The organism is Pseudomonas sp. R2-7-07 (genome assembly GCF_003852355.1).
Classification (GTDB): Bacteria; Pseudomonadota; Gammaproteobacteria; order Pseudomonadales; family Pseudomonadaceae; genus Aquipseudomonas.
In genome coordinates this window covers 4,635,915-4,693,585 of the sequence record NZ_CP027759.1, presented here as the reverse complement: position 1 = coordinate 4,693,585, position 57,671 = coordinate 4,635,915, and the positions used below count along the sequence as shown (strand labels likewise).

Below are 57,671 nucleotides of genomic sequence, written 5' to 3'. Positions count from 1 at the left end.
ATGGTGACCCGCGCAATGGTCAACCTGATCTTTGGCGGACGTGACTTCAAGAAGTTGTGGATTTAAGGGGCTGCCATGTTACGTACAATCAACTTCATGGGCGTTCGCAACATTGCGTTCGGCGCCACCGTGCTCCTTACCGTTCTGGCCTTGTTCAGCTGGTTCCATAAGGGCCTGAACTACGGCCTGGACTTCACCGGCGGTACGCTCATCGAGCTGACCTACGAGAAGCCGGCCGACGTCACCCTGGTGCGCAACGAGCTGGTCAAGGCCGGCTATCACGAGGCGGTGGTGCAGAGCTTCGGCGCCACTACCGACCTGCTGGTGCGCATGCCTGGCGAAGACCCGCAACTGGGTCACCAGGTAGCCGAGGCCTTGCAGAAGGTCGGTGGCGACAACCCGGCATCGGTCAAGCGCGTCGAGTTCGTCGGCCCGCAAGTGGGCGAAGAGCTGCGCGACCAGGGCGGCCTCGGCATGCTGATGGCGCTGGTCGGCATCATGATCTACCTGGCGTTCCGCTTTCAGTGGAAGTTCGGTGTCGGCGCCATTGTGTCGCTGATCCACGACGTGATCGTGACCGTGGGCATCCTGGCCTACTTCCAGATCACGTTCGACCTGACGGTGTTGGCGGCGGTGCTGGCGATCATTGGTTACTCGCTCAACGACACCATCGTGGTATTCGACCGGGTTCGCGAGAACTTTCGCGTACTGCGCAAGGCAACGTTGATCGAGAACATCAACATCTCCACCACCCAGACGCTGCTGCGGACCATGGCCACGTCGATCTCCACCTTGCTGGCGATCGCGGCACTGATGATCTTCGGTGGCGACAACCTGTGGGGCTTCTCCCTGGCACTGTTCATCGGCGTGCTGGCGGGTACCTACTCGTCGATCTACATCGCCAACGTGGTGCTGATCTGGCTGAACCTGAACAGCGAAGACCTGATCCCTCCGGCCAGCACTGGCAAGGAGGTCGACGACCGTCCTTGATGGGCGTTTGTTGATCAGCGGTTACAAGAAAGGCGCGAGATTGAACTCGCGCCTTTTTTTTGGCTCCAAGGCTGGGTATAGCGCGGATCTTTCGATCCGTTTGTGATGGTCAGGAGGTTCAACGTGAACAAGTCGTTGCTGGTTGGTGCGGTATTGGGTGCTGTCGGTGTGACTGCCGGGGGTGCTGTTGCCACCTACAGCCTGGTAAAAAGCGGCCCTGAGTATGCGCAAGTGCTGGCGGTGCAGCCGGTAAAAACCCAGATTAAAACCCCGCGTGAGGTCTGCAAGGACGTCACAGTGACCCGGCAGCGTCCGGTGCAGGATCAGCATCAAATCGCTGGTACCGTCGTAGGCGCGTTGGCAGGCGGTCTGCTGGGTAACCAGATCGGTGGCGGTAACGGCAAGAAACTCGCCACCGTAGCGGGTGCGGTCGGTGGTGGTTATGCCGGTAACAAGGTTCAGGAAGGTATGCAGAACCGCGATACCTATACGACTACCCAGACGCGTTGCAACACCGTGAACGACATCAGTGACAAGGTGGTTGGCTACGACGTGCGTTACAACCTGGACGGCAAGGAAGGCACGGTGCGTATGGAGCGTGATCCAGGTGGTCAGATTCCAGTGGACAAAGAAGGTCGCCTGATCCTCGGTCAGAATCAGCAGTAATCTGAGTCTGGCGCAGGCCTCAAAGCTTGTGAGCTTCATAATGTGGGAGGGGGCTTGCCCCCGATAGCGGTGGATCAGTACCAGATATTCTGACTGACATACTGCAATCGGGGGCAACCCCCCCTCCCACACTTGTTAAGTGTTGCTGCTGATGCATGGACCTGGCTCAAATCCCAAGCATAAAAAAGCACCCCGAGGGGTGCTTTTTTATGCTCGCTCGCTTAGCGCTTCAGCGAAGCCGGCAGGTGCGGCTGGATCGCCGTCAGCACTGCTTTGAAGCATTTGGTGTTGCCGGCAACCACATGGCCTTTCTCAAGGAAGTCATGACCACCGGTGAAGTCGCTCACCAAGCCGCCCGCTTCCTGGATCAACAGGGCGCCTGCAGCCATGTCCCACTCCGACAGGCCCGACTCCCAGAACGCATCAAAACGACCAGCGGCAACGTAAGCCAGGTCCAGGCTCGCTGCGCCAGCGCGACGGATACCCGCGGTCTGGCCAACCAGGGCGCGGAACATGCCCAGGTAGTTTTCCAGGTTGTCCATTTGATCGTCACGGAACGGGAAGCCAGTGCCCAGCAGGGCGCCATCCAGGCTGGTGCGCCCGCTCACGCGCAGGCGACGGCCATTGAGCTGGGCGCCACGGCCACGGCTGGCGGTGAATTCTTCCTGGCGAACCGGGTCGAGAACGACGGCGTGTTCCAGGCGGCCACGGTATTTGCAGGCAATGCTCACAGCAAAGTGCGGGATGCCGCGCAGGAAGTTGGTGGTGCCATCCAGTGGGTCGATGATCCACAGGTAGTCTTCGCCTTCACCGCTGCCTTTGTGCAGGCCGGTCTCTTCACCGAGGATGCCGTGGGTAGGGTAGGCCTTGCGCAGGGCGTCGATGATTTTCTGTTCGGCGGCGCGGTCCACCTCGGATACATAATCCTTGGCGTCTTTTTCGTCGACCTTGATGGTATCCAGGCGCTCGATAGAGCGGAAGATCAATTCACTGGCGCTGCGGGCGGCGCGCAGCGCGATATTCAGCATGGGCTGCATGGATGTGTCACCTAAGGTTGTTAAAGAAAGCCGGGCATTCTAGCAGAAACTTTCTGCAGGTGAAGGACGACGTTAGCTTTCATGGCATAACCTTGGGCGGTTCTGTAAGATTTGCTCCCCTTTCCCGTGTCCGAGAGCGCCTCCCTTGCTGCAAAACATTCGTGTCGTCCTGGTCAATACCAGTCATCCCGGCAACATCGGCGGGGTGGCGCGAGCCATGAAAAACATGGGGCTGACGCGCCTGGTGCTGGTCGAGCCACGTGTGTTTCCGCACCACGAGGCCGATGCCCGCGCATCCGGTGCCAATGACATCCTGGAAAACGCCCAGGTTGTCGCCACCCTGGAAGATGCCCTGGTCGGCTGCAACCTGGTGCTCGGCACCAGCGCTCGTGATCGTCGCATTCCCTGGCCGCTGCTGGACCCGCGTGAGTGCGGTACCAAAGTGGTAGAAGAGGCGGCGGGCGGTGCAGAAATCGCGTTGGTATTTGGCCGTGAAGACTCCGGCCTGACCAATGAAGAGCTGCAGCGATGTCATTACCACGTGCACATTCCATCAGACCCTGAGTTCAGTTCGCTGAACCTCGGCGCGGCGGTGCAGGTGCTGACTTATGAAGTGCGCATGGCCTGGCTGGCGGCTGCCGGTCAGCCAAGCAAGATGGAGAAGGATGAGGTTGCATCGACCAAAAGTGGCGAGCTCGCCACCATGGACGAGCTGGAACGCTTCTATGAGCACCTGGAGCAAACCCTGGTGGCCATCGAGTTCCTCGATCCTGAAAAACCACGGCACTTGATGGCGCGCCTGCGTCGCCTTTACGGGCGCAGCTCGGTCAGCCGGGCGGAAATGAATATATTGCGTGGCATCCTCACGGAGACCCAGAAAGCGGCCCGTGGTGAGCTCCTTAAGCGGAAGGATTAAAAATGTTCGAGCGTTTGCGAGAAGATATCCAGAGTGTTTTCCACCGTGACCCGGCGGCGCGCAACGCCTTTGAAGTGCTGACCTGCTACCCGGGCATGCACGCGATCTGGATTCATCGCCTGTCCGGCGCCTTGTGGGGCATGGGCTGGAAATGGTTGGCGCGGTTGGTGTCGAACTTCGGGCGCTGGTTGACCGGGATCGAGATTCATCCGGGCGCCAAGGTCGGGCGTCGCTTCTTTATCGACCATGGCATGGGCATCGTGATTGGCGAGACGGCTGAGATTGGCGATGACGTGACCCTCTATCAGGGTGTCACCCTGGGCGGTACCACCTGGAATAAAGGCAAGCGCCACCCGACGCTGGGCGACGGCGTGGTGGTAGGTGCGGGCGCCAAGGTACTCGGCCCGTTCACCGTAGGCGCCGGTGCCAAGGTGGGCTCCAATGCGGTGGTGACCAAGGCAGTGCCGCCCGGTGCCACGGTTGTGGGCATTCCTGGACGGATCATCGTCAAGCCGGAAGTGGGCGACGAGCAGGAGGCCAAGCGTAAGGCCATGGCCGAAAAAATCGGCTTCGATGCCTACGGCGTCAGTGAAGACATGCCCGACCCGGTGGCGCGCGCCATCGGCCAGTTGCTTGACCACCTGCAAGCGGTGGACGGCAAGCTGGACGGGATGTGCGGCGCGCTGAAGGAATTGGGCAGCAGCTACTGCGCAAAAGACCTGCCTGAGCTGCGCGAAGAAGACTTCGCCGAGATCAAGAGCGAAGCGGCCACCAAGGCCAGCTGAGGTCTAAGACCCGCCGCAATAACCCTGTGGGAGGGGGCTTGCTCCCGATAGCAGAGTGTCAGCCACCAGAGTTTTGGCTGATCCACTGCTATCGGGAGCAAGCCCCCTCCCACATTTTGATCTGCATTGGTCTGGGAATTTCTGCCAAACCCTGTTCCTGCTGTTCGCTTCCACCCCATCCTGCTATGATTCGCGCGCCCTTTTTACGGGTAATCCTGACTAAAGTACTAGGTCTTATAGTTGACTTAAATACTCGGGAATCGCATACTTGCTCCCATTCTGAAACACCTTGGTACTTGTCCATGAGACTGACTACAAAAGGCCGATACGCGGTGACTGCCATGCTTGACTTGGCTTTGCACGCGCAAACTGGGCCGGTGTCCCTGGCCGATATCTCCGAGCGCCAAGGCATTTCCCTGTCTTACCTCGAGCAGCTGTTCGCCAAATTGCGTCGTAGCAACCTGGTTTCCAGCGTGCGGGGGCCAGGTGGTGGCTATCAGTTGTCCCGCGACATGCAGGGCATTCAGGTGGCCCAGGTGATCGATGCGGTCAACGAATCCGTCGACGCCACCAAATGCCAGGGCTTGGGTGACTGCCACGCCGGCGACACCTGCCTCACACACCACTTGTGGTGTGACTTGAGCCTGCAGATCCATGAGTTTTTGAGTGGTATCAGCTTGGCTGATCTTGTGACTCGCCGTGAGGTGCAAGAAGTAGCCCAGCGTCAGGACCAGCGCCGTTGCAACACCAAGGCGCCGCGTCTGGACAAGATCGAAGCGTCCGCCGTCGAGTGACAGCCGCAGAGCTAACGGCACGCCAGCCAGCCTGATTTAGGAGAAAGTCCATGAAATTGCCGATTTACCTTGATTACTCAGCGACCACCCCGGTTGATCCGCGTGTCGCGCAAAAAATGAGCGAATGCCTGCTGGTTGACGGAAACTTCGGCAACCCGGCCTCCCGTTCCCACGTGTTCGGCTGGAAAGCCGAGGAAGCGGTCGAGAACGCTCGGCGCCAGGTCGCCGACCTGGTTGGCGCAGACCCGCGCGAAATCGTCTGGACCTCCGGTGCCACCGAGTCCGACAATCTGGCAATCAAGGGCGCGGCGCATTTCTATGCGACCAAGGGCAAGCACCTGATCACCACCAAGATTGAGCACAAGGCTGTCCTCGACACCATGCGCCAACTGGAGCGTGAAGGTTTTGAGGTCACCTACCTCGAGCCGACCACCGACGGTATCGTCACCCCGGCCATGATCGAAGCCGCGTTGCGTGAAGACACCATCCTGGTTTCGGTGATTCACGTGAACAACGAAATCGGCACCATCAACGACATCGAAGCGATTGGCGAACTGACCCGCTCCAAGGGCATTCTGCTGCACGTCGACGCCGCTCAGTCCACCGGCAAGGTCGACATCGACCTGTCCAAGCTGAAAGTCGACCTGATGTCGTTCTCGGCCCACAAGACCTACGGCCCTAAAGGCATCGGCGCGCTGTACGTGAGCCGCAAGCCTCGGGTGCGTATCGAAGCGACCATGCATGGCGGCGGTCACGAGCGCGGCATGCGTTCCGGCACCCTGGCGACCCACCAGATCGTCGGCATGGGCGAAGCCTTCCGCGTCGCCAAGGAAGACATGGCGGCCGAAAACGTGCGCATCAAGGCGCTGAGCGATCGCTTCTACAAGCAGGTCGAGAACCTTGAAGAGCTGTACATCAACGGCAGCATGACCGCCCGCGTACCGCACAACCTGAATTTGAGCTTCAACTACGTCGAAGGCGAGTCGCTGATCATGGCGCTCAAGGACCTGGCGGTATCGTCCGGTTCGGCCTGCACCTCGGCGTCCCTTGAGCCTTCGTATGTATTGCGCGCCCTGGGCCGCAACGACGAACTGGCACACAGCTCGATCCGCTTTACCTTCGGCCGCTTCACCACTGAAGAGCAAGTCGACTACGCCGCGCAGAAAGTCTGCGAAGCCGTCAACAAGCTGCGCGTTCTGTCGCCGCTGTGGGACATGTACAAAGACGGTGTCGACATTTCCAAGATCGAGTGGGCGGCACACTAAATATAGAAGCCGCCACCCAAGCTCTGTAGGAACGTGGCGGAAAACGCAGGCGTTTCTACAGGGTTCCAGAGCGGCCCTGATGAGTGAGGATTCAGTACCATGGCTTACAGCGAAAAGGTCATCGACCACTACGAAAACCCGCGCAACGTCGGCAAGATGAACGCGGAAGATCCTGATGTCGGCACTGGCATGGTTGGCGCTCCGGCGTGCGGCGATGTGATGCGCCTGCAGATCAAGGTCAACGACGCTGGCGTTATCGAAGACGCCAAGTTCAAGACCTACGGCTGCGGTTCGGCCATCGCCTCCAGCTCCCTGGCGACCGAATGGATGAAAGGCAAGACCCTGGATGAGGCTGTCACCATCAGCAACACCCAGCTGGCCGAAGAACTGGCCCTGCCGCCGGTGAAAATTCACTGCTCGGTACTCGCCGAAGACGCCATCAAGGCGGCCGTTCGCGACTACAAGCAGAAGAAAGGCTTGATCTAAGTATTTGGCGACGAGTAAGGAGTCAACGATGGCTATCAGCATGACAGAAGCGGCTGCGCAGCACATTCGCCGCTCCCTGAATGGGCGCGGTAAAGGTGAGGGGATTCGTCTGGGTGTTCGCACCACGGGCTGTTCCGGCCTTGCCTACGTGCTGGAGTTTGTCGACGAGGTGGTTGAAGAGGATCAGGTGTTCGAAAGTCACGGCGAGAAAGTGATCATCGACCCAAAGAGCCTGACCTACCTGGACGGTACCGAGCTCGATTTCGTCAAGGAAGGGTTGAACGAAGGCTTCAAGTTCAACAACCCCAACGTACGCGGTGAATGTGGCTGCGGCGAAAGCTTCAACATCTGAGGCTTCTTGTGGGTACTCCTTGTCATTTCGCTTTATTCGAGTTGCAACCGAGCTTTCGGCTGGACCTCGAGCAGCTTGCCACGCGCTATCGAGAATTGGCGCGTGGCGTGCATCCGGACCGTTTCGCTGACGCTTCCGAGCGTGAGCAGCGCTTGGCGCTGGAGCAATCGGCCAGCCTCAACGAAGCCTATCAGACGCTGAAAAGCCCCCCCAAGCGCGCGCGTTATTTGCTTGCGATGAAGGGCGGTGAGTTGCCGATGGAAGTCACCGTGCATGACCCGGACTTCCTGATGCAGCAGATGCAGTGGCGCGAAGAACTTGAAGAGTTGCAGGACGAAGCCGATGTGGCTGGCGTCGCGGTCTTCAAACGGCGTCTGAAAACCGCCCAGGATGAGCTCAACGAAAGCTTCGCAGCCTGTTGGGATGATGCGGCGCAACGTGAGCAGGCCGAGCGCCTGATGCGGCGCATGCAGTTTCTCGACAAGCTCACCTACGAAGTGCGCCAGCTAGAAGAGCGCCTCGACGATTAACCCAGTGCTGCCCGTGATGCACGCCTGATAGACAGATAAGACCTGATTACCATGGCTCTACTGCAAATCGCCGAACCCGGCCAAAGCCCTCAACCACACCAGCGTCGCCTGGCGGTCGGGATTGACCTGGGCACCACCAATTCCCTGGTCGCCGCCTTGCGCAGCGGCCTGTCCGAGCCACTGCCCGATGCCGATGGCCAGGTGATCCTGCCATCCGCCGTGCGTTATCACGCCGACCGCATCGAAGTGGGCGAGTCGGCCAAGCTGGCAGCGTCTACCGACCCCTTGAACACCGTGTTGTCGGTCAAGCGCTTGATGGGTCGTGGGTTGTCCGACGTCAAGCAATTGGGCGACCAGCTGCCGTACCGCTTTGTCGGCGGCGAATCCCATATGCCGTTCATCGACACCGTCCAAGGCCCGAAAAGCCCGGTGGAAGTGTCAGCCGATATCCTCAAGGTGCTGCGCCAACGTGCGGAAACCACCTTGGGCGGCGAACTGGTTGGTGCGGTGATCACCGTTCCGGCGTATTTCGATGACGCGCAGCGCCAAGCCACCAAGGACGCGGCCAAACTCGCCGGTCTGAACGTGCTGCGCCTGCTCAACGAGCCGACCGCGGCTGCCGTGGCTTACGGCCTGGATCAGCATGCTGAAGGCCTGGTCGCGATTTATGACCTGGGAGGCGGCACCTTTGATATTTCAATCCTGCGCCTGACCGGCGGCGTCTTTGAAGTGCTGGCGACCGGCGGCGACAGCGCCCTCGGCGGTGACGATTTTGATCACGCCATCGCGAGCTGGATCATCAGCAGTGCGGGCTTGTCTGCCGACCTGGACCCGGGTGCACAGCGCAGCCTGCTGCAAACCGCCTGCGCCGCCAAGGAAGCGCTGACGGATGCTGCAACTGTTGAAGTTTCCTACGGCACCTGGTCAGCCCAACTGACGCGCGAAGCCTTCGATGCGTTGATCGAACCCATGGTCGCCCGCAGCCTGAAAGCCTGCCGCCGGGCGGTGCGAGATTCCGGTATCGAACTGGAAGACGTCGGTGCCGTGGTCATGGTGGGCGGTTCCACCCGTGTTCCGCGCGTGCGTGAAGCCGTCGCCCAAGCCTTTGGCCGCCAGCCGCTGACCGAAATCGATCCGGACCAAGTCGTCGCCATTGGCGCCGCGATCCAGGCCGATACCCTGGCCGGCAACAAGCGCGATGGTGGCGAATTGCTGCTGCTTGATGTGATTCCGTTGTCCCTGGGCCTGGAAACCATGGGCGGCCTGATGGAAAAGGTGATTCCACGCAACACCACCATTCCCGTCGCCCGTGCTCAGGACTTCACCACGTACAAAGATGGCCAGGCGGCCATGATGATCCATGTGCTGCAAGGCGAGCGCGAGCTGATCAGCGACTGCCGCTCCCTGGCGCGCTTTGAATTGCGCGGTATCCCGGCCATGGTGGCGGGCGCGGCGAAGATTCGCGTGACCTTCCAGGTGGACGCCGACGGCCTGCTCAGCGTGGCTGCGCGCGAGTTGGCCTCAGGCGTTGAAGCCAGCATTCAGGTCAAGCCGTCCTACGGGCTGACTGACGGCGAAATCGCCAAGATGCTCAAGGACTCGTTCCAATATGCCAGCGACGACAAGGTCGCCCGCGTGTTGCGTGAGCAGCAAGTCGACGCCCAGCGCCTGCTCGAAGCGGTGCAGGGCGCCCTTGAGGCTGACGGCGAGCGCCTGTTGGATGCCGAAGAGCGCATGGTCATTGACCTGCAGATGCAGGAACTGGCCGAACTCATGAAAGGCACCGATGGTTACGCCATCGAGCAGCAGACCAAGCGTCTGTCGCAAGTGACCGATGCCTTTGCCGCCCGTCGTATGGACCAGTCGGTAAAAGCCGCCCTGGCGGGCCGCAACCTGAATGAACTTGAGGATTAACTGATGCCGCAGATCATTTTTCTGCCACACGCCGAGCATTGCCCGGATGGTATGGTCGTGGAGGCTGAGACCGGCAAGTCCATCCTTGAAGTCGCCCACGATAACCACATCGAGATCGAAAGCGCCTGCGGCGGTGTGTGTGCCTGCACCACCTGCCACTGCATCATCCGCGAAGGCTTCAACAGCCTGGAAGAGGCCGATGAGCTGGAAGAGGACTTCCTTGACCGCGCCTGGGGCCTGGAAGCGACTTCTCGTCTGAGCTGTCAGGCCAAGGTCGGCACTGAAGACATCACTGTCGAAATCCCGAAATATTCGCTCAACCATGCGGCCGAAGCGCCGCATTGATTCAAGGAAATGTCATGAGCCTGAAATGGGTTGATGTACAAGAAATCGCTATACAGCTTGCTGAAGCTCATCCCGAGGTCAATCCTCTTACGGTGAACTTCGTCAAGCTGCGCAACCTCGTAATGGAGCTGCCGGACTTCGACGACATCCCCGACCGGGGTGGCGAGAAGGTTCTGGAGGCGATTCAGGGCCTGTGGATCGAAGAAGCAGACTGAGCCGCCTTTACGCAGTTAGGCAATACCCAATAACCCGCGTATAATTCGCGGGTTTAATTTTTCGTAAATTACCGTTTCTGGAGTTACACCATGGCTGTTCAACGTACTTTCTCCATCATCAAGCCTGACGCTGTTGCAAAAAACGTCATCGGCGAGATCACCACTCGTTTCGAAAAAGCCGGCCTGAAGGTTGTAGCTTCGAAACTCAAGCAACTGTCCAAGGCTGAAGCAGAAGGCTTCTACGCTGAGCACAGCGCTCGTGGCTTCTTCGGCGACCTGGTTGCCTTCATGATCTCCGGTCCTGTTGTTGTTCAGGTTCTGGAAGGCGAAAACGCTATCGCTCTGAACCGTGAGCTGATGGGCGCTACCAACCCTAAAGAAGCTGCTGCCGGCACCATCCGTGCTGACTTCGCTGAATCCATCGACGCCAACGCTGTACACGGTTCGGACTCCGAAGCCGCTGCTGCTCGCGAAATCTCGTACTTCTTCGCAGCTACCGAAGTAACCGCTCGCTAAGCATCGGCTTAAAGAGTGAGGGTGAATCCATGACAACATCGACTGTTAAAACCAACCTGCTGGGTCTGACTCAGCCGGAAATGGAGAAATTCTTCGACTCAATCGGGGAGAAGCGTTTCCGTGCCGGTCAGGTAATGAAGTGGATTCACCACTTTGGCGTCGACGATTTCGACGCCATGACGAACGTCAGCAAGGCCTTGCGCGACAAGCTCAAGGCCATTGCTGAGGTGCGTGGTCCCGAAGTAGTCAGCGAAGACATCTCCACCGACGGCACCCGTAAGTGGGTGGTGCGCGTGGCGTCCGGCAGCTGCGTCGAGACCGTATACATTCCCCAGGGCAAGCGCGGCACCTTATGCGTTTCGTCCCAGGCAGGCTGTGCCCTGGACTGCAGTTTCTGCTCCACCGGCAAGCAAGGCTTCAATAGCAACCTCACCGCCGCCGAAGTCATCGGCCAGGTGTGGATTGCCAACAAATCCTTTGGCAGCGTCCCGGCGACCGTCGACCGTGCCATCACCAACGTGGTGATGATGGGCATGGGTGAGCCGCTGCTGAACTTCGACAACGTGATTGCGGCCATGCACCTGATGATGGACGACCTGGGCTACGGCATTTCCAAGCGCCGTGTGACCCTGTCGACCTCCGGCGTGGTACCGATGATCGATGAGCTGGCGAAGCACATCGACGTTTCCCTGGCGTTGTCGCTGCACGCACCGAATGACGCATTGCGTAACCAATTGGTGCCGATCAACAAGAAGTATCCGCTTAAGATGCTGCTCGAATCTTGCCAGCGCTACATGGCGACTTTGGGCGAGAAGCGTGTGCTGACCATTGAGTACACCATGCTCAAGGACATCAACGACAAGGTCGAGCACGCGGTCGAGATGATCGAGCTGCTCAAGAACACCCCGTGCAAGATCAACCTGATTCCGTTCAACCCGTTTCCCCATTCTGGCTACGAGCGGCCGAGTAACAACGCCATCCGCCGTTTCCAGGATCAACTGCACCAGGCCGGCTACAACGTCACCGTCCGCACGACCCGCGGTGAAGACATCGACGCCGCCTGTGGCCAATTGGTAGGGCAGGTGCTGGATCGCACCCGTCGCAGTGAGCGTTACATCGCCGTGCGTGAGTTGAGCGCCGCCGACGATGCACCGCAAAGCGCTGCAAATCGAAACTGAGAGAGGACCTCTATGCCCTTGCGCCTTGCGCTGCTGTTGCTTGTTACCGGTCTCGCGACCGGTTGTGTTTCATCGGGCCATGACAGCCCTTTGCAAACCGGCAAGGGCCGTGACGCGGCGCGAGCGGCCTATGTGCAACTGGGCTTGGGCTATCTGCAACAAGGCATGAACGAGCAGGCCAAGGTGCCCTTGAAAAAGGCCCTCGAGCTGGATGCCGACGATGCTGATGCCAATGCCGCGCTGGCGCTAGTGTTCAAGGCGCAGGCCGAGCCCGAGTTGGCCGATCAGTATTTCACCAAGGCGCTGGCTTCCCGTCCTGGCGACGCCCGGTTGCTGAACAACTACGGCAGCTTCCTGTTCGAGCAGAAGCGTTATGAGCAGGCTGCCGTTTATTTCCGGCAGGCCAGTAGCGATACCCTTTATCCTGAGCGTTCGCGTGTGTTCGAGAACCTTGGGGTGACGTCGGTACACCTCGGCCAGCGCGAGCTGGCGCGTCAGCAACTGGAAAAAGCCCTGCTCCTGAACGCTCGCCAACCACGCGCTTTGCTTGAAATGGCTGAGTTGTCTTACGAAGACAGGCATTATGTGCCGGCACGCGACTATTACGAGCGTTTCAGCCGGCTCAGCGGGCACAATGCACGTAGTCTGTTGCTCGGTGTGCGCCTGGCGACGGTTCATGAAGAACGCGACACGGCCGCACGTTTTGGCCAGCAACTCGAACGACTCTATCCCGGTACGCCGGAATATCAGCAATACCTGTCGGAGCAATGATGAAAGCCGCGCACCCGGAAGTTGTAGCAGCTAATCGCGTCAACCCAGGCGAGACCTTGCGTCAGGCCCGCGAAAGCAATGGTTGGTCGCTGGCGGAAGTGGCCCTCAAGCTCAATTTGACCAGCACCTCCCTGGCCAACCTGGAGGCTGGCGCGTTCGACAAACTGCCTGGGCACACGTTTGCCCGCGGCTATATCCGTGCCTATGCCAAATTGCTGGGCATCGACCAGACCGCGTTGGTCCAGGCGTTCGACCAGTACACCGGCACCGACTCCCAGGGCAGTAACGTCCATGGCCTTGGGCGTATCGAAGAGCCCACTCGGGTTTCCCACACGATTTTGCGCATTGTCAGCCTGTTGCTATTGATTGCGGTGATCGGCGGTGGCTTCGTCTGGTGGCAAGACCAGGCCTCCCAGCGCAATAAAGACCTGACCAGCAACGCGCTGGAACACGTCGAAGTCGAAAGCGCCGATGGCACCACCCAGATTCATCCGCTGGATGAGCCGGAAGACCAGGCGGTTGCCGAATCACAAGCCGCGCCAGAAGCGCCTGCCCCCGTCGAACAGCCGGCTCCAGACGCCGCCAGCGCACCTGCTGCGACTGCGACCGTACCCGCTCCGGCTCCAGCAGCGCCTGTCGCCCAAGCCCCTGCACCAGCCGCTCCGGCACAGGCGCCTGCACCGGCTGCGCCCGCCATTTCGCCGCCCACCACGCCTGCGTTGATCGCCGGTGACGGGCGCGTACAGATCACCTTCGTTGCCGACTGCTGGACGCAAGTCACCGATGGCAACGGCAAAGTGCTGTTCAGCGGCCTCAAGCGTAAGGGAGATACGCTTGACCAGGGCGGCAAGCCTCCTTTGACGCTGCGTCTGGGCTTCGCCCGTGGCGCGCAAGTGGCCTACAACGGCCAGCCTGTGGACGTGGCGCCGTTCACCAGTGGCGAGACAGCTCGCCTCAAGTTGGGACAATAGTCATGCACGGCGAATCTCCAATCAAACGTCGCGTATCGCGCAAGATCTGGGTCGGCTCGGTGCCGGTGGGCGGCGATGCCCCCATCGCGGTGCAGAGCATGACCAACAGCGACACCAATGACGTGGCCGCCACCGTCGCCCAGATCAATCGTCTGGAAGCGGCCGGCGTGGACATCGTGCGGGTTTCCGTACCGGACATGGACGCTGCTGAAGCGTTCGGCCGTATCAAGCAATTGGTCAAGGTGCCACTGGTTGCCGACATTCACTTCGATTACAGGATCGCATTGCGCGTAGCCGAATTGGGTGTGGACTGCCTGCGCATCAACCCGGGCAACATCGGTCGTGAAGACCGTGTGCGCGCTGTGGTCGATGCGGCCCGTGATCGCGGCATCCCCATCCGCATCGGCGTTAACGCCGGGTCGCTGGAAAAAGACCTGCAAAAGAAATACGGCGAGCCGACCCCGGCGGCGCTGGTCGAGTCGGCCCTGCGCCATGTTGAACACCTCGAACGCCTGAATTTCCAGGACTTCAAGGTCAGCGTAAAGGCTTCCGACGTGTTCATGGCCGTAGAAGCCTACCGCCTGCTGGCCAAGGAAATCGTGCAGCCATTGCACCTGGGCATCACTGAAGCGGGCGGTTTACGTTCAGGCACAGTGAAATCTGCGGTGGGTCTCGGTATGCTGCTTGCCGAAGGGATTGGCGATACTATCCGCATCTCCCTGGCGGCAGACCCCGTAGAGGAAGTGAAGGTCGGTTACGACATTCTCAAATCCCTGCGTTTGCGTTCCCGTGGCATCAACTTCATTGCCTGTCCGAGCTGCTCGCGACAGAACTTCGACGTGGTGAAAACCATGAACGACCTGGAGTTGCGTCTCGAAGACCTGCTGGTGCCGCTGGATGTGGCGGTGATCGGTTGCGTGGTCAACGGACCGGGCGAGGCCAAAGAGGCGCATGTGGGCTTGACCGGCGGTACGCCGAACCTGATTTATATCGACGGCAAGCCGTCGCAGAAATTGACGAATGACAATCTGGTGGATGAGCTGGAAAAGCTGATCCGCCAGAAAGCGGCCGAAAAGGTCGCCGCTGATGCAGCGCTGATCGCTCGCGGCTGATTGAACGAATTTAAGGATTTGATGTGAGCAAGTCTCTGCAAGCCATTCGTGGCATGAACGACATCCTGCCGGAGCAGACGCCACTGTGGCGCTATTTCGAGAGCACGGTCGCGCGCCTGCTGGATAACTACGGTTACAAGCAGATTCGTATGCCGATCGTTGAATTCACCGAGCTGTTCAAGCGCTCCATCGGTGAAGTGACCGACATCGTCGAAAAAGAGATGTACACCTTTGAAGACCGTAACGGCGACTCCCTGACCCTGCGTCCGGAAGGCACCGCCGCGTGCGTTCGCGCTGTGCTGGAGCATGGCATCACCGGTGGCGGCCAGACCCAGAAACTGTGGTACATCGGCCCGATGTTCCGCCACGAACGTCCGCAGAAAGGCCGTTATCGCCAGTTCCACCAGATCGGTTGCGAAGTCTTCAACCTGGACGGCCCGGACATTGACGCCGAACTGATCGTTCTGACCTGGCGCCTGTGGGGCCAGTTGGGCATCCGCGACGCGGTCAAGCTCGAGCTCAACAGCCTGGGCACCAGTGAATCCCGGGGCCGCTACCGGGTCGCCCTGGTGGAGTACCTGTCTGCCCACCTGGATAAATTGGACGAAGACAGCCAGCGCCGCCTGAAGACCAACCCGTTGCGCGTGCTTGATACCAAGAACGCCGACACCCAGGCCGTGCTGCTCGATGCGCCGAAAATGGCCGATTACCTGGACGAAGAATCCCGCACGCACTTCGAGGGCCTCAAGGCTCGCCTGGATGCGGCGGGTATCCCGTATGTGATCAACCCGAAGCTGGTGCGCGGCCTCGATTACTACAGCAAGACCGTGTTCGAATGGGTCACCGACAAACTCGGCGCCCAAGGCACCGTGTGTGCCGGTGGTCGTTACGACGGCCTGGTCGAGCAGATGGGCGGCAAGCCCACCGCAGGCGTGGGTTTCGCCATGGGCATCGAGCGGCTGATCCTGCTGCTGGAGACCCTGGAGCAAGTGCCCGAAGAGATTTCCCGTCAGGTGGACGTGTATCTTTGTGCTTTTGGCGAGGCCGCCGAACTGGCTGCGTTGGCCCTGAGCGAAAAAGTGCGTGACCAGCTGCCGAACCTGCGTCTGCAGATCAATGCCGGTGCGGGCAGCTTCAAGAGCCAGTTCAAGAAGGCCGACAAGAGCGGCGCGTTGTATGCGCTGATCCTCGGCGATGACGAATTGGCCCAGCAAGTGATAGGTTTCAAACCCCTGCGTGGTCAGGGCGAACAACAGAACATTGCCTTTGATGCGCTCGCTGCGCACCTGGCCACCTGCGTCGTGCAGGGTTGAAGCTGTCGAACAGCCGAATTTAGCGATTAAGGAGTATTGGGGTGTCGAGTACTGATGATGAGCAACTGGCCGAGTTCAAGGACTGGTGGCAGCGTAACGGCAAGCCCCTGGTTACTGGCGGTCTGCTGGCTTTAGTGGTGGTGTTCGGCTGGCAGGCCTGGACCAAGTATCAGGCCAACCAGTCCCAGGGCGCCTCGATCGTTTATCAGCAGTTGCTGGAAACTACCCTGACGCCGGACGGCAAGCCCGACCCTGCCCAAGTGGCAGACCTGGCCGGCAAGCTGAAGAACGAATTTGGCGGTACTGCCTACGCGCAGTACGGCAGCCTGTTCGTCGCGAAAGTCGCGGTCGACACCGGCAAGCTCGATGATGCAGCCACTGAACTCAAGGCCATCGCCGACAAACCGACCAACCCGACCCTGGGTGAAATCGCACGTCAGCGCCTGGCACAGGTGTTGGCTGCACAGAACAAGGCTGACGAAGCACTCAAACTGCTCGACGGCGATGCTGACAAGGCATTTGTAGCCACTCGCGAAGAGCTCAAGGGCGACCTGTTGGTCCAATTGGGTCGTACCGACGAAGCCAATGCTGCGTACCAAAAAGCCAAGGCGGCGCTGTCTGATGAAGCGGCGGTCGGTGGCTTACAAATCAAGCTGGACGACTTGGCCAAAGGGGATGCGTGACGTGATCCGTTGGAAACATGCAGCATTGCTGGCTCTGGCCGTTCTGGCCGCGGGTTGCAGCAGCAACAGTAAAAAAGAACTGCCGCCTGCGGAGCTGACCAGCTTCAAGGAAGAAGTGGTCCTGCAAAAGCAGTGGAGCCGCTCTATCGGTGACGGTCAGGGTGAAACCTACAACATGCTGGTACCGGCAATTGACGGTGACAACATTGTGGCCGCTGACGTCACTGGCATCGTGACCTCCATGGACCGCATGACCGGCGACGTGAAGTGGAAGAAAGACCTTGAGTTGCCTGTTTCCGGCGCCGTAGGCGTGGGTTACGGCATGGTCATGCTCGGCACGCTCAAGGGTGAGGTCGTGGCCCTGGATTCCAGCACCGGTGAAGAGAAATGGCGCGCTCGCGTGACCAGTGAAGTCCTCGCACCGCCTGCCACCAACGGCGATGTCGTCGTGGTGCAAACCCAGGATGACCGCGTGATCGGTCTGGACGCGACTACCGGCAACCAGCGCTGGTTGTACGACAGCACCCCGGCGGTGTTGACCTTGCGCGGTACCAGCGGTCCGATTGTGACCAACAATCTGGCCGTTGCGGGCCTGTCGACCGGTAAAGTGGTCGCCCTGAATACCCAGAATGGCGTGCCGGCCTGGGAAACCCGCGTGGCTATCCCGCAAGGTCGTTCCGAGTTGGATCGTGTGGTGGATATCGACGGCGGCCTGTTACTGTCCGGCGAGACCCTCTACGTCGCCACTTATCAGGGCCGTGTCGCGGCACTGGACCTGCAGAGCGGGCGGGTCAACTGGCAGCGTGATGCTTCCAGCTACGCCGGTGTCGCCCAAGGGTTTGGCAGCGTCTATGTGAGCCTGGCGTCCGGCACCGTTGAAAGTGTCGACGAGCGTTCCACCACGGCACTGTGGAGCAACGACTCCCTGGCTCGCCGTCAACTGTCGGCCCCGGAAGTCTTTTCCAGCTACGTGGCGGTCGGTGACTTCGAAGGCTACCTGCACCTGCTGAGCCAGGTGGACGGTCGCTTTGTAGGTCGCGAGCGTATCGACAGCGACGGCTTGCGTGCGCGTCCGCTGGTGGTGGGTAACATGCTTTATGTGTATGGCAACAGCGGCAAGCTGGAAGCCCTGACCATCAAGTAAGAACTATGCTTGGGGCTTAGCCCCTGGCAGCTTCACCTGTAGGAGCGAGCGTCATGTGGCGAGGGAGCTTGCTCCCGCTGGAGTGCGAAGCGCTCCCAAACTGGTCAAACAGGTGCATCTGATGCATCTCGGTCGAATGGTTTTGGGGCTGCTACGCAGCCCAGCGGGAGCAAGCTCCCTCGCCACGACAAGCTCGCTCCTACAGTCGAGCACCAGCCGCTGCCCTGCAGCGGCTTTTGTATTTTCTGAAATAACGAAGTGGAGAGCCGCATGGTTCCCGTAATTGCCCTGGTGGGCCGACCTAACGTCGGCAAGTCCACCTTGTTCAACCGCCTGACCAGGACTCGCGACGCCATCGTCGGCGACTTGTCCGGTCTTACCCGTGATCGCCAATACGGTGAGGCAAAGTGGCAAGGGCGCTCCTACATTATTGTCGACACCGGTGGTATCTCCGGTGACGAACATGGCATGGACGAAAAAATGGCCGAGCAGTCGCTGCTGGCCATTGAAGAAGCCGATGTCGTGTTGTTCCTGGTGGACGCCCGTGCGGGCTACACCGCTGCCGACCAGATGATTGGCGAGCACCTGCGCAAGCGCAACAAGCGTTCCTACCTGGTCGCGAACAAGATCGATAACATCGATCCTGAGGCGGCCCGTGCCGAATTCAGCCCGATGGGCCTGGGCGATGCGATCCCGGTTGCCGGTGCCCACGGTCGCGGCATCACGCAGATGCTGGAAATTGCCCTCAGCACCTTTCCCAAGGATGACGATGAGGAAGAAGAGGGTGAGGAGGAGATCGTCGCCGAAGGCGAGGAAGCCAAGCGCATTCCTGGCCCGAGCGAAAAAGACGGTATCAAGATCGCCATCATCGGCCGCCCTAACGTCGGCAAGTCGACCCTGGTCAACCGTATGCTCGGTGAAGACCGGGTAATCGTCTATGACGAACCCGGCACCACCCGTGACAGCATCTACATCCCGTTCGAGCGTAACGACGAGAAGTACACGCTGATCGACACCGCTGGTGTGCGCAAGCGCGGCAAGATCCACGAGGAAGTTGAAAAATTCTCCGTGGTCAAAACCCTGCAGGCTATCAAAGACGCCAACGTGGTGATCTTCGTGATGGACGCCCGCGAAGGCGTGGTGGACCACGACCTGAACCTGCTGGGCTTCGCCCTGGAAGCCGGTCGTGCGCTGGTGATCGCGATCAACAAGTGGGACGGCATGACGCCGAGCGAGCGCGATTTCGTCAAGATCGAGCTGCAGCGTCGCCTGTTCTTCGTTGAGTTCGCCGATATCCACTTCATCTCGGCACTGCACGGCACTGGCGTGGGCAACCTCTACGCCTCCGTACAGAACTCGTTCAAGTCAGCGGTCACCCGCTGGCCGACCAACCGCCTCACCCAGATCCTGGAAGACGCGGTGGGCGAGCACGCGCCGCCGATGGTCAACAACCGCCGCATCAAACTGCGTTACGCCCACTTGGGTGGTGCCAACCCGCCGATTATCGTGATCCACGGTAACCAGATCGAGAAGGTGCCCAAGTCCTATGTGCGTTACCTGGAAAACACCTACCGCCGTGTCTTGAAACTGGTCGGTACGCCGATCCGTATCGAGTTCAAGGGCGGCGAGAACCCATACGAAGGCAACAAGAACAGCCTTACCGACCGCCAGGTCAACAAGAAGCGTCGGATGATGACGCATCACAAGAAAGCCGATAAAAAGCGCCGCGACAAGCGCTGATATCGACGTGTCAAAAAAGGGCTCATTGCGAGCCCTTTTTTGTGCGTGACGGTTTGTGCCTTGACCCGATGCGGCAGGCAGCTTAAAACTTGGGGCTCACCTGCAGGGGCCTTTCATGATCACCAGCAAGCTGCCGAATGTCGGCACGACCATTTTCACCAGCATGTCGCAGTTGGCGGCCGAAACCGGCGCAATCAACCTGTCCCAGGGTTTTCCCGACTTCAATGGCCCTCAAGACTTGCTCGACGCCGTGGGGCGGCACGTCGCCAACGGGCATAACCAATACGCACCGATGAGCGGCTTGCCCGCGCTGCGCCAACAGGTGGTGGCGAAGATTGCCCGCAGCTACGGTGTCAGCGTCGATGCCGACCGTGAAGTAACCATTACGCCGGGCGCGACTCAGGGCATTTTCTGCGCTATCCAGGCGGTTATTCGCAACGGTGACGAAGTGATCATCTTCGACCCTTGCTACGACAGCTACGCGCCCTCGGTAGAGCTGGCCGGCGGGCGCTGCGTGCATGTGCAACTGGGCCTGCAGGATTTCAGCCTGGACTTCGAGCGCATCAAGGCCGCGCTGTCGCCGCGCACGCGCATGATTGTGCTCAATACCCCGCACAATCCCAGCGGCGCCCTGGTCAGCCGTAAGGAACTGGACCAACTGGCCGAGCTGATTCGCGGCCGCGATATCTATCTGCTCAGCGATGAAGTGTATGAGCACCTGGTGTTCGACGACGTGCCCCACGTCAGCGTGCTCGCCCACGAGGAGCTGTACCCGCGTGCGTTTGTGGTCAGCTCGTTCGGCAAGACCTATCACGTCACGGGCTGGAAAACCGGCTATGTGGTTGCACCGCCGGCCCTGACTGCCGAGCTGCGCAAGGTGCATCAATACGTCAGTTTCTGTGGCGTGACGCCGTTGCAGTACGCGCTGGCCGACTTTATGGCCGAGCACCCGGAGCACGTGGCTGCGCTGCCGGCGTTCTACCAAGCCAAGCGCGACCTGTTCTGCCGGTTGCTGGCGCCGTCGCAGTTCAGCTTCAGCCCATCGGCGGGGACTTACTTTCAACTGGTAGATTATTCCCGGATTCGCCCGGACCTGGATGATGTCGCCATGTCCGAATGGATGACGCGCGAACACGGCGTGGCGTCGATTCCTATCTCTGTGTTCTACCGCAACCCACCCCAAGGCCAGCGCCTGGTGCGCCTGTGCTTTGCCAAACGCGAGGAAACGCTGCAACAGGCGGCGGAAAAACTATGCGTGATTTGAGCGCCTTGCCAGACCTGAACATTGCCCTGATCCAGACCACCCTGGCGTGGCACGACCGCCAGGCCAATCTTGAGCATTTCGAGCTGTTGCTGGAGCAGGCCAGCGGCGTCGACCTGATTGTATTGCCGGAAATGTTCACCACCGGTTTCTCCATGGAGTCGGCTTCCCTGGCCGAACCGGAAAACGGCCCGACGCACCGTTGGCTCCAGGCCCAGGCCGCAAAATACAACGCCGTGATCACGGGCAGTGTGATCATTCAGGCGGCGGATGGCAGCCACCGTAACCGCCTGCTCTGGGCGCGGCCTGACGGTGAGGTGCTGCATTACGACAAGCGCCACCTGTTCCGCATGGCCGGCGAGCACGATCACTACACCCCCGGCGAACGTCAGGTGCAGTTCGAATTGAACGGTTGGCGTATTCGGCCGTTGATTTGCTACGACCTGCGCTTCCCGGTGTGGAGTCGTGATGCCCAGGACACCGACTTGTTGCTTTACACCGCCAATTGGCCGGGGGCGCGGCGTCAGCATTGGAATCGACTGTTGCCGGCGCGGGCCATCGAGAACCTGTGCTACGTCGCCGCTGTGAACCGCGTGGGCACGGATGGGAAGGGCTTTGCCTACACCGGCGATAGCCAGGTGCTGGATTTCCAAGGTGAGACATTGCTGAGCGCGGGGGAAGCAGATGGAGTGTTTCAGGTGAAGCTGGATGCGGCTGAGTTGGCGGCGTATCGCACGCGCTTTCCGGCGAACCTGGATGCCGATAGCTTTCAGTTTGTCTGACGGACCGCCATCGGGGGCAAGCCCCCTCCCACATTTGGAATGCATTCCCCTGTGGGAGGGGGCTTGCTCCCGATGAGGCCAGACCGATCAGCACACCTTTCAAATAAAAAGGCCCCTGGATTCTCACCCAGGGGCCTTTTGCATTGCGCCGATAGCTTACGCCGCTTTCGCTTCCTGCTGGCTCAGCGAGCGGTTCAGCGCACTGAACAGCGCCTTGAAGCTCGCGGTGGTGATGTTTTCATCAATCCCCACGCCATGCACCGGACGCTCGCCATTTACGCGCAGTTCGATGTACGCCGCCGCTTTGGCGTTGGTACCCGCACCAATCGCGTGCTCGTTGTAGTCCATGATCTCCACACCAATCGGCAAGCCCGCCACCAGCGCTTCCAACGCGCCGTTGCCTTTGCCTTTCCAGTGCAGGTTGGTCTCGCCTTGGCCCTTGCCGGAGACTTCCACTTCGACGTAGCTGTTGCCGTTTTCTTCCTGCAGGCGATGGCTGACCAGCGCGTACGGGGTGTTGGCCTGCAAGTATTCGCGTTGCAGCAAGGCGTAGATCTGCGGTGCGGTCATTTCAAGGCCGACGCGGTCGGTTTCAGCCTGTACCACCTGGCTGAATTCAATCTGCATGCGGCGTGGCAGGCTGATGTCGTATTCCTGCTCCAGCAGGTAGGCGATACCGCCCTTGCCCGACTGGCTGTTCACACGGATTACCGCTTCGTAGCTGCGGCCGATGTCTGCCGGGTCGATCGGCAAGTACGGCACCTCCCACAACGCGTCGTCTTTCTGCTGAGCGAAGCCCTTGCGGATTGCATCCTGATGGGAGCCGGAGAACGCGGTGTGCACCAGGTCGCCGACATACGGGTGACGTGGGTGCACCTGGATCTGGTTGCACTCCTCGACGACTTTGCGCACGCCGTCGATATCGGAGAAATCCAGCTGCGGGTCGAGGCCCTGGGTGTACATGTTCAGCGCCACGGTAACCAGGTCGACGTTGCCAGTGCGCTCGCCGTTGCCGAACAGGCAGCCTTCGACACGATCGGCCCCGGCCATCAGGCCCAGCTCGGTGGCGGCGACGCCCGTGCCACGGTCGTTGTGGGTGTGCAGGCTGATGATCACGCTGTCACGGCGGTTGATATGGCGACCGAACCACTCGATCTGGTCGGCATAGATATTCGGCGTGGCGCATTCCACGGTGGCCGGCAGGTTGAGGATCATCTTGTGCTCGGGCGTCGGGTTCCACACCTCGATCACCGCGTCACAGACTTCCTTGGCGAACTCCAGCTCAGTGGCGCTGAAGGTCTCCGGGGAGTATTCGAAGGTCCACTGGGTTTGCGGCTGTTGCGCGGCGTACTTGACGAACAGCTTGGCGGCGTTGACTGCAATGGCCTTGACGCCGTCCTTGTCCTGGTTGAACACGATGCGGCGGAACGACGGCGAAGTGGCGTTGTACAAGTGCACGATGGCTTTCTTGGCCCCGCGCAGGGATTCGAAGGTCCGTGCGATCAAGTCTTCACGGCCCTGGGTCAGCACCTGGATGGTGGTGTCCTCGGGGATGTGGTTGTCTTCGATCAGGGTGCGTACGAAATCGAAATCGGTTTGCGACGCGGCGGGGAAGGACGCTTCGATTTCCTTCACGCCGACGGCCACGAGGGTCTTCCAGAAGCGCAGCTTTTTCGCGGCGTCCATCGGTTCGATCAGCGACTGGTTGCCATCACGCAAGTCCGAGCTGCACCAGATCGGCGCAGTGGTGATGGTTTTGGACGGCCAGGTGCGGTCCGGGATATCGATGATCGGAAACGCACGGTATTTCGAAGACGGGTCTTTGAGCATGCTCATCGGGAAATCCTTTGTTGTAGGGGCCGAGAAAAGGCGGCCTGCCGTAGAACTGTTATTGGGGATAAAGCTTAAAGACGAGGCAGATCGATTCAGCCTGGCAGTCGTGCGCTGACCAGGCACAGGCTGCGGTGCTGACGAAGCTGAATGAGGGTGTGAGAGGTTTTCATAAGCCCAACCCTAACCGGCGGGGTGAAAGATGGCAAGCAGTCGCGAAAAATTGAGATAAGTTCTGCTATTCGCGTGGGAATAGAGATTTTATGGCTGAAAACTCGGCGGTGACTGACTTTAATTGCGCAGCCTTTATTGGCTGCGCAATCGGGCCATTCAGGGCTGGAAAGCGCCGATGAAGATCGCCGGGTCGACTCGTGCGTCGTTAAGGCTGACGTTCCAATGCATATGCGGCCCGGTTGCCCGACCCGTCGAGCCGACCTTGCCCACCACCGCGCCACGCGTCAGTTGATCGCCGACTTTCACATCGATCTTCGACATGTGGCAGAACATGCTGATAAAGCCCTGCCCATGGTCGACGAACACGGTGTTGCCGTTGAAGAAGTAGTTGCCGGTCAGGATCACCTTGCCAGCCGCCGGGGTCTTGATCGGCGTACCTGCGCCAACGGCAAAATCCAGACCCGAATGCGGATTGCGCTCCTCGCCATTAAAGAAACGTCTTACCCCGAACTTGCTCGACAGCGGCCCGTTGACCGGTTTGTCCAGCAGCAGGTTGCTCGGCGTATTCGGGCTGAAACTGCGATAGGCCTTGAGCTGCACGGCCAGTTCGGCCTCGATGCGTTTGAGTTGCGCCGGTTCCGGGTTGACCTGGCTTTTGTTCTTCAAGGTGATGCGCTGCTCGGGGTATTTCTTGAAACCCACCACGAACGGCAGTTGCTGCCCGCCGTGGACGATGCGTTCGGTACCCGGCTTGACCGTCAGTGGGATCCCTACAATCGCCAGCCAGTTGTTTTGCTCCTTTACCACCAGCACCGGTCTGTTCAGGTAGGTGGCCTTGGGCGCCGTTGCCGCAGGCCCCAGGTCCACTACCGCTACGCCACCGGGCACCGGCTTGTTCAGCAGGCGCGTGATGTAGCTGTCGGCGTGGACATTGAAGGTCAGGCAAACGAGCATCAACAAGCTGAGGAAACGTGGCATCGGTCAATCCAGTAACGAAAGGGTGACGGGTGTCAGGTGGTTGTCTTCCACCCGCACTTGCAGTTGGCCCTCACCGAGACGCGCGGTCAGGCGCTGGCCAGTGTGGGTTTGCGCGGCGTTGCGGATCGCCTGGCCGCGCTCGTCGAGCAGGATGCTGTAGCCACGGCCGAGGGTCGCCAGCGGGCTGACCACCTGCAGTGTCTGCACCTGGCTTTGCAGCTGCAGGCGCCGCGCCTTGAGGCCCTCGCGCATGGCCCGGGGCAGGCGTTCGGCGAGGCTGTCCAGACGCTGGCGCAGCAGGGCCAGCTGGCGGCCTGGGTGCTGCCCGGCGAGGCGGGTTTCCAGGCGAATCAAGCGTTCGCGACGGGTATTGAGGCTGCGCTCGAAGGCGCGGCGCAGGCGCATGTCCAAGTCGTCCAGGCGCTGGGCCTGCTGGCGTAGACGTTCGCCCGGGTGACGCAAGCGGCGGGCCATGCCTTCCAGGCGCAGGCGGCTGTGGCTCAGGCGGTTGCGCATCAACATCACCAGGCGGCGATGCAGGTTCTCCACCTGGCGCACCAGGTGGCTGGCGTCCGGTGCCAGCAATTCAGCGGCGGCGGACGGGGTAGGCGCGCGCACGTCTGCCACGAAGTCGCTGATTGACACATCGGTTTCATGCCCGACGGCACTCACGATGGGCGTGACGCAGGCGTCTATCGCACGGGCCACGGCTTCTTCGTTGAAGCACCAGAGGTCTTCCAGCGAGCCGCCGCCACGGGCCAGGATCAGCGCGTCGAAGCCGCGGGCGTCGGCCAGTTTCAACGCGCGCGCAATCTGCGCGATCGCCTCGCGGCCTTGTACGGCGGTCGGAATCAATGTCAGTTCAATGTTCGGCGCGCGCCGGCGGAATACGCTGATGATGTCGCGAATCACCGCGCCGGTCGGCGAACTGATAATGCCGATGCGCCGAGGGTGCGCCGGCAATGGCACCTTGCGCTCGGCACTGAACAGGCCTTCGGCGCTGAGCTTTTCCTTCAGGGCATCGAAGGCCAGGCGCAGCGCGCCGTCGCCCGCCGGCTCCACAGTGTCGAGGATCAACTGGTAGTCGCCGCGCCCCTCGAACAACGAGACCTTGCCGCGCACCTTTACCGCCAGGCCATCCTTCAGCGCCTGGCGCACCCGCGCCGCGTTGTTTCGAAACAGCGCGCAACGTACCTGGGCGCCGCTGTCCTTGAGGGTGAAATACACATGGCCGGACGCCGGGCGGGCGAGGTTGGAGATCTCGCCTTCAACCCAGATATTGGTGAACACGTCTTCCAGCAACACCCGCGCGCGGCCGTTGAGCTGGCTGACAGTCAGGACTTCGCGGTCCAGGCCCAGTCGGGCAAAAGGATCTTTAATCATGGGCCGCAGTTTATAGGCATTCGCGCAAGGTTTGGCAGAATTGCTCCACCAGCGCGCCCCTTCGTACTGGCGCAATGCTCACGGATGACTAAAGTGTCGGCATTCTCTTTCAAGGAATTGCCCATGAATGTGGTTGAGCTGATGAGCCAGTGGTCGTTCGGCGCGGTTGAGTGGCTGGTGATCGGCCTCGGTATCGTCGTGGCCTATATCGTTTTCGGTATCGCCGGATTTGGTACGGCGCTGGTGGCAGGGCCTGTGCTGATTCTGTTCATGCCGTTGTCGAAGATCATCCCACTGTTGGTCTTGTTGGATTTTGTCGCAGCCTTTGGTGGCCTGCTGCAAACACGTCGGGACGTGAGCAAACCGGAATTGCTGCGACTGCTGCCGTGTATGGCGATTGGTTGCACACTGGGTGTGGTGTTTCTGCTCAACCTGCATTCGGACCTGTTGCTGTTGTTGATGGGCCTGTTTATCAGCGCGTACGCGGTCTACAGCCTGGCGGTGAAGGCGCGGCCCACGCAGTTGGCGGCGGGCTGGTCGATTCCCATGGGGACGGTCGGCGGCTTGTTTGGGGCGTTGTTCGGCAGCGGCGGCTTTTTATATGCGATCTACCTGAACAGCCGTTTGCCCAAGGACGCGGCGCGGGCCACGCAAAGCGCGCTGATCAGTTGCAGCACGGTGGTGCGCCTGAGCCTGTTCCTGATCGCCGGCGTGTATGCCGATTTGCCTTTGTTGATGCTGGCGGTGTGCCTGTTGCCGGCGATGGCCCTGGGGCTGTGGTGCGGGCGCCGGTTGACGATGCGCATGTCCCGTGAGGCGTTTGTGCGGTTGGTGACGTGGTTGGTGCTGGCCAGTGGGATTGCCTTGATTGGGCGGTATTTGAGTACTTGACCTGGGTGGAGCAGGGATTAAGCTGCCAGCCTTCAGGGCGCCATTGGGGGCAAGCCCCCTCCCACAGTTCACTGTGTTCACAATTCAGATGTGGGAGGGGGGGCTTGCCCCCGATAGCGTCAGCAGCCACACCGCAGGACTCCCATGAATTCCCAAAGCATCCTTGTCCCGAAAATCTCCACCTTGCCCGTCCACGAGCCCCGCGCGCGGGCAATCGTGCGCTGGCTGGTGCGCAAGAACATCATCAAGGAAGAACTGACCACCTGCGGCCGTACCGGCAATCGCATGGCCTACGCCCTCGCCGATGGCGCCCGCGCGGTGGTGCTGCACCCGCAGGCGCTGCCGTTCAACGAACCGGTCAATGGCCTGGAAATCATCTACAAACGCTGCATCTATACGCCGGCCAAGGGCTTTCTTGAAGAAGCCGGCTGCCCGGAGTGCCGCAAGGAAGTCGGTGAAGCCCTGTTCGACAGCCTGGAAGACTGGATGCCCGGCCACACCGACAACTTCACCTGCCCGCTGTGTGGGCACGAAGACGACATCAACGGCTTCCTGTTCCTGCAGGAATGCGGGTTTTCCAACCTGGGATTCATCTTCAACAATTGGGCAGAGGCGGGGTTCAAGCAAAGCTTTATCGACGAATTTGCCGATTGGCTGGACCAGAAGATCGCTTGGGTCAAGGTCGAGCTGTAGGTGATCGTTCCCACGCTCCGCGTGGAAATGCATCCTGTGACGCTCCGCGTCACCTCAACGGCCGGACGCAGAGCGTCCAAGGCGGCATTCCCACGCAGAGCGCGGGAACGATCAGGCGAAGCCAGATTTCTCCATCTATCACTATTCCCAAATATGTCAGAGTTTTACGTTGAGACCTGAGGGGTGTCTGAGTATAATGGCGCGCTTCCATTTTCCCGCTCGGGAGCCCCCGCGATGCTGCGTATCAGCCAAGAAGCTCTGACATTCGACGACATTCTCCTAGTGCCCGGTTATTCCGAGGTGCTTCCTAACGAAGTCAGTCTCAAGACCCGCCTAACCCGTGGCATCGAGCTGAATATTCCCCTGGTTTCCGCTGCCATGGACACCGTCACCGAAGCCCGTCTGGCCATCGCCATGGCTCAGGAAGGCGGCATCGGCATCATCCACAAGAACATGACCATCGAGCAGCAAGCTGCCGAAGTGCGCAAGGTCAAGCGTTACGAAGCCGGTGTGGTGAAAGACCCCATCACCATCGAAGCCGACGCCACCGTGCGTGATCTGTTCGAACTGACCCGCCTGCACAACATCTCCGGCGTTCCGGTACTGCACGATGGCGACCTGGTCGGCATCGTTACGTCCCGTGACGTGCGTTTCGAGAACCGTCTTGAAGTCACCGTCCGCGAAGTGATGACGCCTAAAGAGCGTCTGGTCACGGTCAAGGAAGGCGCCGACAAGAACGACGTGCGTGAACTGCTGCACAAGCACCGCATCGAGCGCGTGCTGATCGTCGACGACAAATTCGCCCTCAAGGGCATGATGACCGTCAACGATATCGAAAAAGCCAAGGCTTACCCGCTGGCCAGCAAGGATGACCAAGGTCGTCTGCGCGTCGGCGCCGCCGTTGGTACCGGTAAAGACACCGGCGATCGCGTGTCGGCCCTGGTCGCCGCCGGCGTTGACGTGGTGGTGGTCGACACGGCTCACGGTCACTCCAAAGGCGTGATCGACCGCGTGCGCTGGGTCAAGCAGAACTTCCCTGACGTGCAGGTGATCGGCGGCAACATCGCCACCGGCGCTGCCGCCAAGGCGCTGGCCGAAGCGGGTGCTGACGCGGTCAAGGTCGGTATCGGCCCTGGCTCGATCTGCACCACGCGTATCGTCGCTGGTGTCGGCGTGCCGCAAATCAGCGCCATCGCCAACGTCGCCGCGGCCCTTGAAGGCACCGGCGTGCCGTTGATCGCCGACGGCGGCATCCGATTCTCCGGTGACCTGTCCAAGGCCATCGTTGCCGGTGCTTCCTGCGTGATGATGGGCTCGATGTTCGCCGGTACCGAAGAAGCGCCGGGCGAAATCGAACTGTTCCAGGGTCGTTCGTACAAGGCTTACCGTGGCATGGGTTCTCTGGGAGCCATGTCCCAGGCGCAAGGTTCGTCCGACCGCTACTTCCAGGATTCCTCGGCAGGCGCCGAGAAGCTCGTCCCGGAAGGTATCGAAGGCCGTGTGCCGTACAAAGGCACCCTGAGCGCGATCATCCATCAACTGATGGGCGGCCTGCGTTCCTCGATGGGCTACACCGGCAGCGCCGACATCGAAGAAATGCGCACCAAGCCAGAGTTCGTGCGGATCACCGGCGCCGGCATGGCTGAATCCCATGTCCACGACGTGCAGATCACCAAGGAAGCGCCAAACTACCGCGTAGGTTGAGGCTTCCAGCAAAACGTTAAGTAACCGGGGCTGTTCTTTCAGCCCCGAGTTGTTTCTGATTCATTAGACGAGACTGACTTCATGGCCCTCGACATTCACGCCCACCGCATCCTGATCCTCGACTTCGGTTCCCAGTACACCCAACTGATCGCCCGCCGCGTGCGTGAAATCGGCGTGTACTGCGAACTGCACCCGTTCGACATGGATGACGCAGCGATTCGCGAATTCGCACCCAAAGGCGTCATCCTCGCCGGTGGCCCCGAGTCCGTGCACGAAGCCAACAGCCCGCGCTGCCCGCAGGCGGTGTTCGACCTGGGCGTACCGGTCTTCGGCATTTGCTACGGCATGCAGACCATGGCCGAACAACTGGGCGGCAAGGTTGAAGGCTCCGAGCTGCGTGAATTCGGTTATGCGCGGGTTGACGTGGTCGGCAAGAGCCGCCTGTTGGACGGTATCGAAGACCACATCGACGCCGACGGCCTGTTCGGCCTCGACGTGTGGATGAGCCACGGTGACAAGGTCACCAAGATGCCGGAAGACTTCCACATCCTGGCCAGCACCCCGAGCTGCCCGATCGCCGGCATGTTCAGCGATGAGCGTCGCTACTACGGCGTGCAGTTCCACCCTGAAGTGACCCACACCAAGCAAGGCGGGCGCATCCTGTCGCGCTTCATCCTCGACATCTGTGAGTGTGAAGCCCTGTGGACGCCGTCGAAAATCGCTGAAGACGCCATCGCCCAGGTGCGTGCCCAGGTCGGTACCGACAACGTGCTGCTCGGCCTGTCCGGCGGTGTTGACTCCTCCGTGGTTGCTGCGCTGCTGCACAAAGCCATCGGCGACCAACTGACCTGCGTGTTCGTCGACAACGGCCTGTTGCGCTTGCACGAAGGCGAGCAAGTGATGGCCATGTTCGCCGAGAACATGGGCGTCAAGGTGATCCGTGCCAACGCCGAGGAGCAGTTCCTCAACAACCTGGCCGGCGAGTCCGACCCGGAGAAGAAGCGCAAGATCATCGGTCGTACCTTCATCGACGTCTTCGATGCCCAGGCCAAGCACCTGGACAACATCAAATACCTCGCCCAGGGCACCATCTACCCCGACGTGATCGAGTCGGCCGGCGCCAAGAGCGGCAAGGCCCACGTGATCAAGTCCCACCACAACGTCGGTGGCCTGCCTGAGGAAATGAACCTCAAGCTGGTAGAACCGCTGCGCGAACTGTTCAAGGACGAAGTCCGCCGTCTGGGCCTGGAACTGGGCCTGCCGTACGACATGGTCTACCGCCACCCATTCCCAGGCCCGGGCCTGGGCGTGCGCATCCTCGGTGAGGTGAAGAAGGAATACGCCGACCTGCTGCGTCGCGCCGACCACATCTTCATCGAAGAACTGCGCAAGGCCGACTGGTACCACAAGGTCAGCCAGGCGTTCGTGGTGTTCCAGCCGGTCAAATCCGTAGGCGTTGTAGGCGATGGCCGTCGTTACGCATGGGTCGTGGCCCTGCGTGCGGTGGAAACCATCGACTTCATGACCGCCCGTTGGGCACACCTGCCGTACGAACTGCTGGAAACCGTCAGCGGCCGTATCATCAATGAAATCGAAGGCATTTCACGCGTGACGTACGACGTGTCGAGCAAGCCGCCGGCGACGATTGAGTGGGAATAAACATTGGCCGACATGGCCAGCGTTGAGTCACTGAAAAACCTGGCCGAGGCCAGGTTTTTTATTGTCTGTCAGATGGGCAGCCGGCTTTGCAGGCTCATGCCCATGTTAGTGAGCGCACTGGACAGCTTTTCCAGCGTTGGGAAGTGCACGTTATGGACGGCAGCCCAGGCCGGCCGGTCGATGTAGACGCTGCCATCGGCCAGCCGATTGATGGGTGTGCTGACGATGCCCCTGTCTCTGCTGTGGTGTAGCAGGGTGTAGTTGCCCTGGCTTTCATCTATCAGGTACATGCCCTTGCGAAACAACAGCCGATGGTTTTGCTGCACAGTGCGCCGCACCAGAGGCGCCTCTACTTGTACTCGCAGGTCGGCATGGAAAGTGTCGAAGCTATCGCCGGTGCTTTCAGGCAGGGGCGCATTGTCGCGATCCATGGCGACGCCGGGATCCAGGCGTACATCGTGACCTTGCCCAGGCAGCACCTCTTCGATACGCAGCCCGATGCCGCCTTCCAGCTCACTGAGGCCGGCGAATCCATTGAAGGTGTTGATGTTTCTCGCGCCCGTCAGTACCAGCCACTTACCGCCACCGTTCAGGGCTCTATCGGTTTGGATAAGGGTGTGGGCGAGGTAATTGCTCGTGACTTGTTCTGACAGGTCGGCGACAGGGTTGGGGTATTTGTAATGGGCTGCGCAGTCGATTGCCTGCACGCGTATGCCGTTGTCCCTGGCTGCCTTGACCAGTTCCAGTTCGTTGAATTGCCCGGACGGGTCAGTGCCCAATTGGCTCAGATGATTTTCCAGGTCCTCGGACATAACCCCGGTGCGGAAGTAGAGGTTCAAATCATCCTGGGCGAAGTCATTGAGCAGGCGGCGCATGTACAGGGTTTTGACGCCCTTGCGTGCAAAGAGTGGCATTTTTTCGATGACCAGGCGGGTGCTGGCGACACGATCGAGGGTTTCGCCGATGACGTATCCGGGTATCTCGTCGGGCAGGCGCTCGAGGGCTTCATCAAGGGTGGCGGTGGGTTCAAAGGCAGGAATATTCGGGCGAGCCGGTAACCGGGTCCAGGGCAGTTCGTTGTAGAAGTCTTGCGCCAATTGCAGCAGTTTGCGGTGGGTTGCGCCGTAATAGTGAGTGAAACGGTCGATGCGGCCGAAACGGCTTTGAACGTGAGTTTCATTGAGCCCCATTGCCCAGCGTTTTACTTCCGGGCGGGTCGATGGCGGGGTATCGAATGGCGTGGTGACCCTGTGCACGTCGCTGGGTGACTGAGCCACAGGTTGCGAAGGTGGTGGGGTAGGCGAGGGGGGCGTTTTCTTTGCGGCTTTGCTGGAGTTGCCGCCACCGCCTTTCAGGCCTTTGGCGCCGGGTACCCGCTCCCATTCGTTGAACTCATTCAGGCGCACCGCCAGCGTGCCGGAAAAGCCATGGGGGTTGTTCGGGTCGACGATGGCCCAGTAACCACGGCCATTGGGATCGCCTTCATAACGTACGTAATAGGCCTGATCGTCCAGCAGGATGGCGTGCTGGGGCATGCCTTCTGTGGACCTGAGGGAATAAATCTGCTGAAACTTTCCGGGGGCGGTATTCAGGGTTTCGCCTTCCAGTATCAGGTTGGTCTGGTAGGCGGCGGGTACCGTAGGTTCGGGTATCGGCGGTGGCGCAGGGCGTTCTGTGGGAAGCGTGGTTTCAGCCGCCAGGGTTTCGGTCGCTTCGGCGATATCCGGCATGACCCCGTCGGCTTTCAGCAGCGCCAGGTTGAATAGGGTGTCGATGGCGCTGAGTATCGCGCCCAGCGCCCCGGCGCGGCGTTCGGCGAGGGTTTTACCGTTGATGGCCTGGTCGATATTCAGGCCGAGATTCGCCACGCTGGCCCCCACGACCACCAAGGCCACCGGCCAGCCCGCCACCGCCATCGGGCCGAAGGTTTTGCCAAAGGCATTCAGGTAACCGATCCACAGTTTCTTGCGCAGGTCGCCATTGCTGCGCAGCGAGAAGTCCGCATCGTTGTGCATGCGTGCCTGGCTCGATTGTGCCAGCCAGGTAAACGCATCGCCTTCAATCGTCTGGTCGGTCTGGTTGATCAGATGGTGATTCCAGGTGCCCCAGTCGATAAACAGCTGGTCGAGTTGGTGGTACAGGCCCTTGTCCACCCAGTCCGGCGGCAGGGTACCCGTCAGAGCCTGGGCGGTGCGATAGATCAATACGGGGGTGAGCAGCATCTGCTTCCACGTCACGGCGTCGGTGTCGTCCTGCTGGACTTGGGCTGACAGCGGGAAGTGGGCCATGAACCGGGCGCGGTTGTCCGGATGATTGGTCTGGTTCAGCAGCCAGAAATGCAGGTCGGCGGGTGTCTCGCAACAATGGAAAGCCTGGGCGTCGCCGGGGACGTAGAGGATTTGCCGGCCGTCGTGGTCGACGATACGCAGGATGTCCGTGGCGATATGCCCACCGATATCCAGCGCCGCCACACGCAGCCCATCCATCGTAGGTGACTCGGCGTGCAGATTGGACAGGGTCGGGGGCCAGGGCAAGTTGCTGGCCAAGGCCTGGAGGACCGTTTGCAGCTGGGGCTCGGTGAGGTGCCCGGCCTGGCGGGCTTGCAGCGCCTGGGCCAGGCAGTTGACCTTGGCCAGGGTACGGAAGTCGTCGAAGTGGGCGCTCCAGAAGTCCTCCATGCGGGTGGTGTAGCGATCACAGAAGTTGATCGCCCAGAAATCGTCGAGCACTGTTCGGGCCGATAGCCGCACTTCGTTGTGGTGATCGAACAGCCGCGCCTCGGGCCCGTCGAGATAGAAGCCACCGTCGCCGTCGAGCAGGTCGGCATTGTCCTGGTCATGCACATTGAAGCGGTGAATGACCAACTGCGTCAGCGTCATCGACTCCTGCTGTTTTTCGTTATGGCTCCAACCGGTATAAGTCGCCGGGTCACTGTAGCCGCCGCTGAAGCGGTGCCAGTACACATGATCGGGGTCCAGCTCCGCCAGGCCATGTTTGGCGAGAATCTCACGGGCGGTTTCGATGGCCATCGTCTGCATATTCGGGTAGGCATCCAGCACCACGGGAGCCAGGGCCTTGAGTTGTTGCTGGGCGGCGGGGGATGTGTCGGTAAGCGGCATGCTGCTCTCCTTGAGGGGGGAGAGCCGAGCATGCCAAGCGCTTCAGAAGGGCGGCGGGTAGATAATTATCGCCTGGCGATATCGCAGAAGTAGAACTTATCCAGGGTGTGTCGTGATTCGGTGTACTCGAACTGCCGGCCATCCTGCAAAAACGTCTGGTTACTCACCACGATCACATGGCTTTGGCCATCGAGGTCTAAATGTGCCTGGTCGTCCTTGCTGCGAGGCACGGCTTCGATGGCCGTTGGCGTCGTGGCTCTGTAGGAGCGAGCTTGCTCGCGAAAAAACTGAGAGCGCCGCGTTAAACCAGTATTGCTGCGTAATCGTTAACGCGAGCAAGCTCGCTTCTACAGAAAGCCAAACCAATATTTTTATTGATCATTCTCACACGCTGCCTGGGAACGATCATCAGAGCTGCGGGGTGTCTTCCGGCGGCTTGGTTTTATCTACGCCCGGCACATGCAGGTTGCCTTCCACCACCTGATTCCCCTCCAACTGCGGCTGGGTCACCCAGGTCAGGATGTCGTAGTAGCGCCGGATGTTCGCCACAAAATGCACCGGTTCGCCGCCCCTGGCATAACCGTAGCGCGTCTTGCTGTACCACTGCTTCTGCGACAGGCGCGGCAGCATTTTCTTCACGTCCAGCCACTTGTTCGGGTTCAGGCCTTCCTTTTTCGCCAGCAGTCGCGCGTCGTCCAGGTGGCCGGTGCCGACGTTGTAGGCGGCGAGGGCAAACCAGGTGCGGTCGGGCTCGGCGATCTTGTCGTCCAGTTCGTCCTTGATCTTGGCCAGGTACTTGGCGCCGCCCATGATGCTTTGCCTGGCATCCAGGCGGTTGGACACGCCCATCGCCTGGGCGGTGTTCTGGGTCAGCATCATCAAGCCGCGCACGCCGGTCTTGGAGGTGACCGCCGGTTGCCACAGCGATTCCTGATAGCCGATGGCCGCCAATAGTCGCCAGTCGACCTTTTCTTCCTTGGCGTAGGCGCGAAAGTGCTTCTCGTACTTGGGCAGGCGCTGCTGCAGATGCTGGGCGAAGGTATAGGCGCCGACGTAGCCAAGTACATCGACGTGCCCGTAATAGCGATCTTTCAGACGCTGGAGGGTGCCGTTCTTCTCGACCTTGTCCAAGTAACTATTGATTTCGTTGAGCAGGCTGTTGTCTTCACCGGCGGCCACGGCCCAGCTCTGGTTGCTGGCGTTGCCCAGGTCGAACGCCACCCGCACGTTGGGGAAGTACACCTGGTTCATGGCGACTTCGTTGGAGTCCACCAGGGTCAGGTCGATTTGCCCTTCGTCGACCATGCGCAGCAGGTCGACCACCTCGACGGCGTCGGACTCTTCGTATTCGATGGCAGGGTTCTGCTTTTTCAGCGCCGCCAACTGCTCGGCGTGGGTGCTGCCCTTGAGCACCATGATCTTCTTGCCGACCAGGTCCGCCGCATTGGTGGGCCGCGATTGGCCGTTGCGGTAGATGATCTGCGGCGTGACTTCGAGGTACGGGTGAGAGAAGCGCACCTGTTGCTGGCGCTGTTCGCTGCTGACCAGGCCGGCGGCGGCCAGCACCGGGCCGTTGGGCTTGCCCAGCTGACCGAACAGGTCATCGAGATTGTCGGCGGTTTCGATTTTAAGCGTAACGCCCAGGTCATCGGCAAAGCGCTTGACCAGCTCGTATTCGAAACCGGTTTCACCGTTGCGGTCCTGGAAATACGTCGCCGGGCTGTTCCGGGTAACCACCCGCAATACGCCATCCTCCTTGATTCGCTCGAGCGTGCTGGGTTTATCAACACAGGCGCTGAGCATCAGGAAGAGTCCGGTGGCGATGAGCCATTTGGCGCATCGCGGGCGCAAAACAGTTGGGGAGAACATCTGCGCAGTATACGCAAACGGCCCACGGCGCCATATCTCGACAGCGGTGGACTTGTCTGCTAGCGCCGCCAAAACTGTGCTGCACCCCGCAGAAACGTGGCTTGGCGCCCGATTGTGACGGTTAAAATATCTGCGCCCGATGCCGGGGAACACCCCAGGGCCCCGTGCAAACCGTGCCAACTGACGTTCGGCAGCGGCCAACGGTAGCGTTTCGGGTGCCGTTGGCGAAGGTTTACGCTAGAATGCACGGCCTCAAAGCACACCCCTTCCCGAGGCTGTCCCGAAGATGTTGATCCTGCGCGGCGCTCCTGCCCTTTCTGCCTTTCGCCACAGCAAACTCCTCAAGCAACTGAGCCAGAAGGTTCCAGCTGTTACAGGCTTGTATGCTGAATTTGCTCACTTCGCCGACGTAGCCGGCGTCTTGACCGCCGACGAACAGCAAGTGCTCGCACGCCTTCTGAAGTACGGCCCCAGCGTTCCGGTTCAAGAGCCGACCGGCCGCTTGTTCCTGGTTCTGCCAAGGTTCGGCACCATCTCGCCCTGGTCGAGCAAGGCCAGCGACATCGCCCGTAACTGCGGCCTTTCGAGCATCCAGCGCCTGGAGCGTGGTATCGCGTTCTACGTTGCCGGGCAGTTCAGCGATGCCGAGGCCGAGCTGATCGCCAGCAGCCTGCACGACCGCATGACCCAGATCATCGTCAGCCAGCTGGAACAGGCTGCCGGCCTGTTCAGCCACGCCGAACCCAAGCCGCTGACCGCGATTGACGTACTGGGCGGTGGCCGCGCCGCCCTCGAGAAGGCCAACACCGAATTGGGCCTGGCCCTGGCCGAAGACGAGATCGACTACCTGGTCAACGCTTTCATCGGCTTGAAGCGCAACCCGCACGACATCGAGCTGATGATGTTTGCGCAGGCCAACTCCGAGCATTGCCGTCACAAGATCTTCAACGCCAGTTGGGACATTGATGGCGAAAGCCAGGAAAAAAGCCTGTTCGGCATGATCAAGAACACCTACGTGATGCACAGCGAAGGGGTTCTGTCGGCTTATAAGGACAACGCCTCGGTGATCGTCGGCTCCGTCGCCGGCCGCTTCTTCCCGGACCCTGAAACCCGCCAGTACGGCGCGGTGCAGGAACCGGTGCACATCCTGATGAAGGTCGAGACCCACAACCACCCGACCGCGATTGCCCCGTTCCCCGGCGCAGCCACCGGTTCCGGCGGCGAGATCCGCGACGAAGGCGCTACCGGCCGTGGCGCCAAGCCCAAGGCGGGCCTCACCGGTTTCACCGTGTCCAACCTGCAGATCCCAGGCTTCGAACAGCCGTGGGAAGTGCCGTACGGCAAGCCCGAGCGCATCGTCACCGCGCTGGACATCATGATCGAAGGCCCGCTCGGCGGCGCCGCGTTCAACAACGAATTCGGGCGTCCGGCACTGACCGGCTATTTCCGTACCTTCGAGCAGTCCATCACCACCCCGCGTGGCGACGAAGTGCGCGGCTACCACAAGCCGATCATGTTGGCCGGCGGCATGGGCAACATCCGTGAAGAACACGTCAAGAAAGGCGAAATCCTGGTCGGCTCCAAGCTGATCGTGCTCGGCGGCCCGGCGATGCTGATCGGCCTGGGCGGCGGCGCGGCTTCCTCCATGGCCACCGGCACCAGCTCGGCCGACCTCGACTTCGCCTCGGTACAGCGCGAAAACCCGGAGATGGAGCGTCGCTGCCAGGAAGTCATCGACCGTTGCTGGCAATTGGGTGACAAGAACCCGATCAGCTTCATCCACGACGTCGGTGCCGGTGGCTTGTCCAACGCGTTCCCGGAACTGGTCAACGATGGCGAGCGCGGTGGCCGTTTCGAACTGCGCAACATTCCAAACGACGAGCCGGGCATGGCCCCGCACGAAATCTGGAGCAACGAATCCCAGGAACGTTACGTGCTGGCGGTCGGCCCTGAAGACTTTGCGCGCTTCCAGGCCATCTGCGAGCGCGAGCGCTGCCCGTTTGCCGTGGTCGGCGAAGCCACTGCCGAGCCACAACTGACGGTGACCGACAGCCACTTCGGCAACAGCCCGGTGGACATGCCGCTGGAAGTGCTGCTGGGCAAAGCCCCGCGCATGCACCGTTCGGCGGTACGTGAAGCCGAGCTGGGCGATGATTTCGACCCAAGCACCCTGGAACTGGCCGACAGCATCGAACGCGTGCTGCACCACCCGGCCGTGGCGAGCAAAAGCTTCCTGATCACCATCGGCGACCGCACCATCACCGGCCTGGTGGCCCGTGACCAAATGGTCGGCCCGTGGCAGGTACCGGTGGCCGACGTTGCCGTCACCGCCACCAGCTTCGACGTCTACACCGGTGAAGCCATGGCCATGGGCGAACGCACGCCGCTGGCCCTGCTGGACGCGCCGGCGTCGGGCCGCATGGCCATCGGCGAAACCCTCACCAACATTGCGGCCTCGCGCATCGGCAAGCTGTCCGACATCAAGCTGTCGGCCAACTGGATGTCCGCAGCCGGCCACCCCGGTGAAGACGCGCGTCTGTACGACACCGTCAAGGCCGTCGGCATGGAGCTGTGCCCTGAGCTGGGGATCACCATTCCGGTGGGCAAGGACTCCATGTCCATGGCCACTCGCTGGAATGAAGACGGCACCGACAAGAGCGTCACCTCGCCGCTGTCGCTGATCGTTACCGGGTTCGCACCGGTCACCGATATTCGCCAGACCCTGACCCCGCAACTGCGCATGGACAAGGGCACCACCGACCTGATCCTGATCGACCTGGGCCGTGGCCAGAACCGCATGGGCGCCTCGATCCTGGCGCAGACCCACGGCAAGCTCGGCAAGCACGCGCCGGACGTCGACGACGCTGAAGACCTGAAAGCCTTCTTCGCCGTGATCCAGGGCCTCAATGCCGACGGCCACCTGCTGGCTTACCACGACCGTTCCGACGGCGGCTTGCTGACCAGCGTGGTCGAGATGGCGTTTGCCGGTCACTGCGGCCTGAACATCGTGCTCGACAGCGTTGCCGAGGATGCTGCCGAAATCAACGGCATCCTGTTCAACGAAGAGCTGGGTGCGGTGATCCAGGTGCGTCAGGACGCGACTCCAGACGTTCTGGCACAGTTCAGCGCCGCTGGCTTGGCTGAGTGCGTGGCGGTGATCGGTCAGCCGATCAACAACGGCGAAGTGAATATCTCGTTCAACGGTGACACGGTCTTTACCGGCCAGCGCCGCCTGCTGCAACGCCAGTGGTCCGAGACCAGCTACCAGATCCAGCGCCTGCGCGACAACGCCGACTGCGCCGAGCAGGAATTCGACGTGATCCTGGAAGAAGACAACCCGGGCCTGAGCACCATGCTCAGCTTCGACGTCAACCAGGACATCTCCGCGCCCTACATCAAGAAAGGCATTCGCCCACAGGTTGCCGTGCTGCGTGAGCAGGGCGTCAACGGCCAGGTGGAAATGGCGGCGGCGTTCGACCGTGCCGGCTTCAATGCGATCGACGTGCACATGAGCGACATCCTCGCCGGCCGCGTTGACCTCAATGAGTTCAAAGGTCTGGTGGCCTGCGGTGGTTTCTCCTACGGCGACGTGTTGGGTGCCGGTGAAGGCTGGGCCAAGTCGGCCCTGTTCAACAGCCGTGCCCGCGATGCGTTCCAGGGCTTCTTCGAGCGCAACGACAGCTTCACCCTGGGTGTGTGCAACGGTTGCCAGATGATGTCCAACCTCAGCGAACTGATCCCGGGCAGCGAGTTCTGGCCGCACTTTGTGCGTAACCGTTCCGAGCAGTTCGAAGCCCGTGTCGCTATGGTGCAGGTGCAGGAATCCAACTCGATCTTCCTGCAAGGCATGGCCGGTTCGCGCATGCCGATCGCCATCGCCCACGGTGAAGGCCATGCCGAGTTCGCCAGCGAAGAAGCCCTGCTCGAAGCCGACCTGTCCGGCACCGTGGCCCTGCGTTTCGTCGACAACCACGGCAAGGTCACCGAGAACTACCCGGCCAACCCGAACGGCTCGCCGCGCGGGATCACCGGCCTCACCAGCCGCGACGGCCGCGTGACCATCATGATGCCGCACCCGGAGCGCGTATTCCGCGCCGTGCAGAACTCGTGGCGCCCGGAAGAGTGGAACGAAGACGGCGCCTGGATGCGCATGTTCCGCAACGCCCGCGTTTGGGTGAACTAAGGCGGTGTACAAGCTTGCCTTCTTTGTTCCCGACAGCCACGTGGAGACGGTGAAAACCGCCGTCTTCGCCGCCGGCGGCGGGCGCATCGGCACCTACGACAGCTGCGCCTGGCAGGTGCTGGGCCGCGGCCAGTTCCGGCCAATGGACGGCAGCCAGCCGTTTATCGGTCAGGTCGGGCAGGTTGAAGTGGTCCAGGAATGGAAAGTTGAATTGGTAGTGGCGGATGAGTTGATCGTGGCGGTAGTGGCCGCGTTGAAGCTCAACCATCCCTATGAAACACCCGCGTATGAGGTGTGGCAGTTGGCGGATTTTTGATCCGGTAGCTGTAAAAACAAAAAACCACTGGCCTGATTGGCCAGTGGTTTTTTATTAGGCGTCATTTACCAATAGTCCTTCCTCCCGTGGCGCTTGATTGAACGAGTGACGCTCAGAAACAGCGGTTCGGCCAGCCTGGGGCTGATACGGCTGTAGTAGATTGGGAGAATATTCTCCTTCGGTTGTACGGCCAGGCTAGCAAAGCTCAGGTAGCGCTGTTCCGGCAATTTCAGATGGGCGGCGTTGAACTGAGGGTTGGCGGTATCAGCCGCTGAATAGTGGAAGTGAGCATAGGCCAGCACCTGTCGGTTTTTTTTATGAATCACATACTCTTGCAGGTAGTCGTTTTCTGACTTGAGTTTGACCCGTCCTTCTATAAGGGAAATGTCGATTTCCCCTTGAGCCTTCAAGTATTCAATCCCCGCTTCGTTGGGTAGATTGCGCTCGATGATGGCAACTCGAAGCAATCGACCTTGCTCCCGCAGGCCGGTGGCATCCTGGGTCAGCTTATCGACCAGCTGTTCGTCGGCCGCTTTTTTTCTTGCTGGATCTTGCGCCCAGATGTCACGAATTTTCCCTGCCACCTCATCCATTGCATCGGCCAGGCGAGCCAGGTGTGCCTCGGTACTGTTCGGTGTTTTGGATTTCAGTGATTCTTTTTGCTCTCGACTTATCGTGGAGGGGCCCTTGGACAGCAAATCTCTTGCGTCAGCCAGCAGTTTTTTCAGCGACCGAGCGGGTCTGAAGGACGGTTTTTTGGGCTCGATATTCTCCTCCCACTCCTCCGTCGTAGCGTTCTTGCGAAAACTGATCACCGGCTGGTTATCGACAGGTCCGATAACATCCATGATTTCTACGTCCAACTCCGGGGTGCGCTCGCGCTCCTGGCCGACCCAGACCCGCTGTTTACGGTCACGTATCACTCGCTTGCCTGGGCTCAGGCTCGGAGTTGGTGTCGGTTGCCGTTCAGGGATGTGCGATTGCTCACTGATGGCTAAGGCCAGATCCTGTTCCGCCATCTGCCTTACTTTGTCGATCTGGCGCCAGAGCCCCATTAAATGCCCAGGGTCTATCAGTCCCGATTGGGCCTGCTTATAGTAAATCAGCCAGGACTGGGTATCCGTGTACTCATGAATGAGTTTTTCAAGCCCGCTAATCCGTAGCTCAGGCGAGACGAGGCCAGGGGCTTGCACGTACTTTTGCGACGCGGTGGCCAGCATCACGCTGTCGCATAACTGCTTGAGGTGCACAAAATCATCAAACTCTTCGGGCAGCGGTGGTCGCCTCAAAATCAGGCTCTTGTACACGTCCAATTGTGCGAACATCCAGTCAAGCGGTGCTGCCTGTACTGGATCCTGTGCCAACGTGCTGCGTGACAGATCAAAACCGGGGACGGACATCAGCTGCTGCAGGTTGTTTTTTTCCAGCGTGCTCAACTCAATCAGTCGGTCGTTAAAACCCGCAACCTTGCCCAGGTAGTCCTGTATGTTTTTATGAGCCGCCTGGGCGGTGCCCTCGTCGGTCTCATCGAGTTGTTCCAGCCACTGATTCTGAACCGCTTTCGACGGAGCAGCGTCGTGGCGCTCCTGAATGACTACAGCCATTTGATGCCGCAGGTTGTCTACCAGGGCTTCCTGTTGCTGTATCAGTTCCTGCTCGAACCCGGGGAGGGGCTGGTTGTGGTTTTTTGCGTACAGCAGATCCAACTTCTCGAATTGAAAACGCATCTGTTCCTCGAGCTTGCTGACGAGGCTCGCCCTGATTGCCGGCCGTTGCTGTATGGAAAGCGCGGGGTTTTCATCGAGTGTGGAGGCTATCTGCACGGCCCGTTCAGCCGTCATCAACCGGGCTGTCACATCGTGGTATCTGTTTTGCAGCTCTTGATTGTAGTGCTGGATTTGCGCTCGCCGGGCCGCCACTGTTTTTTTCGGCCCAGCGCCGCGCAAGCGCATCTGCAAATCAATGGTCCACACCCCCCTGTTATTGCGCCTGATCCAAGGGCCCCAGCGTCCCGGTTGTTTGAGGTCGACCACTCGTAAATGCCCCTCGAACTTCTTGACGGCGTACAGTGCCCCTTGAAGGACTGCGAGATGATGCGGTTCTGCTCCGGTAACGGGTCTGCTGACCAGACCTCTCAGTGGCCCGGTTCTTTCAACGTTTTTGAGAATGTCCGGTGACTGTTCACCCGCAGCCGGTCGCCACTTGAAGGTTTCCAATGCTGTTTTCAGCCTCCCCGTCGGTTGACCGGATGGATCGGACCAGGACAAATTCATCTCTGTTATGTCTGCATGCAGACGCTGCCACGCAAATGCCGATGGAGTTTTTTTCTGATGCACGGGCGGACTGAAGTCGCTTTCTATAAGTCTGGGCCTGATGGGCATTTTTGCGGGATTCACCGCCAGGCGCTCGTCCAGCGTCAGTGCATGATTCAGCAGCAACGCCGACATACTGGAGAGCAGCTCTGCCAGTGCATCGGCCCGGGCTGTTGGATCAGCCTCTTGCGGTAATCTCACGTACGTGTGCAGGCTGCTCAGCAATGTGTACAGCCATCCAGCCGTCGCCACCGGGCCCCTTATCAGCGGTAAAAAGGCGCCGAACACCTGCCATAGATCATTCTTGAAGAGTGTCCAGCGCAACGCTTCATTGGAGGTCGACTGTTTTTCCGCGCGCTGCCACAGGCTCCTGGCGTTTTCATCAAATACGCTGGCCAGGAAATCCCCCGACACGGGTGTATCACTGAGCAATACCGGGCTGGGGGTAAATAGCGGCTCATGTTCATCGCCTTGCAGAAAGCGCTGGGTGTGGGGCTGCATAAACCCGCCGTTACGGAACAACGCTCGATCTTGCTCGGAGAAGCTCTCCAATACCGCCCCTTGTAAAGTGCTATCGCCTTGAGCAATTGCCTGGAGCAGTGCTTCCCGGCTGGGAAATTGGCGCAGGGCTTCAGTGTGGCCAGGGCGATAGAGAATATGCGGCAGCGTGCTGTTGTCACGGGGGCCAATCACAAACATATTGCCGGCCCTGTGTGCAGCACTTCCCTCGTAGGTCAGGAATGCCAGGGGGCGCGCGACGATGGCTTCGCCGTCGACCTGACGCTGTGCCGGTTCATCCGCCAGCAGCGCCCGGACTACCTGAAAGCCGGAAAACGTGACGCCTTGCCGCTTGCTGAGGCAATACTCCAGCGCCTGCAAGGGCAACTGGACGGTCATTTGGTCGATAAACAACCGCCGGCGCCGACCGGACTCGACCGCGTTCATAATCAAGCGGTCCTTGAGGAGTGCCGGATAGTGCCGGCCTACATTGACGGTTTCGATCAGTTTCTTGAGGTAGGTCGGCTTGAGCCACCAATCGGGCACGTAACCGGGTTCTGCCTGATTACTGATCTCTACACGGGCATAGGGCGTAGCGAAAGGGTTTTCCAGCGCAGATTGCGTCAGGGTCAGAACAGTTTGCTGCGTCCAGCCCACCGTCCCACCCTGGGTTCGGGTAAAGGTCAGCCGGTAGTCGCCCGGGTTAATGAGTACTTCCTGTGGATAATCCAGCGCCATCTGGCGTTGCAGGGCCTTGCGGGCATACACATCAATCGGGTCAAGCCCATCCATGAATCCGGCCCCGGCTGTGCGTTGTTGCACCTGAGTCAGTCGGGAAAGCAACTGACCATAGGTGAGGCGATCAGCGATCGAGGCGGTCTGCAACCAGAGAGGTAGTTGCTCCTCATTGATCAACGGGGTGTTGCGGTCGGGATCGAACCAGGCCAGTGGGTCGGTGAGGTCCTTGAACAGTTGCTCATAGTCGGCGATTTCGGCGTATTGCGACCAGTCAATGCGGGCCAAGTCCCTGAGTTGCTTTTCCAGCAGGCTTTGCGCCAGGTAATCGAAGGGGTTGCTATCAATCTCCTTGAGGACCCACTGGATCGACAGCCCCGGGGTGTACTCGCTCATATAGCGGGGTAACAAGGCGCCCACATCCGCCAACTGATCGAGTTTCAACAGCTGAATGGGCGGAATGTAGACGAGGACAACCTCCTGCTGGTTTACCTGTCGGCGCAGTACCAGCAGGGGAGGCCACTGGCCGGGTTGCCCTTCACTGGCGGCATACACCTGATAGAACCGCAGCCCGTTACTGTCCCACGTAGTTCCTGTGCGGTTTGCCTGACGTGTGACGTACGCCTCGTCCCCCAACAGCATCTCCCGCTCCAACGCGTTTAACGGCGGATTCTGCCGTGCCCGCTGTAAACCCAAGTGCAGATGATTGCTTACGGCCCGCCAGCGTGTCAGTGAGGCATTCGCGGGCACTGCAGCGTTCCAATACGCTACCAAATGGGAAGTAAACGCCTTTCCCAACTCGGGTGCCAAGGTGTTGAGCATGAGTTCGATGTCATCAATCGACACGGCTTCGGTCCCCGTCGTTGACACCGGTCGCGAGGTTGTCGAACTGGCTAGCAAACGATGGTGCCCAGGCGTGTAATTCAACGGCTCTCGACTCATGCAGCGCCGAATCAGGGCATCACTCAAGGTTTGAAGTTGACTGAAGCCTGGTCCCGCGCCCTCCCGTTGCACCCCCACCCACAGGTCGCTCGCTTGTAACGAGTTGCCCATCGCCCAGTCCTTGATCCACTCCTGGAGCAATGACTGAGCCACCGCCGTCAGCCGCGGTCGGGCGGCAAATAATGGTGATAGATAGTCGCGTGATGCGTGGGCCTGTTGAATCGCTGGAGAGAGTTCTAACGTAGTGCGCATGCCAATCTTCCCTGTTGGTTGATGCGTCTAACGTAGACGGGCGGATAGCGCATCGAGCGGTAGATAGATGCTCGGCAAAGGCGCAGATGGCGGATATTTGTAGGGTCGATGTTGCCGACGATTGCTCTCCAAACAGCGGAGAGCAATCGAAAAAGCAAGTTACGGTGCTGGTGCGGGTCTTAGACCTGGATATATTTGGAGTGACTTGATCAGGGCGTCCTCGGAGTCGAAGCGTCGCTGCTCCATATTCCATCGAGTAATAAAATACTTCCCTGCATCGTCTTTCTGAATGGCTGTAACCATAACGCCATCGTTACGGGAGAGGTGTATCAAATTAGCCTCGGTTTCCGATGGCCGTTCGATCACGTAGTGCCCGGTTTTTTTCAACCATGTCCTTTTTGCAGGTACAACAGGCGCCGGCGTCAGTTGCAGGTCCCTTGTCACTTTGTAGATCAGGTCTTTCTGGTATTTGAAGCGCTCATGGGCCATACCCTCCAGATCAATGAAGAACAGACCGGTATCGTCTATCTGAATAGGCGTAGAGATGATGCCCTCGGCGGCGGAGTAGCGCAGCAGATTGGTCTCAGGGTCCGATAGGCGTTCGATCAGGTAGTGGCGCGGGTCTTTCAAGGTTGACCTGTCGACGGGAACATCGGGGATACGTGCTGGCTGTCCGACAATGACCTCCTCCAGTTTGAAGTCGTTACGCAATGCGCTCCGGCCCTTTATGCTATCCAGTGTTTCCCAGTGACCGAGGTGAATTTTTTTGCCCAGGCCAGGCGCAACATCACGGACGTTCAGGCTGACCGTCGTCAGTAACTCTGCCAGCCCAGGTACCCCTGCGTAGTAATTGGCATGTGAGTTGCCGACGAAAGCGATCCATTTATGCGGCCCATGCGCCGCCTGGTCAGCGTGTATGACCCGTGAGGCAAAATAATTGAACATCTTGGTCCGGGCGTCGTCGGGCATTCCCTTGAGGTTATAGCTGGCGACGCAGTCCAGGGCTCTGATACGGATGCCGTATTTGCTGGCGGCTTGGTAGACCTCCGTGTAGGTGTGAGGGCCGGCATGACGGAAGTGCATGTGGTCTATGTCCTGTTGTTTCAGGTATCTCTTGAGGTTGTCAGGAAGCTGTTGGGTTTTAAGAAACACCTCCAGTTCGGCCTGATGAAGGTCGGTATACAGATGTTCGACATAGAGTGTCTTGAAACCCAACTTCTTGATGGTTTCCATCTGTGTTATCAGCAGTTTTTTGCTCGACTCCATGCCGTGGGGTTCACCCAGCACAAGCCCTGGCAAGGAACTGTCGCTGATCTGTTTCAGAAAAGATTCAGGTGTGGTGTTGTCCGTTATGGTGGGCAACGTCGGTCGAGAGGGGGGAGTGTAGTCGGTAAAGAACTCTTCAGCCTTGACGTGCAGCCGGGTTCGCGCCTCGATAAAAGTGTCGAAAGCAGCCCCCTTTACCCCGCCACGAGGACGGTAAACGGGATCCAGGCCACGGCGGCTGCTGTAATCCAGGCGAATAATTTCATCTCTCATGGAGACAGGGATGTCAAACTCGTTGGCATTGAGCACCGAGGATGATGTGCCGGCCACCGGGTCGACTTGTCCTGCGCTGACGCCGCCAGCCTTCGGCTCGATAGGGGCGGGCGCTTTGTAGGATGTTTGCAGTGTCATTCGATAGTCTCCCCTGGCTGAAGGGTCACCCGGTATCGATCCGGGGGTGTCTGCCCAGATACCCACGGGCTGGTTCGGGCCGATGTCCTCAACCCGCAGGGCGACGGCATTTTGCAGGTCCGCCAGGCCAGGTGTCTCATTGAACGTACGCAGGCGGGATGAATCCACGAGTGCGACCCAACGCTCGTCGGGCTCGGTGAGGGCATCCGCTTCGATGGCGCGGTGGGAGTAGAAGTTTCTGATGGCGTTGTCCCGCGGCGTGGTCGGGGAGGTATCGCCCATTTGCAGGGCATCCTCCAGGTGGTAGGAGGTCGAGGCGTCCAGCGCCTTGATCTTGATGCCCTTCTCGCGCGCCTTGCGTACCAGGGCCAGGTAGGAGTATTCGGCGTTCTCGGCGAAGCCCACGGTTTTGTCGAGGTTCTTCAAGTGCCGCTCAATATGCTTCCATGATTTGCCGCGATTAAGCTTCTCCAGCTTGGGTCGAAACACATCGCCGGGCAGGTATTCCACATAGAGACGCTTGAAACCGTTTTCGATCAACGCATCCATCTGCTCAATCAGCAATTGCTTGCTGGCGATAGAGCCGGGGACCGCGCCGATGACCAGGTTCTGGTTTGCGGCAAAAGCATCGCTGGCAATCAATTGTGGGAACTGAGTGTTGGCCTCGACAGCAAGGGCGTCGGCTCGTGGCGCGAGAGGGTCGAGGTATTTGAAGAAATTCTGGGCGTCCTTCGTCAGACGTTCGACTTGTTGTTTATAAATGTTGAGCGCAGGTGCCAGCTGTGCTGCGGCGACACTGGGGAGCAGGCCAGGATCGCTGAACCACTCGTCTGCGCGTTGCCGCATGGCGGCACCGATGTCCGGGTCCAGTACGCGCTCAACATCGCGCCAGTGTTTGGCTGGCATCTCATAGTTTTTCAGCGTGTCAGGTGCTTCAGGCAGTTTTTCATACTTGGGTGCTCCGCCAGTGACGCCGGTACGTGTCCAGACCCCTTGTGCGTTTGGCGCTGCCACACGGGTGGTAGAGACCAGTTGCCCGCTGATCGGGTCGAGGCGATACAACAAGTAGCGACCGATCTCATCCGGCGTCTTTTTGGCCCAAAGGAATTCACTGTCAAACAGCACTCTTTGCATGTCAGCGGTTGGGAGTGGCGCAGGTTCCAATTGCTGGATCAGCTTCATGACCGGGTTCTGTGGGGCTCTTCTCGCGACCTGGCGCAAAGCCGGTTTGCTTAGCTGCTCCAGTGACGCGAGGGCCGGGCGCAGATCGGTGAAGGCTGCGCCGGCACTGTTGAGCAGATAGCCTATCAAGTGTTTCAGGGCACCTGCGTCATCGCCCTGATGGTAAGCGTGCAAGGCCAGCATGCCGTCCTTGAAAGCCAGCAGCATCCCCAAACTCAGGCTCAGCGCCGGAAACGGGGCCGTGGCAACGGCGCTCACCCACTCCACGCAGGTCCACAGGATGCCGGCGATCATTTGGGTACGATTGACGGTGGTTGCTTGCACGTCATCGATTTTGCGCTGCAGCTTCATGTCATACAGCAGCCGGCGCAGGTCAAGTACTGGAGGTATGGCGCGGGTCGAGTCGTAACGCGCTGGGCTGGCGGTGGTTTTATCCAGGTTTTCAGGCAGCTGTTTTTGCGCTTCCTCCAGGAATGTGCGCACGCGTGTCCGGGACGGCACACCGACGCGGCTGGTGAGGTAGGTGATCATGCCGGGTAGCTTTTTCAGCAGGTAGTTGAACTGCCGGGCCTCGCGAAAGCTGATGCCATCTGGCGCTTGCGGTGTGTAGAGCAGCACGGGGTTATCGCCGTGGCTGAACAGGTAGGTATCGATGATCCATTCGCCGTCGATCAGAAGTCGGTGGATCGCATAATTGCCGCGTGTCTGTGTCGAAGTCTCGCCCATGCTGGCGATACTTTGGTTCAGCCATATCAGGTCAACGTCGGCAATATCTCCTTGCAGGCGGCTTTCAAGGGCGGCGGTTTGCAACTGCAATTGGGTGATGGCCAGTGTCGCGTTACGCCGAAAGCTGTAGCCCGCACTGGCCCTGTCGAGCAATTTCGCTTTGAGTTCGTTGATGTAGCGCGCGCCGATCCACACGCCAGTGACCGAGCGTGCGACCTTTTCGGCGGTCAGTGGGCTGATATCAATGCCTTGCGGGCCTTTGAAGCGGGCTGATCGAGAGAATTTCTGGTCGAGAAAACCCACGCCTTCGCTGTAGCCGTCGCGATAAAGTTCAGTGTAAGTCAGGGGGGGTGGGGTCAACTTGCCCAGCACTGCCGCAGGTGAGTAGGCCCACACCGTATCGGGATCAACATCGTTTTGCCTGCGCCCCAGCAGCTCGTTCAGCTTCTTTTTCGCCTGTTCATGCAGGTAGTCGGAAAAGCTTGGGTAGCGCGCTTCGGACAACGGCAAATCGTTGTAGATGCGCAAGGCGTGGCGGGAATCTTCGGCCAGTTGCAACAGTTTCCGGCGGTTGTCGGTGCTGGTGGAGCGAAACCAGTTCGGTGTGCCGAGTGCGTAGTCGTCGATACGGGTTGCCAAGACGTGGGCTGACATTGCCTTGAGGCAATCGGCATGACTGCCGATATTGTTGAAAGCCACCTCGTTGTATTCCTGGGCGTGGGGCTTGAAGCTCAGGCCGCTCAAGACACGTTTCATGGCCGGGCGAAAACGCAGGGGGACCCTTTTGATCAGATAGTCGGTCAACGTGCCTGGCGGTTCTCTGTGGCCGTTGTCCAGGCTCCAGCCGAGGATATGGTTCTGGCAGGCGATTTCGCTGTCAAATGCTTGGAATTGCTGCTCTTGAGGCGCCTCGGGAGTACACAGCAACAGGCGCTTGACCACGCCGCTGGCATCGCTCTGACGCAATACCCACAAGTCTTGAAGTTGTGCCTCATGAAGTGAAAGTGTCGCGGCGCTCAGTTGGCTATCGCTGTCCTGGCGCAGGCTTTGAACCAGTTGGAAGTCGTCCTCGCGCAGGTGGCCCTGGAGCACTGCGGTATAGGCCAGTGCGTTGATCCGCTGATCGAGCATCTGTTCGATGGCGTGTCTGAGTTCGGGCTTCTTGTGCAGTTGTATTTGTATATCGCCAAACGCGATGCGCGGTTGCAGTGTGCTCAGCTGCTGCGCCAGCCAGGCCGGTGTCAGGTCGTCGTAGTCTTCGGGCAGGGGCGCGCCATTATAGAGAAGAGTGGTTTTTTCCAGGAAGTCGGAACCGGGCAACTCATCACCGGTGCGCAGGCCGCGCAGGGCCAGGTCGATCAGATTGCGGTCGTGTTCATACTCGCCGATAGGGGCGACATGGCGACGGGTGATGACCTGCAGGTGTTCCGGGTTCAGGTGGTGAATATCCAGGTCATCGCTCAGGCGTTCGAGCAGTTGATAACGAGCCAGGGTTTCAGGCGTGGCGACAGGGTTGAGCAGGTCGAGCATGTCCTGACGCGCTTCGTTATAGCGGGCCAGATGCTCGGCCAGGGTGGCTCGCCGGGTTTCGCTGGCGCTGCGATACCAGTCCGGGGCGCTGTTGCGCAGGTGGCGCTCCAGCAAGCGCTGAGCGCGCCACTCCAGACGGGCGTTGAGGTCGGGTAGGGCGCAGGTGATGGCGAGATCAAGGGCATCGATCAACTGCGCCGCGTCCTGTGTCGGGTTATCGATCAGGCTCAAGGCTCGGTCGATGTCCTGGGTGCGTTTGTCGAGCAGAGCGTTGTACGTGTGTTCGAACAGCGGTTCATCGGTTATGGGCGACAGTTCCAGCGGCCAGATCCCAGCGGGTGTCAGGGCGTGATAGCGCATAGGCAGCAGACTCATGAAGTCGCGATGCTGAGCCGTGTCATCCATGCCTTGCAGCAAATGGTTGTTGAGTTTATCCAGCGAGTCGAATGATTCGATTCCATGCGCAGGGGTGAACAGCATCACTGCGCCGACTGCCTGGCCTGGCGACAGGTCGGTCGCCAGCGGGCTGGATTTTTCGGTGAGTACAAAGGCACCGGCCAGTTCGACGACCTGTTCCTGGTAGCGGAAAGTCAGTGCGTAAACGCCGGGACGTAGCGCTGGTCCCCGCGACACCTTTGCGAGGATTTTCTGTTCCTGCGGGTGTAACAGGCGATCCTGGACACCGAGGGCGGCTTCATGCTCAAGCGCGGTGAAGCCTGCGTTATAGGTCATGAAGGATTTGCGTGACTTACCGCCGATCTGCTCGGAGAGATCGAGGTCTTGTAGATGAGCGTTCAGCGTCGTCTTGAGCAGCGCAAGTTTTTGCGGTAAATCATGCGGCTCCAGTGCTTGATAAAACGCTCGGCTCTTGGTCAGAAACTGCTGCCGATAGCTTTTCAGGACGCCGTTCAGTGTTTCCAGATAAGCCAGTTCGGTTGAAGCTTTTTGCTCTGGCAGAAGCGGTCTTTCGATCTTGAGCAGGTGATTGCCAATCTGGTTGAGATTGCCTTTGATGCCTTCAACGGCCTGGGTGGTGGTGCTCACAGGAACGCTCTCCATGTTGGGACAAGAGTCCAGCATGGAGAGTCGTGCCCGTGGTCGGGCGGTAGATAGGTAGCGGTGTCAGACGCTGGAGCCTACCGAGCTGCGGCTGGAAAGCGCTTTGAGAGCGGCGCTTAAACCCTGGGCCGAATCACCCACCAACAGGTGCCAGATACCACCGTCGAGCTGACTCACACCCTGGCAACCCAGAGCCTTGAGCTGCTGCTCCGACAGCGCCTGATCATCGGCCAGTTGCAAGCGAATACGGGTCATGGCCACGCAGTCCAGTTGCAGCACATTGTCGCTGCCACCCAAGGCGTTCAGCCATTGCTCGGCCTGAGCGGTTGCGACGGTCGAGGTTTGAGGTTGCGTAGCCACGACCGGGGCCGGCGTATTGCCGGAGGTCGGCATCGCCAGGCGGATCTCGTCGGCAATGCTGTCAGCCATCGGCCCCACTACCACCTGCAAGCTGCCGCCGTTACCGGGGCGAACCACCGCCATCGCACCCAGGGCCTTGAGCTCGGCGTCCACGGCCTTGTTACGGTCCACCATGTCCAGGCGCAGGCGCGTGGTGCAAGCACCGACACTGAGCAGGTTGGCGGCACCGCCCAGGGCGCGAATGTAGGCACCGGCGCGCTGGTTGTCGGTCATAGCTTCGGTCTGCACCACCTGAATGTCTTCACGGCCAGGCGTTTTCAGGTTGAAGCGGCGGATACAGAAATCAAACACGGTGTAGTAGACCACCGCATAGGCCAGGCCCACCGGTATCACCAGCCAGCCATTGGTGGACTTGCCCCAGCCGAGGACCATGTCGATGAAGCCACCGGAGAAGGTAAAGCCCAGGTGAATGTTCAGCAGGTTGGTAATGGCCATCGACAGGCCGGTCAGCAGCGCATGCAGCAGATACAGGAACGGTGCGAGGAACATGAAGGCGAATTCGATCGGCTCGGTCACCCCCGTAAGGAACGAGGTCAGGGCCATCGACAGGAAGATCCCGCCCATCACCTTGCGGCGCTCCGGCAGGGCGTTGCGGTACATCGCCAGGCACGCGGCGGGCAAGCCGAACAGCATCACCGGGAACATGCCGGTCATGAACTGGCCGCCCTTCGGATCGCCGGCAAAATATCGAGTCAGATCGCCCGTCACCACCGCGCCCGTCACCGGGTCGGTAAAGCTGCCGAACACAAACCAGGCCATGTTGTTGAGGATGTGGTGCAGGCCGGTGACGATCAGCAGGCGGTTGAACACGCCAAACACGAACGCGCCGAGGCTGCCGCTTTCCATCAGCAACACGCCGAAGCTGTTGATGCCGTGTTGGATCGGCGGCCATATCAGCCCGAAGATCACCCCCAATCCCACTGCCGAAAACCCGGTGACAATCGGTACAAACCGTCGCCCGCCGAAGAACGCCAAGTACTCCGGCAGCTTGATGTCCTTGAAACGGTTATACAGCCCACCGGCCATCAGGCCACTGGCGATACCGGCGAGCATGCCCATGTTGATGGAGGTGTCCATCACCTTGAGCGTGGAGATCATCACCAGATAACCAATCGCCCCGGCCAGGCCGGCCGTGCCGTTATTGTCGCGGGCAAAGCCGACGGCGATGCCGATGGCGAAGATCAGCGCCAGGTTGGCGAAGATGGCCTGCCCGGCGTCGTGCATCACCGCGATGTTGAGCAAGTCGGTGTCGCCCAGTCGCAGCAAGAGGCCGGCGATCGGCAGGATCGCAATCGGCAGCATCAGTGCGCGGCCCAGGCGTTGCAGGCCTTCGATGAAATGTTGATACATGGCGTGTCTCCCTATTCTTGTTGTTGTCAGCTCAGCGGCCAGTGGTGTTGACAGGCGTGGCGAACGGCTTTGGCGCTGCTCAGGTCGAGCAACCCTTGGCTCAATTGCCGGCATTGCGCCGCGTCCAGGTGGCGGACGCGGTCCTTGATTTCGCCGATCTGCGGTGGGCTCACCGACAGCTCGCTGACGCCCAGGCCGACCAGCACCGGCGTGGCCAATGGGTCGGAGGCGAGTGCGCCACATACGCCGACCCAGCGCCCATGTTTCGCCGCACCGGCGCAGGTCTGGGCGATCAGCCGCAGCAAAGCCGGGTGCAGCGCATCGACGCGGGCGGCGAGGCCCGCGTGGTCGCGATCCATGGCCAGGGTGTACTGGGACAGGTCATTGGTGCCGATGGACAAGAAGTCCGCATGCTCGGCCAGTTGCTCAGCCATCAGCGCAGCGGCGGGCACTTCGATCATAACGCCCAGTTCGGGGCGCTGGGTCAGTGCCAGCTCCTCGCACAATTGATCCAGGCGCTGGCGGATATGCAGCAGCTCATCCACTTCGCTGACCATCGGCAGCAGTATGCGGCAACGCTGCAGCGGGCTGACTTGCAGCAACGCGCGCAGTTGCTGGTCGAGCAGTTCCGGGCGCACCTGGGCCAGGCGAATACCGCGCAGGCCCAGCACCGGGTTGGCTTCGACAGGCAGCGGCAGGTAATCGAGTTGCTTGTCGCCGCCCACGTCGATGGTGCGGATGATCACCGACTTGTCGCCCATGGCATCCAGCACGGCTTGATAAGCCTGGCGCTGCTCCTGTTCATCCGGCGCAGTGCGGCGGTCGACGAAGAGGAATTCGGTGCGCAGCAGGCCGACGCCGTCGGCGCCGTTTTCAAACGCCAGTTGAGCCTCGGCGCTGGAGGCGACGTTGGCGGCGATTTCAATGCTCACGCCATCGAGGGTGCGCGCCGGCAATCGGGCCTGGGCCTGTTGCTGCTGGCGGCGGACTTTCTGCGCATCGCGAATCTGATGGACTTCAGCATGGCGAGCATCGCTGGGCGCCAGTTCCAGGCGGCCATTGGCGGCGTCCAGCACCACGCGCTGGCCCTGGGGCACCTCGAGCAGCTCGGCACCCAGCGCCACCACGCAAGGCAAGCCTTTGCCCCGCGCCAGAATCGCGACGTGGGACGTGGCGCCGCCCTCGGCCATGCAGATTCCCACGGCTTGCTGCTTGCTCAGTTGCAGCAGGTCCGAGGGGGTGAGTTCATGGGCGCCGACAATCGATCCGGCGGGCAATTCGAAGTGCCAGGCTTCACCCAGCAATGCGCGCAATATGCGTTGTTGCAGGTCGCGCAGGTCGTTGGCGCGTTCGGCGAACAAGGGCTTGCCCAGTGCCAGCAATACCGCGCACTGGGCCTGGATCGCATCGCGCCAGGCATGGGTGGCGGCGCTGCCCTGGGCAATGGCGTCGGCAGCGGCTTGCAGCAATGCCGGGTCTTCCAGCAGCGCGAGGTGGGCGGCGAAGATCTCTTCTTCGTCGACGTTCTTGCGTTGGCGGGCGTGGTCCAGGGTGCTGCGGATTTCGCCGCGCACCTGCTCCAGTGCCGTGTCGAGACGCTGCTTTTGTTCGTCGGCCGAATGGTTACCGGTGTCTTCCGGCAGCTCGATGCCGGTCAGGCGAAACAGCGGGCCGCACACCAGGCCGGGGGCTGCGCACACGCCTTGCAACACATCGGTTTCCACACTGACGCGACGTGGTACGGCCGCCACTGCAGGAGCGTGGTGATCTTCGCGGATCGCCACGGACAACGCCGCGATCAACCCTTGCAGCGCCGCATCGGCATCGTTGCCACGGCAGGTCACGCGTACTTCGTCACCTTCGCCAATGCCCAAGCCCATCAAGCCAATCAGGCTGTCGCACGACGCCGACTTGTCAGCGAAGTGCAGGTGCGCCTGGCTGCTGAAACCCTGGGCGGTCTTGCGGATCAGCGCAGCAGGGCGCGCATGCAAACCGCCGCGATGGGTGACGCGAACGCTGGCGCTGGCTTCGGCGCTGGAGTTATCCACAGCCGCTTGAACGGGGGCGCCCGAACGCAGCGTCACCTGCATCAACGGCTCCCCGACCTTGACCGTGCTGAGCGGGCAGGGCGTCAGTTCGAAGCGGTCGCTGTTGGTCAGGATGATCAAGCTCACCAGGCTCTTGCACTGGCGCGCAATGCGGTCCAGGTCAAATTGCACCAGCGCCTGGCCCTGGCTCACCCGCGCGCCTTCCTTCACCAGCAAGGCAAAACCTTCGCCATTGAGTTCCACGGTGTCGATGCCGACATGCATCAGCACTTCGGCACCGTTGTCGGCGCGCAGGGTCAGCGCGTGCCCGGTGCGGGCGACGTGGATAATCACCCCGTCACACGGCGCGTGCAGGCAGTCATTCAACGGATCGATGGCAATACCGTCGCCCATGGCGCCGCTGGCGAACACTTCGTCGGGGACGCTGCCCAGGGCCAGCACCGGCCCACTCAAGGGGGCGCTAAGGGTCAGTCGGTTATTGTTGTTGGACATGGGCACGGTACTCATCAGGAAAACACGGCAATCGACTCAGTGAGTGCGAGTGACTTTGCTCAGGTGACGGGGCTGGTCGGGGTTCATGCCCCGGGCCTGCGCCAGGCCTGCCGCCATCACGTAAAAACTCTGGATGGCCAGGATCGGGTCCAGGCTCGGGTGTTCTGCGCGGCTCAGGGTCAGGTCGCGTTCGGCAACATCGTCCGGCGCGGCCAGCAACACACGGGCGCCGCGCTGGCGCATATCGGCGGCCAGGGTCAGCAGGCCGGCCTGCTCGGCGCCGCGTGGGGCGAACACCAGCAAGTGGTAGTCTGCGTCGATCAAGGCCATCGGCCCGTGGCGCACTTCGGCGCTGCTGAAGGCTTCGGCCTGGATCGCCGAGGTTTCCTTGAGCTTGAGCGCGGCTTCCTGGGCGACGGCAAAACCGGCGCCACGGCCGATCACCATCAAGCGCTGGCTGCCTTTGAGCGCCTCGATGGCTGCGCGCCAATCCTGTTTGGCCGCGTCACGCAGGCCGTCGGGCAGTGCGTTGCAGGCTTGCAGCAGGTCGGCTTCCTGGTTCCAGTGGCCGACCAGCATCGCGCTGGCGCTGAGCGTGGCGATAAAGCTCTTGGTGGCGGCCACGCTGAGTTCCGGCCCGGCACACAGCGGCACATGGAATTCACAGGCGGCTTGCAGCGGCGAGTCTTCGGCGTTGACCATCGAGATGCTCAAGGCCCCACGTTTGCGCAACAGGCGCAGGCTGTTGACCAGGTCCGGGCTTTGCCCCGATTGCGAGAAACCAAACGCCACCTGGCCACTGACTTTCATCGGCGCCTGCAACAAGGTCACCACCGACATCGGCAACGACGCCACCGGAATCCCCACATGCTGCATGGCCAGGTAGGCGAAGTAGCTGGCGGCATGGTCCGAGCTGCCCCGCGCAACGGTCATTGCCACTTGCGGCGGCTGGCGGCGCAGGCGACCGGCGACGTCTTCGAGTATCGGCTCCAGGCGTTGCAGTTGCGCCGCGACGGCGTCACAGGAGGCCAGCGCCTCTTCAAGCATTTTTGAAGTCAATGGCTTCTCCTTCGACCATTACGTCGGTGAGTGTCAGGGAGCGGTCCAGGCGCACGCAGTCGGCAAAGCTGCCGGGTTGCAGGCGGCCGCGTTCTTCCAGGCCCAGGTAGTCCGCAGGAAATTGCGACAGGCGTTGTGAGGCTTCGCTGATCGGCAGGCCGATCTTCACCAGGTTGCGCAGCGCCTGGTCCATGGTCAGAGTGCTGCCGGCCAGGGTGCCGTCCGCCAGGCGCACGCCGCCCAGGCACTTGGTCACGGTGTGGCTGCCCAGCTTGTATTCGCCATCGGGCATGCCGGCGGCGGCGGTGGAGTCGGTGACGCAATACAGGCACGGGATCGAGCGCAACGCCACGCGCATGGCACCGGGGTGTACGTGCAGCAGGTCGGGAATCAACTCGGCGTAGGTGGCGTGGGCCAGCGCGGCGCCGACGATGCCCGGCTCGCGGTGATGCAGCGGGCTCATGGCGTTGTACAAATGGGTAAAGCTGGTGGCGCCGGCGGCGAGGGCGGCCACGCCTTCTTCATAACTGCCCAGGGTGTGGCCGATCTGCATGCGCACGCCGCGTTGGCTGAGGGCGCGGATCAGAGCGTCGTGGCCGGCGATTTCCGGCGCGATGGTAATCACCCGGATCGGCGCCAGGCGCAGGTAGGCTTCAACTTCGGCCATCAAGGCGGTGTGGGCGAAGTTGGGTTGGGCGCCGAGTTTTCCCGGATTGATGTAGGGGCCTTCCAGATGTACCCCGAGCACGCGAGCGCTGCCGGTAGGACGCTGCGCGCAGAAGGTGCCGAGCTGGCCGAGTACGCGGGAGATTTCGTCGACCGGC

General features: G+C 60.5%; 42 protein-coding genes and 1 pseudogene (2 of these 43 cut by a window edge). 30 read left to right on the top strand and 13 right to left on the bottom strand.

Annotation, left to right across the window (positions count from 1 at the left end; genetic code table 11):
* From secD to C4J86_RS21505, 3 genes are all read left to right on the top strand, one after another.
* Nucleotides 1–66: the 3' portion of a protein translocase subunit SecD gene (secD, locus tag C4J86_RS21515; protein ID WP_124371768.1), read on the top strand. It extends 1,806 nt beyond the left edge of the window; 66 of the gene's 1,872 nt are visible here — the last part of the coding sequence; its start codon lies beyond the left edge, outside the window; the stop codon is at nucleotides 64–66.
* A gap of 9 nt (nucleotides 67–75) precedes the next feature.
* A complete protein-coding gene (secF, locus tag C4J86_RS21510; RefSeq protein WP_124368263.1) occupies nucleotides 76–990 on the top strand; it encodes a protein translocase subunit SecF in 915 nt (304 codons plus the stop codon).
* A gap of 123 nt (nucleotides 991–1,113) precedes the next feature.
* Nucleotides 1,114–1,656: a glycine zipper 2TM domain-containing protein gene (locus C4J86_RS21505; protein WP_005791197.1), complete on the top strand. Its 543-nt coding sequence runs from the start codon at nucleotides 1,114–1,116 to the stop codon at nucleotides 1,654–1,656.
* A 221-nt stretch (nucleotides 1,657–1,877) separates the two neighbouring features.
* On the opposite strand, the gene suhB is transcribed toward C4J86_RS21505, so the two are convergent.
* Nucleotides 1,878–2,693: an inositol-phosphate phosphatase gene (gene suhB, locus C4J86_RS21500; protein ID WP_003175971.1), complete on the bottom strand. Its 816-nt coding sequence runs from the start codon at nucleotides 2,691–2,693 to the stop codon at nucleotides 1,878–1,880.
* Between the two features lie 145 nt (nucleotides 2,694–2,838).
* On the opposite strand from suhB, the gene trmJ reads away from it, so the two are divergent.
* The 21 genes from trmJ (at nucleotide 2,839) to C4J86_RS21395 (ending at nucleotide 21,766) form a co-directional block, all read left to right on the top strand.
* Complete coding sequence (gene trmJ, locus C4J86_RS21495) at nucleotides 2,839–3,609, top strand: tRNA (cytosine(32)/uridine(32)-2'-O)-methyltransferase TrmJ (RefSeq protein WP_124364301.1); 771 nt, start codon at nucleotides 2,839–2,841, stop codon at nucleotides 3,607–3,609.
* A gap of 2 nt (nucleotides 3,610–3,611) precedes the next feature.
* Nucleotides 3,612–4,394, top strand: coding sequence for a serine O-acetyltransferase (gene cysE, locus C4J86_RS21490; RefSeq protein WP_124371767.1), 783 nt, complete (start codon nucleotides 3,612–3,614; stop codon nucleotides 4,392–4,394).
* A gap of 302 nt (nucleotides 4,395–4,696) precedes the next feature.
* Nucleotides 4,697–5,188 (top strand): Fe-S cluster assembly transcriptional regulator IscR, encoded by a 492-nt coding sequence (gene iscR, locus C4J86_RS21485; RefSeq protein WP_003194020.1) that lies wholly within the window; start codon nucleotides 4,697–4,699, stop codon nucleotides 5,186–5,188.
* 50 nt (nucleotides 5,189–5,238) lie between these two features.
* Nucleotides 5,239–6,453, top strand: a complete 1,215-nt coding sequence (locus C4J86_RS21480; protein ID WP_057723964.1) for an IscS subfamily cysteine desulfurase — start codon at nucleotides 5,239–5,241, stop codon at nucleotides 6,451–6,453.
* Nucleotides 6,454–6,552: 99 nt separating this feature from the next.
* Complete coding sequence (iscU, locus tag C4J86_RS21475; protein ID WP_003175965.1) at nucleotides 6,553–6,939, top strand: Fe-S cluster assembly scaffold IscU; 387 nt, start codon at nucleotides 6,553–6,555, stop codon at nucleotides 6,937–6,939.
* 28 nt (nucleotides 6,940–6,967) lie between these two features.
* Complete coding sequence (iscA, locus tag C4J86_RS21470) at nucleotides 6,968–7,291, top strand: iron-sulfur cluster assembly protein IscA (RefSeq protein ID WP_003209680.1); 324 nt, start codon at nucleotides 6,968–6,970, stop codon at nucleotides 7,289–7,291.
* Nucleotides 7,292–7,299: 8 nt separating this feature from the next.
* Complete coding sequence (hscB, locus tag C4J86_RS21465; protein WP_014719822.1) at nucleotides 7,300–7,821, top strand: co-chaperone HscB; 522 nt, start codon at nucleotides 7,300–7,302, stop codon at nucleotides 7,819–7,821.
* Between the two features lie 51 nt (nucleotides 7,822–7,872).
* Nucleotides 7,873–9,735: a Fe-S protein assembly chaperone HscA gene (gene hscA, locus C4J86_RS21460; protein ID WP_124371766.1), complete on the top strand. Its 1,863-nt coding sequence runs from the start codon at nucleotides 7,873–7,875 to the stop codon at nucleotides 9,733–9,735.
* A gap of 3 nt (nucleotides 9,736–9,738) precedes the next feature.
* On the top strand, nucleotides 9,739–10,080 hold the full coding sequence (gene fdx / locus C4J86_RS21455) for an ISC system 2Fe-2S type ferredoxin (protein WP_057723961.1): 342 nt from the start codon (nucleotides 9,739–9,741) through the stop codon (nucleotides 10,078–10,080).
* Between the two features lie 14 nt (nucleotides 10,081–10,094).
* The gene (gene iscX / locus C4J86_RS21450; RefSeq protein WP_003238461.1) at nucleotides 10,095–10,295 is read left to right on the top strand and encodes a Fe-S cluster assembly protein IscX; all 201 of its coding nucleotides are present in this window, start codon (nucleotides 10,095–10,097) and stop codon (nucleotides 10,293–10,295) included.
* Nucleotides 10,296–10,385: 90 nt separating this feature from the next.
* The gene (ndk, locus tag C4J86_RS21445; RefSeq protein WP_003175956.1) at nucleotides 10,386–10,811 is read left to right on the top strand and encodes a nucleoside-diphosphate kinase; all 426 of its coding nucleotides are present in this window, start codon (nucleotides 10,386–10,388) and stop codon (nucleotides 10,809–10,811) included.
* A 29-nt stretch (nucleotides 10,812–10,840) separates the two neighbouring features.
* On the top strand, nucleotides 10,841–11,989 hold the full coding sequence (rlmN, locus tag C4J86_RS21440; protein ID WP_124371765.1) for a 23S rRNA (adenine(2503)-C(2))-methyltransferase RlmN: 1,149 nt from the start codon (nucleotides 10,841–10,843) through the stop codon (nucleotides 11,987–11,989).
* Between the two features lie 12 nt (nucleotides 11,990–12,001).
* A complete protein-coding gene (gene pilW / locus C4J86_RS21435) occupies nucleotides 12,002–12,760 on the top strand; it encodes a type IV pilus biogenesis/stability protein PilW (RefSeq protein WP_124371764.1) in 759 nt (252 codons plus the stop codon).
* Nucleotides 12,760–13,731, top strand: coding sequence for a RodZ family helix-turn-helix domain-containing protein (locus tag C4J86_RS21430; protein WP_124371763.1), 972 nt, complete (start codon nucleotides 12,760–12,762; stop codon nucleotides 13,729–13,731). Before pilW ends, C4J86_RS21430 begins: the two co-directional genes overlap by 1 nt.
* Before the next feature lie 2 nt (nucleotides 13,732–13,733).
* Nucleotides 13,734–14,843 (top strand): flavodoxin-dependent (E)-4-hydroxy-3-methylbut-2-enyl-diphosphate synthase, encoded by a 1,110-nt coding sequence (ispG, locus tag C4J86_RS21425; protein WP_124368256.1) that lies wholly within the window; start codon nucleotides 13,734–13,736, stop codon nucleotides 14,841–14,843.
* Nucleotides 14,844–14,866: 23 nt separating this feature from the next.
* Nucleotides 14,867–16,156, top strand: coding sequence for a histidine--tRNA ligase (gene hisS, locus C4J86_RS21420; protein ID WP_124368255.1), 1,290 nt, complete (start codon nucleotides 14,867–14,869; stop codon nucleotides 16,154–16,156).
* A gap of 41 nt (nucleotides 16,157–16,197) precedes the next feature.
* Entirely contained in the window at nucleotides 16,198–16,839 is a 642-nt protein-coding gene (locus C4J86_RS21415; protein ID WP_124364292.1) for a YfgM family protein, read from the top strand.
* Nucleotides 16,832–17,983 carry an outer membrane protein assembly factor BamB gene (gene bamB, locus C4J86_RS21410; RefSeq protein WP_124364291.1) on the top strand — a complete coding sequence of 384 codons (1,152 nt, stop codon included), beginning with the start codon at nucleotides 16,832–16,834 and terminating at the stop codon, nucleotides 17,981–17,983. The genes C4J86_RS21415 and bamB overlap by 8 nt, the downstream gene beginning before the upstream one ends.
* A gap of 270 nt (nucleotides 17,984–18,253) precedes the next feature.
* The gene (gene der / locus C4J86_RS21405; protein ID WP_076949869.1) at nucleotides 18,254–19,723 is read left to right on the top strand and encodes a ribosome biogenesis GTPase Der; all 1,470 of its coding nucleotides are present in this window, start codon (nucleotides 18,254–18,256) and stop codon (nucleotides 19,721–19,723) included.
* Between the two features lie 115 nt (nucleotides 19,724–19,838).
* A complete protein-coding gene (locus C4J86_RS21400; RefSeq protein ID WP_124371762.1) occupies nucleotides 19,839–20,987 on the top strand; it encodes a pyridoxal phosphate-dependent aminotransferase in 1,149 nt (382 codons plus the stop codon).
* Complete coding sequence (locus C4J86_RS21395) at nucleotides 20,975–21,766, top strand: amidohydrolase (RefSeq protein ID WP_124371761.1); 792 nt, start codon at nucleotides 20,975–20,977, stop codon at nucleotides 21,764–21,766. The genes C4J86_RS21400 and C4J86_RS21395 overlap by 13 nt, the downstream gene beginning before the upstream one ends.
* Nucleotides 21,767–21,922: 156 nt before the next feature.
* On the opposite strand, the gene leuA is transcribed toward C4J86_RS21395, so the two are convergent.
* The 3 genes from leuA to xseA form a co-directional block, all read right to left on the bottom strand.
* On the bottom strand, nucleotides 21,923–23,602 hold the full coding sequence (gene leuA / locus C4J86_RS21390) for a 2-isopropylmalate synthase (RefSeq protein WP_124368251.1): 1,680 nt from the start codon (nucleotides 23,600–23,602) through the stop codon (nucleotides 21,923–21,925).
* A gap of 324 nt (nucleotides 23,603–23,926) precedes the next feature.
* Nucleotides 23,927–24,748, bottom strand: a complete 822-nt coding sequence (locus C4J86_RS21380) for a peptidoglycan DD-metalloendopeptidase family protein (RefSeq protein WP_124371760.1) — start codon at nucleotides 24,746–24,748, stop codon at nucleotides 23,927–23,929.
* Between the two features lie 3 nt (nucleotides 24,749–24,751).
* Nucleotides 24,752–26,131, bottom strand: a complete 1,380-nt coding sequence (xseA, locus tag C4J86_RS21375) for an exodeoxyribonuclease VII large subunit (protein ID WP_124371759.1) — start codon at nucleotides 26,129–26,131, stop codon at nucleotides 24,752–24,754.
* 123 nt (nucleotides 26,132–26,254) lie between these two features.
* Here xseA and C4J86_RS21370 point away from each other — a divergent pair, with 123 nt between their 5' ends.
* The 4 genes from C4J86_RS21370 to guaA all read left to right on the top strand — a co-directional run bounded on the left by C4J86_RS21370 (nucleotide 26,255) and on the right by guaA (nucleotide 31,078).
* Nucleotides 26,255–27,022 (top strand): sulfite exporter TauE/SafE family protein, encoded by a 768-nt coding sequence (locus C4J86_RS21370; RefSeq protein ID WP_124371758.1) that lies wholly within the window; start codon nucleotides 26,255–26,257, stop codon nucleotides 27,020–27,022.
* 144 nt (nucleotides 27,023–27,166) lie between these two features.
* Nucleotides 27,167–27,715, top strand: coding sequence for a sugar ABC transporter ATPase (locus C4J86_RS21365; protein WP_124364282.1), 549 nt, complete (start codon nucleotides 27,167–27,169; stop codon nucleotides 27,713–27,715).
* A 234-nt stretch (nucleotides 27,716–27,949) separates the two neighbouring features.
* A complete protein-coding gene (guaB, locus tag C4J86_RS21360; RefSeq protein ID WP_015885726.1) occupies nucleotides 27,950–29,419 on the top strand; it encodes an IMP dehydrogenase in 1,470 nt (489 codons plus the stop codon).
* Nucleotides 29,420–29,500: 81 nt separating this feature from the next.
* Nucleotides 29,501–31,078 (top strand): glutamine-hydrolyzing GMP synthase, encoded by a 1,578-nt coding sequence (guaA, locus tag C4J86_RS21355; protein ID WP_124368247.1) that lies wholly within the window; start codon nucleotides 29,501–29,503, stop codon nucleotides 31,076–31,078.
* 68 nt (nucleotides 31,079–31,146) lie between these two features.
* On the opposite strand, the gene C4J86_RS21350 is transcribed toward guaA, so the two are convergent.
* From C4J86_RS21350 to mltF, 3 genes and pseudogenes are all read right to left on the bottom strand, one after another.
* Nucleotides 31,147–34,197, bottom strand: a complete 3,051-nt coding sequence (locus C4J86_RS21350; RefSeq protein ID WP_124371757.1) for a membrane-targeted effector domain-containing toxin — start codon at nucleotides 34,195–34,197, stop codon at nucleotides 31,147–31,149.
* A gap of 65 nt (nucleotides 34,198–34,262) precedes the next feature.
* A pseudogene (locus C4J86_RS21345) lies at nucleotides 34,263–34,436 on the bottom strand (UTRA domain-containing protein); the annotation flags it as partial.
* Nucleotides 34,437–34,605: 169 nt separating this feature from the next.
* Complete coding sequence (mltF, locus tag C4J86_RS21340) at nucleotides 34,606–36,066, bottom strand: membrane-bound lytic murein transglycosylase MltF (protein WP_124369020.1); 1,461 nt, start codon at nucleotides 36,064–36,066, stop codon at nucleotides 34,606–34,608.
* A 286-nt stretch (nucleotides 36,067–36,352) separates the two neighbouring features.
* On the opposite strand from mltF, the gene purL reads away from it, so the two are divergent.
* Together purL and C4J86_RS21330 are read left to right on the top strand one after the other, a co-directional pair.
* Nucleotides 36,353–40,249 (top strand): phosphoribosylformylglycinamidine synthase, encoded by a 3,897-nt coding sequence (gene purL / locus C4J86_RS21335; RefSeq protein ID WP_124371756.1) that lies wholly within the window; start codon nucleotides 36,353–36,355, stop codon nucleotides 40,247–40,249.
* Between the two features lie 4 nt (nucleotides 40,250–40,253).
* Nucleotides 40,254–40,565: a YqfO family protein gene (locus tag C4J86_RS21330; RefSeq protein ID WP_124368244.1), complete on the top strand. Its 312-nt coding sequence runs from the start codon at nucleotides 40,254–40,256 to the stop codon at nucleotides 40,563–40,565.
* A 65-nt stretch (nucleotides 40,566–40,630) separates the two neighbouring features.
* Here the strand turns inward: C4J86_RS21330 and C4J86_RS21325 are convergent, their stop codons facing one another.
* The 6 genes from C4J86_RS21325 to nagA form a co-directional block, all read right to left on the bottom strand.
* Nucleotides 40,631–45,304 (bottom strand): dermonecrotic toxin domain-containing protein, encoded by a 4,674-nt coding sequence (locus C4J86_RS21325; RefSeq protein WP_124371755.1) that lies wholly within the window; start codon nucleotides 45,302–45,304, stop codon nucleotides 40,631–40,633.
* A 159-nt stretch (nucleotides 45,305–45,463) separates the two neighbouring features.
* Entirely contained in the window at nucleotides 45,464–51,463 is a 6,000-nt protein-coding gene (locus C4J86_RS21320) for a membrane-targeted effector domain-containing toxin (RefSeq protein ID WP_177413164.1), read from the bottom strand.
* Between the two features lie 78 nt (nucleotides 51,464–51,541).
* The gene (nagE, locus tag C4J86_RS21315) at nucleotides 51,542–53,248 is read right to left on the bottom strand and encodes an N-acetylglucosamine-specific PTS transporter subunit IIBC (RefSeq protein ID WP_124371754.1); all 1,707 of its coding nucleotides are present in this window, start codon (nucleotides 53,246–53,248) and stop codon (nucleotides 51,542–51,544) included.
* 26 nt (nucleotides 53,249–53,274) lie between these two features.
* Nucleotides 53,275–55,788 carry a phosphoenolpyruvate--protein phosphotransferase gene (ptsP, locus tag C4J86_RS21310; protein WP_124371753.1) on the bottom strand — a complete coding sequence of 838 codons (2,514 nt, stop codon included), beginning with the start codon at nucleotides 55,786–55,788 and terminating at the stop codon, nucleotides 53,275–53,277.
* Between the two features lie 36 nt (nucleotides 55,789–55,824).
* A complete protein-coding gene (locus tag C4J86_RS21305; RefSeq protein ID WP_124372470.1) occupies nucleotides 55,825–56,835 on the bottom strand; it encodes an SIS domain-containing protein in 1,011 nt (336 codons plus the stop codon).
* Nucleotides 56,828–57,671 carry the 3' portion of an N-acetylglucosamine-6-phosphate deacetylase gene (gene nagA, locus C4J86_RS21300; protein ID WP_124371752.1) on the bottom strand. Its footprint extends 263 nt past the window's final position, so only the last 844 of its 1,107 coding nucleotides appear in the window; its start codon lies off the right edge, out of view; it ends in the stop codon at nucleotides 56,828–56,830. Before nagA ends, C4J86_RS21305 begins: the two co-directional genes overlap by 8 nt.

Coding starts and splice junctions, on each gene's coding strand:
- secF (WP_124368263.1), top strand. CDS start 76: ATGTTACGTACAATCAACTTCATGGGCGTTCGCAACATTGCGTTCGGC.
- suhB (WP_003175971.1), bottom strand. CDS start 2,693: ATGCAGCCCATGCTGAATATCGCGCTGCGCGCCGCCCGCAGCGCCAGT.
- cysE (WP_124371767.1), top strand. CDS start 3,612: ATGTTCGAGCGTTTGCGAGAAGATATCCAGAGTGTTTTCCACCGTGAC.
- iscR (WP_003194020.1), top strand. CDS start 4,697: ATGAGACTGACTACAAAAGGCCGATACGCGGTGACTGCCATGCTTGAC.
- C4J86_RS21480 (WP_057723964.1), top strand. CDS start 5,239: ATGAAATTGCCGATTTACCTTGATTACTCAGCGACCACCCCGGTTGAT.
- iscU (WP_003175965.1), top strand. CDS start 6,553: ATGGCTTACAGCGAAAAGGTCATCGACCACTACGAAAACCCGCGCAAC.
- iscA (WP_003209680.1), top strand. CDS start 6,968: ATGGCTATCAGCATGACAGAAGCGGCTGCGCAGCACATTCGCCGCTCC.
- hscA (WP_124371766.1), top strand. CDS start 7,873: ATGGCTCTACTGCAAATCGCCGAACCCGGCCAAAGCCCTCAACCACAC.
- fdx (WP_057723961.1), top strand. CDS start 9,739: ATGCCGCAGATCATTTTTCTGCCACACGCCGAGCATTGCCCGGATGGT.
- iscX (WP_003238461.1), top strand. CDS start 10,095: ATGAGCCTGAAATGGGTTGATGTACAAGAAATCGCTATACAGCTTGCT.
- ndk (WP_003175956.1), top strand. CDS start 10,386: ATGGCTGTTCAACGTACTTTCTCCATCATCAAGCCTGACGCTGTTGCA.
- rlmN (WP_124371765.1), top strand. CDS start 10,841: ATGACAACATCGACTGTTAAAACCAACCTGCTGGGTCTGACTCAGCCG.
- pilW (WP_124371764.1), top strand. CDS start 12,002: ATGCCCTTGCGCCTTGCGCTGCTGTTGCTTGTTACCGGTCTCGCGACC.
- C4J86_RS21430 (WP_124371763.1), top strand. CDS start 12,760: ATGAAAGCCGCGCACCCGGAAGTTGTAGCAGCTAATCGCGTCAACCCA.
- ispG (WP_124368256.1), top strand. CDS start 13,734: ATGCACGGCGAATCTCCAATCAAACGTCGCGTATCGCGCAAGATCTGG.
- bamB (WP_124364291.1), top strand. CDS start 16,832: ATGCGTGACGTGATCCGTTGGAAACATGCAGCATTGCTGGCTCTGGCC.
- der (WP_076949869.1), top strand. CDS start 18,254: ATGGTTCCCGTAATTGCCCTGGTGGGCCGACCTAACGTCGGCAAGTCC.
- C4J86_RS21400 (WP_124371762.1), top strand. CDS start 19,839: ATGATCACCAGCAAGCTGCCGAATGTCGGCACGACCATTTTCACCAGC.
- C4J86_RS21395 (WP_124371761.1), top strand. CDS start 20,975: ATGCGTGATTTGAGCGCCTTGCCAGACCTGAACATTGCCCTGATCCAG.
- leuA (WP_124368251.1), bottom strand. CDS start 23,602: ATGAGCATGCTCAAAGACCCGTCTTCGAAATACCGTGCGTTTCCGATC.
- C4J86_RS21380 (WP_124371760.1), bottom strand. CDS start 24,748: ATGCCACGTTTCCTCAGCTTGTTGATGCTCGTTTGCCTGACCTTCAAT.
- xseA (WP_124371759.1), bottom strand. CDS start 26,131: ATGATTAAAGATCCTTTTGCCCGACTGGGCCTGGACCGCGAAGTCCTG.
- C4J86_RS21370 (WP_124371758.1), top strand. CDS start 26,255: ATGAATGTGGTTGAGCTGATGAGCCAGTGGTCGTTCGGCGCGGTTGAG.
- C4J86_RS21365 (WP_124364282.1), top strand. CDS start 27,167: ATGAATTCCCAAAGCATCCTTGTCCCGAAAATCTCCACCTTGCCCGTC.
- guaB (WP_015885726.1), top strand. CDS start 27,950: ATGCTGCGTATCAGCCAAGAAGCTCTGACATTCGACGACATTCTCCTA.
- guaA (WP_124368247.1), top strand. CDS start 29,501: ATGGCCCTCGACATTCACGCCCACCGCATCCTGATCCTCGACTTCGGT.
- C4J86_RS21350 (WP_124371757.1), bottom strand. CDS start 34,197: ATGCCGCTTACCGACACATCCCCCGCCGCCCAGCAACAACTCAAGGCC.
- mltF (WP_124369020.1), bottom strand. CDS start 36,066: ATGTTCTCCCCAACTGTTTTGCGCCCGCGATGCGCCAAATGGCTCATC.
- purL (WP_124371756.1), top strand. CDS start 36,353: ATGTTGATCCTGCGCGGCGCTCCTGCCCTTTCTGCCTTTCGCCACAGC.
- C4J86_RS21325 (WP_124371755.1), bottom strand. CDS start 45,304: ATGCGCACTACGTTAGAACTCTCTCCAGCGATTCAACAGGCCCACGCA.
- nagE (WP_124371754.1), bottom strand. CDS start 53,248: ATGTATCAACATTTCATCGAAGGCCTGCAACGCCTGGGCCGCGCACTG.
- ptsP (WP_124371753.1), bottom strand. CDS start 55,788: ATGTCCAACAACAATAACCGACTGACCCTTAGCGCCCCCTTGAGTGGG.
- C4J86_RS21305 (WP_124372470.1), bottom strand. CDS start 56,835: ATGCTTGAAGAGGCGCTGGCCTCCTGTGACGCCGTCGCGGCGCAACTG.